The following is a 55676-nucleotide window of genomic DNA, read 5'->3' on the forward strand; positions in this document are numbered from 1 at the left end:
TCGCTCCGCAGCGAGCGCCGCACCCTGGACCTGAAACGGGCGGTGCTGACCCGGGAGGCGCTTTTGGAGGACAACACCGGCCGGCAGCTTCTGCTGGTGCAGCGCCGCTTGGTGTCCATGGCCGTCCCGCACCTCGCCGCGATGGAAACGGTCGTCACGGCCGTCGGCTGGGACGGCGGCGTCAGCGTTCGCAGCGGCTGTGACACCGGGGTCACCAACTCCAATGTCCCCGAGGACGCGGCGCTGTCCAAGCGGCACCTGGGTTCCGTCCGGGCTACGGCGGCCGGGGACGGCCCGGGTGCCGCCGAACTCACAGTGGAGGTCCGGACCGTCACCAGCGGAATCGGGATCGCCCTGGCGCTCCGGACGGAAATCTCCGGGTCCGACGGGCCGCCCGGGGCAGGGATTCCCGAACAGCTGAATGGGCTGCACACCCACCGCTTCGAAGTTTTCGTGACAGCGGGTGCGCCGCTGACGATCCTCAAGACAGTGGCCGTGACCTCCTCCCGCGATCACGCCATCGCATCTCCCCGAACGGCGGCCCGGGCCGTCCTGGCCCGCGCCTCGGGCGGTTTCACGGCGCTGCAGGCCGAGCACGACGCCGCATGGGCCGTCCTGCTCCAACCCTTTGTCATAGAGTTCGACGCCAGCTCGCAGGCCCAGCTGATCCTGAACCTGCACGTCTTCCACCTGTTGCAGACCCTCACCACCCACACCGCCGAAGTCGACGCCGGTGTACCGGCCCGCGGGCTGCACGGCGAAGGGTACCGGGGGCACGTCTTCTGGGATGAGCTTTTTGTCCTCCCACTGCTGAATTCGAGGCTGCCCGCCCTCGCCCGCGAGCTCCTCGATTACCGCTGGAGGCGGCTCGGCGCGGCCCGGGACGCGGCGCGGGACGCGGGACTTAAGGGGGCCCTGTTCCCATGGCAAAGCGGCAGTGACGGCACTGAACAGACGCCGAAGCTGTTGTTCAACCTGCGGTCCGGGCACTGGATGAAGGACTATTCGCGGCTCCAGCGCCATGTCGGCCTCGCTGTCGCCTACAACGCCTGGCAGTACTTCGAGGCCACCCAGGACCGCGGGTGGCTCACCGGGCATGGGGCGGAAATCATCGTGGAAGTCGCCCGGCTGTTCGCGTCCATGGCGGAATTCGACCCGGTCGAAGACCGCTTCCACCTCCGGGGAGTTATGGGCCCGGATGAATACCATACCGGCAACCCGGGTGACCCGGGCGGCGGGCTGAACGACAATGCGTACACCAACGTGATGGCGGCCTGGGTGTTCGACCAAGCCGTCTGGATGATGCATTCCGTGCGTGGATTCGACATGGACGAACTGCGGACCAGGCTGCTGGTCACCGCCGCCGAGATGACGGCCTGGGAACACCTCAGCCGCCGCATGTTCGTTCCGTTCCACGACGACGGCGTCATCAGCCAGTTCGACGGCTACGCCGCGCTCCGGGAACTTGACTGGGACCACTACCGCCGAAGCTACGGGCTCATCGAGCGGCTGGACCTGATCCTGGAGGCGGAAGGGGACAGCACCAACCACTACCGGCTGGCCAAACAAGCCGACGTCCTGATGCTGCTTTACGTCCTGGGCGAGGACCAGCTGATCCGGTTCCTGGCCCGGATGGACTATACCGTTACCGCAGCGCAGATGGCAGCCACTGTGGACTTCTACCTGGCCAGGACAGCGCACGGATCAACGCTCAGCCGGGTGGCCCACGCCTCGGTGCTGGCGCAGCGGAATCCCGAGCGGGCGTGGGAAACGTTCCGGGAGGCGCTGGACGCGGACCTGGATGACACCCAAGGCGGAACTACCCGCTGCGGCATCCATCTCGGCGCCATGGCCGGCACGATCGACGTAGTGCAGCGCAGTTTTGCCGGGCTGCAGATTACGCGCGATGCCCTCGACTTCGTCCCCCGGCTGCCCGTCGAGCTCAGCCGCGTGGACTTCCAGGTCCGCTACCGGGACCAGATGCTCGCCGTTCACCTGGAGCGCGACCGTCTCAGGGTATCGGCAGCGCCTGGCGACGCGGCCCCGGTGCTGGTGCGGGTGGGCGCCCGCAGCGTCCTGATCCAGCCGGGCCAGGAACACGAATTCCTGCGCGCGGACGACCGATCCGGCCTGCCCGCCACTGGCCGGCTACGTTGAGTCCATCCGGAGCACCGCCGCTCCGGTGACCCGGTCCTCGGACAGATCCAGCAGCGCCCGGTCCGCGGCCTCAAACGGGTAGGCCACTGTGGTGGGCCGGAGCGGGATCTCCGCGGCGACGCGCAGGAACTCCTCGCCGTCGGCCCGGGTGTTGGCTGTGACGCTGCGCAGCTGGCGTTCCTGGAACAAGTCCGTGGCATAGTTCAGCGCCGGAATATCACTTAGATGGATGCCGGCAACAGCGAGGGTGCCGCCACGGTCCAGGGCGCGCAGTGCTACCGGAACCAGGCCGCCGGCCGGGGCGAACAGGATCGCCGAGTCCAGCGGATCCGGCGGCTGCTCATCGGCGCCGCCGGCGAAGGTCGCGCCGAGCTCCAGGGCGAGGGTCCGGGCCTCCTTGGATCGGGTCATTACATACACACGCGCGCCCTGGAAAAGGGCAATCTGGGCCGCCAAATGCGCGGATCCGCCGAAACCGTAGATCCCCAGCCGACCGCCGATGGGCAGATCGGCCCGGCAGAGCGCCCGGTAGCCGATGATCCCCGCGCACAGCAACGGCGCGGCCTCCTCATCCGAGAAGCCCGACGGGAGCCGGTAGGCGAAGTCTTCGGCCACCGTGATGAGTTCGGCGTAACCGCCGTCGCGGTCCCAGCCGGTGAACACGGGGGAGAGGCAGAGGTTTTCATCTCCGCGCAGGCAAAAACGGCAGGAGCCGCAGGTCCCGCCAAGCCAAGGGACGCCGACCCGGTTTCCCGGTGAGAACCGCGTGGCGCCGTCCCCGCACTTAATGACATCCCCAACGACCTCGTGGCCGGGGATGACACCGGGCCGGCGCGGGGCGAGATCGCCCTCAGCCAGGTGCAGGTCCGTGCGGCAGACTCCACACACCCTTACCCGCAGCAATACCTCCCCGGGGCCCGGTTTGGGGTCGGGGCACTCGGCTTGCACAAGGGGGCCTGTCCTCATCGGCCCGGGCTGCCCTACCCGCCATGCTCGCACGGGCGTCCTCCTCTCCAAGTCACCTCCAGCTCCCCTCTGAAGGATTGGTCCGGTGAAGCATGGTCAGCGCACAGTCAAGGCATTGCCGCGCGCTTTGTTCAGGTCAGCCGTGTCCGCCTCCGGTCGGTACTGCGCCCAGTAGAACTCAATGGGTCGGAGCGGGCTAGGGGCTTTGGTCCCGCGGGTTGGGCCGATCCCCCTCGGTAGCGGCAGTGCGACCCGGGACGGCCCCCGCGCCCGCTGTGCTGTGCTGTTCACGGAGTTCGCGGCCCCGTTTGATGTCCTCCTCTTCACGCGCCTGCAGCTTGTCACTCTGCTTGGTGTCCCGGGGTGGCAGCTGGATGGTTTCCTCAGCCTCAATCCCGGCCTGCAGTTGGCGGCCGCGTTCCATTTCGGCGTCGAATTCGGCGCCGAAGAGCAGTGACAGGTTCAGGATCCAGAGCCAGAGCAGCGAGATGATGACGCCGCCGATCGCGCCGTAGGTCCGGTTGTAGCTGCTGAAGTTGGCAACGTAGAACGCGAAGGCCAAGGATGCCAGCAGGAAGATCACCAGGGCGATCAGCGAGCCCAGGCTCATCCAGCGGAATTTGGGCTGCTTTACGTTTGGGGTCGCGTAGTAGAGGATGGCGATCGCAAGCACCACAAGCAACAAAATGACGGGCCATTTGAGGATGTTCCACGCTGTCAGGACGGCACCGCCCAAACCAATGGCGCTGCCGATGGACTCGGCCACGGGGCCGCTGAGGACGAGCATGGCCGCCAGCAGTACAACAATCAGCACGGTGGCGATCGTGACGGCGAGCATCGTGCCCCGGAGTTTGATGAACGGCCGGCCCTCGTCGATTTCGTAGATCCGGTTCATGGCCCGCCCGAACGCCCCGACATACCCGGATGCGGACCAGAGAGCGGTAAGAAGTCCGATCACCAGGGTGAGTCCGGCGGCGGAGGAGCTGCTGAGCTGCTCGATTGGCTGGCGGATCGCTTCCACGGTTTCAGCAGGCGCGAATCCCCGGGCGATCTCCAGGAACGCGGCGGTGGTCTTTTCGGCTTGCCCAAAAATCCCCAGCAAGGACACCAGCGCCAAGAGCGCCGGAAAAACTGAGAGGACCGAGTAGTACGTCAGGGCCGCGGCGAGGTCGGGGCACTGGTCCTTGGTGAATTCCCGCAGCGTTTTCTTCGCGATGAACTTCCACGACGGTTTGGTGACGTCCGTGGGGCTGTCCGGCTTGCGCGAATCGTCCGGAGCGGGCGCCGTGCGGGCCTTGGCTGTGCTGCTCTCCTGGGTTTCGGCGTCGTTTATGCTGCTATTTTCTGCCGTGGCAGGGTTTTGGGTCATGGGATTTTTTCCTTTGTCGGGTTAAGCGCATCGGCCGGCCGTCCGGCGCGTGAGCGCAGGTCGGCCGGCCGGGTTCTCGCGGGATCAGGCCTGCTGGACGGTGTCCTTGGCCTCTGCGGTCCGCTCTTTGACGTCCGCGACCGCGCCTTGGCCCTCGGCTTTGACGGCCTCGGTGGCATCTGCAGCGCTGGCCTTGACGCTTTCCATCGCAGCCTGGGCGGGCTCTTTCAGTCCCTCGGCCATGTGTTTGGCGGCCTCGGTCAGTTCGGTGGTGAACGGCTCGGCCGCTGTCTTGAGGGCATCAGCAGCTTCGCGTTCCTTCTGGCTGGCCGGGATCAGGGCGGAGGCCAACAGGCCCGCGCCGAAGGCAATCAGGCCCGCCGCGAGCGGGTTGCCCCGGGTCCTCGTTTTGACCTGCGCGGGGGCGCCCCCCATCGCTGCCCCGGCGTTGCCGAGGTGCGCACCCGTGTTTCCGGCGGCGGTGTGGACGTTGCCGGCGGTGTGGTCGGCAGCGCCCATGACTTTTTCCTTCACTCCGAAGACGGCGTCCTTGACGTTCGCTTTGACCCTGTCGGTCTGCCGCTGGACGATGTGCGACGGTGTGACCTTGTCCGCTACGGCATCGACGTTCGTGCCCAGCCGTGCGCGGGTTGCTTCAATATCTGCTCGGATGGCATCCGGGTTTTCACTCATCGTGTTTCCTCGCTGGATCTAGGGGGTGGGTTTGAGCGTGGGAGGGATTTCCTGCAGCGTAGCGACGGTCTGGGGCAAGCCCCTGATGGCGTTGAGTTCCTTGCGGCCCGTGGCTGCCAGGGCTGCGGCGATGATTCCCCAGATGACGGCGACGACGACGCCGGACCAGCCCAGTCCCAGGAGCGTCCCGAGCGCCCACCAAAGCGCCAGGGACAGGAATAGCAGGACGAAGTGGCCCGCGACGCCGGCACCGGCCAGCATCCCGCCGCCCTTGCCGGCGCGGGCCGCTGACTGTTTGAGCTCGACCTTGGCCAGCTCCACTTCCTGCCGCATCAGGGTGGACATGTCCCGCGTTACCTCGCCCAGGAGGTCACCCAAGGACGAGGATTCAGCTTTGGCGTGCGCGGCGGTCTGAGGCATGTCGCTGGTCATCGACGGCCGCCGTCAAAGGGGTCATCGCGGAGCGGATCCTGCCGGAGCGGCTCAGTCACGACAGGCTCGGAGGCCCAGCGGTCCTGCCGGGCGGTGTCACCGAACGGGTCATTCCCGGCGGGAGCCGGCGGGTACGTGTCCGCGAAGCCCGCCGTCGTGGTTTCCGGGGCGGGCAGCTGCACGGGCGGCGGCGGGACTGCCCTGCCGGTGTCCGGGACCCTGGTGCCGGGGTTTGCGGTGGCGCCGGCGGCGGCCGGTTCCGGTGCGCCGGCGCTGAGGCTGCGGCTGAGCCGGCCGGCCAGCACGCCGGCTCCGGCCGCCAGGAGCAGGAAGGTGCCGGGCCGCTCGCGGGCAAAGGACTTCACCTCGGTCAGCAGCGAGCCCGGATCGCGGCCATCGAGCCACCCGGCGACGGCCGAGGAGCGTTCGGCGGCCTGGCGCACCAGGTCGGTGGCGACGCCGGGCTGTTCGGAAGCTGCGGCCATGGTGTGCAGTTCGGTGGAAATGGAGTGCAGGCCCGCGGCTACCTTCTGCTGCTGCGTGCCGGCCTGATCCGTGAGGTCCGACTTCGCCTGCTGCAGGAGATCCCGGGCGTTCGTCTTCACCTCGGCGGCAACAGTGGCTGCTTCCGTCTTGGCCGTCTCGGACACGTTCCGGGCCGAATCCGCGGCCTGGCGCTTCACATCCGCCGCCTCATCCTTGGCGGCGTCGGTCTTTGCGGACCCGTTGGACGGCGGCGGGAACGTGGATTCCGGCCGGAGGGCCGTCTGCTGGGTAGCCGCAGGAGTGCCGTTGCTGCCGCCCTGGGGCCAGTGGTTCTCTGTCATCTTCGCGCTCTTTTCACGATCGGCTGCTGATCACAAACCAGCAATTGCTGGGGAGTAAATACTAAGCATGATTACTACCTAATAGTAAGTACCCTTTGCTTTATTTCTTTTGTGATGACGGATCGGCGTGCGCCCGCCGCCTCCGGCTCATGGTGACGGCCGCGCAGAGCGGTGAACTACGCTTGAATCATGAGCAAAACGGTGCACAGCTGATGGCGAAGCGGGGCCGGGCTGCTGGCCGAAGCAGCACCGAAAGGACGGCTGGGGTGGTGGAACTCCCGAAGGGAACCCGCCCCGACGGGCCGGTAGAAGGCGTCTATTACATCGACACCGGTGACTGCGAGCTGATCGCGGACCAGGACAACTCCAACGGCTGGCTGTTGCGGATCAATGGTGTGATGAGCTCGCACATCGATCTGGCCGATCCCTTGTTCCTTGACTTCGAGTACATGCGCTGGATCTCGGCCCTGGTGGAATCCCGCTGGGCCCGGGATTCCCGGCCCAAACTGCGTGCCCTGCACCTTGGCGGCGGAGCGTGCTCGCTGGCGCGCTACTTCCACGCCGCCTACCCGGACGCGCGCCAGGTGGTGGTGGAGCTCGACGGCAAACTGGCCGGGTATGTCCGGGGCTGGTTCGACCTGCCGAAGGCCCCGCTGATGCGACTCCGGGTGGGGGAGGCCCGCGCGGTTACCGAAAGCCTGACGCCGCAGACCCGGGACCTGATCATCAGGGACGTTTTCGCCGGCTCGCTGACGCCGCGCCCACTTACTACCAGGGAGTTCAACGAGTACGCCCGGGGCGTCCTGGCACCCGGTGGGATGTACGTGGTCAACTCGGGTGACGCGCCGGACCTTCGGAATGCCCGCGAGGACGCGGCGACGATCGCTGACGCTTTTAAGTACACAGTGATCATCGCCGATCCGGCCATGCTTAAGGGCAGGCGCTTCGGGAATATGATCATGGCCGGAAGCGATGTGCCGTTCGACGACGATCCCGGGCTGGCTCGACGCCTGCTGGGCGGCGGGGTGCCTGCCCATATCTGGAACGACGCCAAGGTTCGGGCGTTTGCCGCCGGCGCGTCAGTCCGTCACGACCCTCCGGCCGCGGACCCGCCGTCGCAGGCTGCTTCTTAGCGGTCCTGCTGCGGCGGGGACGGCGCGGCGCCTACGGGGCCGCGGGCGACATCCGTCCCCGGCCCATCAGCGACTCATGGTGCGCTGTCGTCTGCTCCCGAAGCGCCTGCACCACGGCGGCGACGGCGGGCCGGCGCATGGAGTCAGGCCGCAGCACCATCCAGTACGGCAGCAGTTCGGCGAACTGCGCCGGCAGCAGGCGGACCAGGTCCGGGTGCAGGTCGGCCGCAAAACAGGGCAGGAAGCCGATGCCGGCACCGGCACGGGTCGCCTCCACGTGGACAAAGACGTTGGTGGAGCTCAGCCCGTCCCGCATGGTCGGCACCAGCCGCCGCGGTGCGTCAAGATCGTCCACCTGGAGCATGGAATCGACGAAATACACCAGTGAATGGGCGGTCAGTTCCTCGATAGTTGTGGGCGTGCCGTATTCAGCGAGGTAGCCGCGGGAGGCGTACATGCCGAGCATGTACTCACCCAGCCTGGCGGCCGCGGCCCGGTGCACCTGCGGTTCGCCCACCACGACTTCGATGTCCAGCCCGGAACGCTGCTGGAGTGCCCGCCGGGTCACTGTGATGATCTCGACGCTGAGTCCCGGATGGTCCCGGCGCAGCCTCGCCACGGCCGGGGCCGCAATGTAAGCGCTGAAGCCGTCAGTCGCGGTCATCCGGACGACGCCTGTGATCGGGTCCGGGGCCCGTCCCGGCTGTTCGAGTGTGCGGATCGCAGCCTCCACCCGCTCGGCGACCTGCACTGCTTCCGCACCCAGATCCGTCAGCTCCCAGCCGCCGGAGGCACGCGAGAGCACCCGCCCGCCCAAAGCCTTCTCCAGGGCAGCGATCCGGCGCGAGACCGTCGTATGGTTCAGCCCGAGGGCTTGGGCTGCAGTGGTGAACTTCGCGGAGCGGGAGACGGCTAGGAGCACCAGCAAGTCGTCAGGGTTTGCATTCATATCTGCAATTCTGCACATAAGACGTGCTTGTTTGACCATTGAATCGCCCACTTTGTGCGGCAATACTCAGTGAAGCTGCTCAGTGACGTGCCTCGCGCCTCCTCTGGGCCGTTGACGACCGCGAAACTGAGGAGTGCAGACATGGAGAGCAGCTTGAACGGGCGCAAAGCGCTGGTGACCGGCGGAGCCGGCGGAATCGGAGCCGCCAGCGTCCGCGCCCTCGCAGCACGCGGTGCGAAAGTGGTGATCGCGGATCTGGATGAGGCCGGCGCAGCAGCGCTCGCCGACGAGGTGGGCGGCACCTCCTGGGCGGTCAATCTGCTCGACGTCGAGGCGCTTGAGACCGTCAGCCTGGACTGCGACATCCTTGTCAACAACGCCGGCATCCAGCGGATCAGCCCGATTGAGGACTTCGACCCGGCAGACTTCCGGCGCATCATCACGTTGATGCTGGAGGCGCCCTTCCTGCTGATCCGGGCAGCGCTGCCGCACATGTACGCGAACAACTTCGGCCGGATCATCAACCTGTCGTCAGTGCACGGGCTCCGCGCCTCGCCGTTCAAGAGTGCCTACGTCTCCGCCAAACACGGTCTCGAAGGCCTGAGCAAGGTCACCGCGCTCGAAGGCGGCCAGCATGGCGTCACTTCCAACTGCATCAACCCCGGCTATGTCCGGACGCCGCTGGTCGAGTCCCAGATTGCAGACCAGGCCAAGGTGCACGGGATCCCGGAGTCCGAGGTCCTCGCCAACATCATGCTGACCGAGGCCGCCATCAAGCGGCTGGTGGAACCGGAGGAGGTCGCCTCCCTCGTCGCTTGGCTGTCCTCCGACGGCGCCGGTATGGTCACCGGAGCGAGCTACACGATGGACGGCGGCTGGTCGGCCCGCTAGTGCGCAGCCGACGGGTCCTCGCCGGTGTCGCTGTCCGGTCGCGGCGTGGCCGGTTCTGTGGAGCGGCGGATGTAGTCGTTGACGGCGTCCTCGGGAACCCGGAAGGACCGGCCCACCCGCACCGCCGCGATGGCATGTGACTTCACCAGCCGGTACACGGTCATTTTGGAGACCCGCATGGCCGCCGCGACTTCCGCGATGGTCAGGAAGTGCGAGGACACGTTCGCTGCGCTCATTTCTTCTGGCCTGTCCACTAGTCGGGGCTCTGGAGTTGGCGGTAATCGTAGAAGACCACGTCATCGGGGGAATTGCCGGTTGTCCGGAGGCCCACGTAGGGAGCCTCGATGACAGCCACTTTGCCCAGGTGCCGGCCGTTGAAGGGATCATCGCCAATCAGGACCTGTCCCACCCGGAACGGAATCCGTGGAGTTCCTGCCCGGCCCACTTTTCCGGAGAGAAAACCGGCCATGGTGCGTCTTTGGCGTTGTGTGTGTGGAGATGCGGGGAAAACCATCTGAACCACTCCCTCGGTAGGCGTGCCATTCGGAGATACGGCGAGCCCGGGCCGGCCGCGGCAGGGCTCCCCAGCCAGCGTTCCGGCCGGTCCGGTGCCGCCGTGCAGCCAATGTAACCTTCAGTCCCTTTCGTCACACGAGTAACTTCTACCCCTACCGAAGCTGGCACCACTTGGGTTGCAGCGCCGACTACTTGTCAACCGCAATGCCGGGAGCCGGCCCGGGATCCCGGCGGGCAGCTCACTGGATGTCCGGCATACCAGACACTGCAGCGGGCTTGGGCTGTGCGGGGCGCCCTCCCGGGGGCATGCTTAAGTACGGGATACCGGACACCGTGCAACGTAAATGAGGATCCATGCCAGCCCCCACCAGCACCACAACAGCCAGCGCCGCACCGGCCAGCGACACCACCTCGAAGTCGGTCTCCAAGGTTCCGGCCGCGGAAAACACCCTCCGCATCCTCAAGCTGCTCGCCTCCAGGCGGGGGCCGATGGCGGCCTCAAACATAGCCACCGCGTTGGGCCTGCCGCGCTCCAGCGTCTACCACCTGCTGGGTGTGATGGAGGCCAATGGCTTTGTGATGCATCTGCATGAGGAGCAGCGCTACGGGCTGGGCATCAGTGCCTTCGAACTCAGTTCGGCGTATTCGCGGCAGGAGCCGCTGTCCCGGTTAGGCCGGCCGATGCTCGCCTCGCTGGTGGACGTGATCGGCGAGAGTGCGCACCTGGCCGTGTTGCACGGCCGCGATGTGCTCTACATCGTCGAGGAACGGGCGAAGAACCGCCCGTCGCTGGTGACCGACGTCGGGGTCCGGCTGCCGAGCCACCTCACCGCGAGCGGGCGCGCCATTCTCGCAGCGCTGCCCAAGTCCCAGGTCCGGGCGCTGTACCCGAACGCCGCGGCCTTCAGCGCCCGGCACGAGACGGAATCGCCCATCATGAAGTACTCGGCACTGTCCTCGCATCTGGACCAGGTCCGGCAGCGCGGCTACGCCACCGAGCACGGGGAAGTCACACCGGACTTCGGTTCGATCGCCGCCGCGGTCACCGACCACGTGGGCTGGCCGACGGCCGCCGTTGCCGTGACGTTCCTGGAGGACAAACTGCCGGCGGACCAGTGGCCGGCCCTGGCCGCCAGGGTGCGGAAGGTCGCGGACGAGCTCTCAGTCCGGATCCACGGCCGCCCCGGCCCAACTAGCTCGCAGTAGGTGTCGTTTTGAGCGCCCAAAACGACAATAACTGCGAGCTAGTTGGGTCTGGGATCCCGGACAGCTCCCGCTGATACCCCCTGTTTCCGGGGCTCCGGACAAGCTTTAGTTGATACAGAACCTCATCCCCAAACCAGCAACAGAACAAAGGAGCCCCTGATGGCACCCGCCGATTTCACCACCGGTGCCCGCCCGGTCAAAGCAGCCCGCGGCACCGAGCTCACCGCCAAGTCCTGGCAGACCGAAGCCCCGCTGCGCATGCTGATGAACAACCTGGACCCCGAGGTGGCCGAACGCCCGGACGACCTCGTAGTTTACGGCGGTACCGGCCGCGCCGTCCGCTCCTGGGCCGCGTTCGACGCCATCACCCGCACCCTGGAAACCATGGAAAAGGACGAGACTTTGCTGGTCCAGTCCGGCAAGCCGGTCGGCGTTTTCCGCACCAACGAATGGGCCCCGCGCGTGCTGCTGGCCAACTCCAACCTCGTCGGTGACTGGGCCACCTGGCCCGAATTCCGCCGGCTCGAGGCCGAGGGCCTGATGATGTACGGCCAGATGACCGCCGGATCCTGGATTTACATCGGCACCCAGGGCATCCTGCAGGGCACCTTCGAGACCTTCGCGGCGATCGCCCGCAAGCTCACCGGGGACGAGGACGGCACCCTCGCCGGCACCCTGACCCTCACCGGCGGCTGCGGCGGCATGGGCGGCGCGCAGCCGCTCGCCGTCACCCTGAACGACGGCGCCTGCCTGATTGTCGACGTCGACGAAAGCCACCTCCGACGCCGGGCCGGCAAGCGCTACCTCGACGAGGTGGAAACCGACCTCGACGCCGCGATCGCCAAGGTGCTCAAAGCCAAGGAGGAACGCCGCGGCTGGTCCGTCGGCTACGTCGGCAACGCCGCCGAGGTCTTTCCGGAGCTCCTGCGCCGCCAACGTGCCGGCGAGCTCACGGTCGACATCGTCACGGACCAGACCTCCGCCCATGACCCCCTGAGCTACCTGCCCGAGGGTGTCACGGTGGAGGAATGGCACCGCGAGGCCGCGGCCGACCCGGAAGGCTTCACCAAAAAGGCCCAAGTCTCGATGGCCAGGCACGTGGCGGCCATGGTCGAATTCCAGGACGCCGGCGCCGAGGTCTTCGACTACGGCAACTCCATCCGCGACGAGGCCCGCAAGGGCGGCTACAACCGGGCCTTCGAATTCCCCGGCTTCGTCCCGGCCTACATCCGGCCGCTGTTCTGCGAGGGCCTTGGCCCCTTCCGCTGGGTGGCGCTCTCCGGCGACCCCGAGGACATTGCGGTCACGGATGCGGCCATCAAGGAACTCTTCCCGGAGAACAAGCACCTGCACCGCTGGATCGACGCGGCGCAGGAACGGGTCGAATTCGAGGGCCTGCCGGCGCGCATTTGCTGGCTGGGCTACGGCGACCGCGCCAAGGCTGGGCTGCTGTTCAACCAACTGGTCAAAGAGGGCAAGGTCAAGGCGCCGATTGTGATCGGGCGCGACCACCTCGACTCCGGCTCCGTCGCCTCCCCGTACCGCGAGACCGAGGCGATGGCCGACGGCTCCGACGCGATCGCCGACTGGCCGTTGCTGAACGCCCTGCTCAACACCGCCTCCGGTGCCACCTGGGTCTCCATCCACCACGGCGGCGGCGTTGGCATCGGCCGCTCCATCCACGCGGGGCAGGTTTCCGTCGCGGACGGCACGGACCTCGCCGCGCAGAAGCTCGAACGCCTGCTCACCAACGACCCCGGGATGGGCGTGATCCGCCACGTCGATGCCGGCTACGACCGCGCCGTCGAGGTTGCCGCCGAGCGCGGCGTCCGCATCCCGATGAACGAAGGAACCACAAAGTGACGATCCTCCCCACGAACTCCCGAACCTCGCAAGTCTCCACCCACGAACCACTCACCGTCACCCTCGGCTCCAGCGGTGTCACCCCCGAGGATGTTGTCGCCGTCGCCCGCCACGGCGCCCACGTGGTGATCTCCCGGGAAGCCCTCGACGCCGTCGCCAAGGTCCGCGCCCACATCGACAACCTCGCGCACAGCGGAACTCCGGCCTATGGCATCTCTACCGGCTTCGGCGCCCTGGCCAACCGGCACATCCCGAACGAGCTGCGCACCCAGCTGCAGAAGTCGCTGATCCGCAGCCACGCCGCCGGTATGGGCCCGGCCGTAGAGCGGGAGGTGGTGCGCGGCATTATGTTCCTGCGCGCCAAGACCCTCGCCTCCGGCCGGACGGGCGTTCGCCCCGTGGTGCTGCAGACCATGGTGGATGTGCTGAACGCCAGCATTACCCCGGTGGTCCGCGAATTCGGCTCCCTTGGCTGCTCGGGTGACCTTGCGCCGCTCTCGCACTGCGCCCTGGTCCTGATGGGTGAAGGCGAAGCGATGGGTCCCGACGGCGAGCTGTACGGAGCCAAGGGCGGCCGTCCGGTTGCTGAACTCCTCGCCGCGCACGGGATTGAACCGGTCACCCTGGCCGAGAAGGAAGGCCTGGCCCTGGTCAACGGCACCGAAGGTATGTTGGGCATGCTGCTGATGGCCATCGCGGACCTCCGGCAATTGCTCACGACGGCGGACATTACGGCAGCACTCAGTGTCGAGGCGTTGCTGGGCACGGACCAGGTGTTCCTGCCCGAGCTGCACGCCGCGCTGCGGCCGCATCCGGGCCAGGCCGCCGCCGCGGACAACATGCTCCGGGTGCTGTCCGATTCCCCGATCGTGGCCTCGCACCGGATCAACGACACCAAGGTCCAGGACGCATACTCGCTGCGCTGCGCACCCCAGGTGGCCGGCGCCGCCCGCGACACCGTGGACCACGCCGCACTTGTCGCCTCCCGTGAACTGGCCGCGGCGATCGACAACCCGGTGGTGCTGCCCGACGGCCGGGTCAGCTCCAACGGCAACTTCCATGGCGCCCCGGTGGCCTACGTACTGGACTTCCTGGCCATCGTCGTCGCGGACCTGAGTTCGATCGCCGAGCGCCGCACGGACCGGATGCTGGATCCGGCCCGCTCGCACGGGCTGCCTGCTTTCCTGGCCGCTGACCCCGGCGTTGATTCCGGCCTGATGATCGCCCAGTACACCCAGGCCGGGCTGGTCTCGGACAACAAACGGCTGGCCGTACCGGCGTCGGTGGACTCGATCCCGAGCTCCGCGATGCAGGAGGACCACGTGTCGATGGGCTGGCACGCGGCCCGCAAGCTCCGCCGTGCGGTGGAGAACCTGCGCCGGGTGCTGGCGATCGAGCTGGTGACGTCAACGCGGGCGCTGGACATCCGCAGCCAGCTCTCCGGCGGCCAGCTGAGTCCCGGCCCCGCGGCGGCGGCCGTGATCGCGGCCGTGCGCGACGTGGTCGACGGCCCGGGTACGGACCGTTTCCTCTCGCCGGAACTGGAGGCGGCAGATCACCTTGTTGCCTCGGGCAAGGTCCGGGCGGCCGCCGAATCCGCGGTGGGGAATCTTGCCTGAAAGCAAACAAAGTGCAGGACGGGTGACATTTTCCGGCGCCCCCGAAATAGACGGCAACACGGCGGGCGGGGGCCCGGGAACTGTAGTACAAAGGGGAAATCACAACAATGAAGTTGTGAGCACGAACCAATACAAAGGGGTAGACGTTCATGAAAGCACGCGGGACGGTTATGACCAGGCGCCTGGCATCGGCCAGTACGGTTTCCGATTGGCGGAGCCTGCAAGCCGGTGACCGGGTCGAAGTCATCAAAAACGCGCAGATTTTGGCGGCCGGTGAAATCGAGGAAGTCTCATTAAGCGGCAGTGTTTTCTGGCTGCTCGCGGCGGACCCGTCCGAGGCCCAGCTCTTCTTAAAATCCGACGGCGTTCAGGTCCGGCGTAGTTAGCCGCGTCTCGTGCTTGTCCGCGCAGAAAGCTGAGTGCCGGCGCCATTGCGCTGCGGGAGGACACGCTGGATAGGGGCAGACCCGGCGGCTAAGATAGGGGCACGAAGTCTTGGGGATAGCTTCCGGGACATTTTCGCCTTCCCGTCGTTCTCGGATCGACGGGACCATCGGTCCAGGAGTTGTTCCAGCGTGTTTTTGAAGACTTTCGGTTGGTCGTTTGCGATCACCAGCATTGCGTTGGTGGTCGCCTTTCTCTATGGCGGCCCCCAAGCCCTGATTCTCTGCCTCATTCTGGGTGTCCTGGAGATCAGCCTGAGCTTTGACAATGCAGTTGTCAACGCCCGCATCCTCGAGCGGATGAACCCGTTCTGGCAGAAAATGTTCCTCAGCGTGGGCATCATCATCGCAGTCTTTGGCATGCGGATCTTGTTCCCGCTCCTAATCGTGGGCGTCACCGCGCAACTGAACCCGGTGGAGGCTGTTAGCCTCGCGATGGAAAAGGGCGATCCCACGGTGCCCGGCACCTACGGTTACGTGCTGCACGAGGCGCACCCGCAGATCGCGGCTTTCGGCGGTATGTTCCTGCTGATGCTGTTCCTGGACTTCATCATGGCTCATCGTGAGATCAAGTGGATCAAGTTCCTGGAGATTCCGCTGGCCCGGCTGGGCAAGCTTGAAGGCGCGTCCCTTATTACCGGATTGGTTGCCCTGGCAATCGCCGGCGCGGCCTCGGGAGACAAGCAGGGAATTGTGCTGCTGTCCGGGCTGCTGGGCCTCATCACCTACTTCCTGGTGAACGGCCTCGGCAACTTGTTCGACGTCGACCAGGACGGCGATGTAGACGCGGACGACGCCAACGCCGTGGTCCATTCCGGGCCCACCGGTGCCGCCAAAGTGGCTGGCAAGGCCGCCTTTATGCTTTTCCTTTACCTGGAAGTCATTGACGCCTCGTTCTCCTTCGACGGAGTCATCGGCGCCTTCGCCATCACCTCGGATCCGATCATCATTGCCCTCGGACTCGGCTTCATCGGCGCGATGTTCGTCCGTTCCCTCACAGTCTTCCTGGTCCGGCAAGGCACCCTTGATGAGTTCGAATACCTCGACCACGGCGCGCACTGGGCCATTGGTGCGCTGGCGGTCATCCTGCTGGTCACCATCGTGGTCCCGATCAACGAAGTCGTCACCGGCCTGATCGGGGTGGTCTTCATCGGCGCCGCGTTCGCAGGCTCGATCCGGCGCAATCGGCGCGCCACCGCTGCCGGCGAGCACGGCAGCCTGCAACCAACTGACGCGGGCAGCTAGTCCACGCTTCAGGATCCACAACCACCACCAAGGAAAGCGAGTACGGCAATGGGTTTGAGTTTGAAAAAAGGCCAGTCACTGTCCCTGACGAAGCAGAACGGTGAATCCCTGACCAACGTCCGGTTGGGGCTCGGGTGGGATTCCGCGGTTCCGGCGAAGCGGGGCTTCTTCGGCGGCACCAAAACCGTCGAGATCGACCTGGACGCGTCGGCCCTTATGTTCGACGCCGCGGGCACTCACCTCGACACGGTGTTTTTCAACCAGCTCACCAGCAAGGACGGCGCCATCCGCCACACCGGTGACAACCTCACCGGCGCCGGCGAGGGCGACGATGAGACCCTGATGGTGAACCTGCCCGGGGTCTCCCCGGCGGTCGCGCACATTGTTTTTGTCATCACGAGCTACAGCCAGCAGACCTTCAATATGGTCGAAAATGCGTTCTGCCGCGTGATCGACGACTCGGTAGCCGGTAGCCCGGAGGTCGCCCGCTACGCCCTCACGGAGTCGGGACCGAACACGGCAATGGTTATGTCCAAGCTCTCGCGCAACGGCAGTGTTTGGAACTTCACGGCCATCGGCGCCCCCGCCAACGGCAGGACCGCCGGCGAGGTCCTCGGCGCCGCTGCCGCCGCCCTCTGATTCCCGTTCAGTACCAGAGCACCTAAGGAGCACCACGTGGCTAGCCTGACCCTGAGCAAGGGAAGCAATCTTTCATTGACAAAAGCGGACCCCGGGCTTCGCAAGGCCATGATCGGCCTCGGCTGGGACCCGCGGACAACGGCCGGGGAACAGTTTGACCTGGACGCCTCGGCGCTGCTTGTCCGGGCTGACGGCAAGGTCCGTTCCAATGACGATTTCATCTTCTACAACCAGCTCTCGTCCGCCGACGGATCGGTCGTTCACCAGGGCGATAACCGCACCGGTGAGGGCGACGGTGACGACGAGCAGGTACTGATCGATCTTGATGCCGTTTCACCGGAAATCCAGAAGATCGTCATTGTCGTTTCAATCGACCAGGCCGAGGTCCGCCGCCAGAATTTCGGGCAGGTGCGCGACGCTTTCTGCCGGGTCGTGAACCAGGAGACCGACAACGAAGTGGTCCGCTACGACCTCACCGAGGATGCTGCCGCCGAAACGTGTATGGTCTTCGCCGAGATCTACCGCAACAACGGTGAATGGAAGTTCCGCGCCGTGGGGCAGGGCTATGCTGCCGGCCTTCACGGTGTCGCCACGGACTTCGGCATCGTACTGGACTAGCACCTGGGGCCCGCGTAGCCGGGCCCGTCAGCACCACCACACAGACCGAACGAGGAGAAAAAGTATGGCTGGCTTGACCCTTACCAAAGGCAGTAACCTCTCGCTCACCAAGACCGATCCGGGGCTGAACAAGGTTCTGATCGGGCTGGGCTGGGATCCCCGGACGACCACAGGCGATGCGTTCGACCTGGATGCCTCCGCGCTCCTGCTCGGCGCCGACGGAAAGGTCCGCAGTTCCGCGGATTTCATCTTCTACAACCAGCCGGCAGCAGCCGACGGCTCGGTAGTCCACCAGGGGGACAACCGTTCCGGCGAGGGCGACGGCGACGACGAGGTCATAGCGGTCCAGCTCTCCGGTGTGGCCGCTGATGTTGAGCGCATCGTCTTTGTGGTCTCGATTGACCAGGCAGAGACCCGCCGCCAGAACTTCGGCCAGGTGCGCGCCGCCTATTGCCGGGTCGTGAACCAGGAGACCGACGCGGAAGTCGTGCGTTATGACCTCAGCGAAGATGCAGCGCCGGAGACCTGCATGATCTTCTCCGAGCTCTACCGAAACAACGGTGAATGGAAGTTCAAAGCGGTGGGCCAAGGCTACGCCACCGGCCTTGCAGGTGTTGCCGCCGATTTCGGCGTCCAGCTCGGCTGACCTGCGACCACAGAAGGAGAACGATACGCATGCAACTCACACCCCCGGAAGCTACGTCCGCTGCGCTGGTACTGAACGCCCCTGAACCCCTGAGCATCGTCAAGGAAGACGACGCGCCGGGGATGGTGCCGGTTCCCGCCGAACGCCAGCAGGAGATCAACGCCCAGGCGCGCGCTTTTATCGGCGAGATCGCGGCGATGAACCCGCACAGCCCCGAATACACCAGCAAGATCGACGGCATCAACCGGCTCGGCGGCGCGGAGCTGGTGGCGTCCGCAAATACCTCCAGCCGCCTGCTGGAACGGTCGTCCACGTCCCTGGCCGGCGCCAAGAAATCGGGCAGCAGTGCCCAGGTCCAGGTGGCGTCCACACTCGGCGAACTCCGCTCCACAGTGGAGGATCTCACACCGAACCACAGCGATTTGAGTGTTGGCCGCAAAATTCTCGGCATCATTCCCGGCGGGAACAAACTGGCCAAATACTTCCAGAAGTATGAGTCGGCCCAGACCCAGCTGGACAAGATCATCAAGTCGCTGATGGCAGGGCAGGACTCGCTGCTGAAAGACAATGCCTCCCTGGCGCAGGAAAAAACCCAGCTCTGGGAGACCATGCAGGGCCTGAGCGAGTACGCCGTTTTCGCGAAGGCTTTGGACGCCGCCACCGCTGCCAAGGTCGATGAAATGAAAGTGTCGGGCCAGCTGGACGAGGCCGGCAAGCTCGATTCGGATGTTTTGTTCCCCATCCGGCAGCGGCACCAGGACATCCTTACGCAGTTGGCGGTATCGGTCCAGGGCTACCTGGCCATCGACATGATCCGCAAAAACAACACCGAGCTGATCAAGGGCGTGGAACGGGCCCGCACCACAACCATCTCGGCGCTGCGGACAGCAGTTATTGTGGCCCAGGCCCTGGCCAACCAGAAGATGGTCCTGGACCAGATCGATGCGATCAACACCACGACGAACAACATGATCCTCAAGACCAGCGAGATGCTCAAGGATCAGACCGGCCGCATCCACCAGCAGGCCGCGAGTTCCGGGGTCAGCGTCGAAACCCTGCAGAAGGCGTTCGACAACGTATTCCAAACCATGGACGCGATCGACACCTTCCGGTCCCAAGCCAACAAGAGTATGGAAGGCACAGTCCATGCCCTTGAATCGGGCCTGGAGCGCGCCCGTCCGTACCTGGACCGGGTCCGCCAGCAGGAGGGGAATTAGCGGCCGCCAGTCCTGAGCAATAGGCTTACGGGCTATGGTCGCAAAATTCTTAGGCTCACTGTTCGGCAGCGGATCGGGTCCCCGTTCCGCTGCCGACGCCGGCTTGCCCGGTGCGGAGTCCGCAGCCCCTGATCCTGCGGCGGACGAGCTGGCCGTCACGGAGGCGGCACTGCACGATCTGCGCCGGACGGTGCTGGGCAGGGGCGCCGAACTGCCCACTTTGGTGGTCTCCCAAATCCTGCTGCTACTGGACACCCTGAACGCGCTGATCGGCTACATTGTCAGCTCCGGGGCCTCCACCGAACAACGTGTGCTGCTGAACGCGATCATCACCGATTACCTGCCGTCCCCGCTGCGCGCCTACCTGAAGCTGTCGGCGTCGGCGCGGGAGACTGGTTCCGCCGACACCGCTGTGCTGCTCGACCAGCTGGACACGCTGTACGCCACCGTCGGCAACCTGGACAACCAGGTCCGGACGGGGGCCGTCACGGAACTCGCCGTTCACGGCCAGTTCCTCAGGGATAAATTCAACGTCGACGGTCTTCGCTTGGAAGGACACTAGTGGCTTCAATGGTCGCGGGCAGCAACGCCGCCCTCACTGCAGAGAACCCGTGCCTGCGGACGGTGCTGCTGGGGATCGGCTGGGACACGGTGCCCAGCCGCGGTCCGCAATCCGAACCGGTCCCCATGATCATTATGTGTGGACCGGACGGGCATGCTGTCTCGGATGAGCATCTTGTGTTCTTCAACCAGCTCGCCAGTCCCGAGGGCAGCATCGCGTTTGCCGGCACAGAGGACCAGGAGCAGATCGACGTAGACCTCAACCGGGTACCCGAGGCCGTCAGCAAAATTGCGGTACTGATCTACATCGACCCGGATGTTCGCGGGCCCGGCACCTTCGGCGCCGTCAGGAACACCTATCTTCGGATCGCCGACGAGAAGGACCGTGAGCTGCTCCGCTTCCAGGTTCCGCCGGTCAACCTGGACAAAATCAACGCCATGATCCTTGGCGAGCTGTACCGGCACGCCGGAGGCTGGAAATTCCGGGCCGTGGGCCAGGGCTACGAAACCGGGCTTGCGGCAGTTGCCGCCGACTTCCGGCTGAAGCTCTAACGTGGTCCGGGACCGCAACGCCCCCAGGGCGGACCTTGACTATCTCAGCCGCAGGCAAAGGCCTCAGGCCACGCGGCAGCAGGCGGTGGCGCCGGCCGCTGAACCGTCCGCTGAACCGGCCGCGGCAGCGGCCAGCCTGAGTCTCGGAACCCGCGGGACCAGGGCCCCGGCTGCTGTTCCGGCCGCGCACGGCGGCGGCCGGCAAGGTGCCGGCGCCCCGGCTGCGGGCGCAGGGCTCGAGCTCCGGCCCGGCGGTGCCCCGCCGGCGAAGGACCGCCCCGCGACGGCGACACAGTCCAGCGTTCCGAAGCCCGGGCAGCCCTTCCCTGCACCCGCCTTCGGTGAGCTCCGACAACTGGACCAGGCACACCCGGTCGTGCGCCTGAATACCCGGCAGTCGGCGATCGGCTCGCTTCTGGTGACCGGGGCCCGCTCGGTCGCGTGGGAGGATGAACACTTCACCACCGGGGCGCACCACAGTGGCGGGCACCGGGCGGGAACCTCGGTTACTACGCCCGGGAACCGTCCCTTGGCCGGTCTCCAGGACGGGGCCGGGGTGGTGGCCCTGCGCCACGTGCGGCAGCTCCGCCGGGCCTTGTTCATTGCGGGCGAGACCCCGCTCACCATCGGCGTCTTCGACGGGGCGGCTGCGGCGGTTGCGCCGAGGAACGACGCCGGGCTCCGGACGGTGCTCTACCTCGCCCGCATCGGCGCGGTCCTTGAACTGCGTGCCGAGTTCGTTCCGGCCGATGCATCCGATCTGGCCGTGTGGACCTGGTTCGGCTTCAGCATGACGTTACCGTTGGATGAGCGCGTTCTGCGACATTAGTGCGGCGCCGGACCGGCACCACACCCGCAGCTATCACTAAGGGGATTATGCAGCATTTCAGAGCGTTGGCAGAGTCCGTCAAGGAGCGGCTGTTCCATGTGCGGCCCGAGGCACTGGACCGGGCATCGGATCCCGGACTGCTGGCCGTGGCCCTGGGGGCCACGCTCTACACGCCGGCCACCCGGAAGGACCTGGCCGGCGGAATCCGCAAGCAGACAGCGGCAGGCTGCGTGAGTACAGTCATTTGCCTGGAGGACGCCGTGCCGGACGGGGAGGTGCCGGCGGCCGAGGAGAATCTCCTGGCCGCGCTGACAGAGCTTGCTGCCACGGACCGGCCGGACGAATTGCCGCTGATCTTCATCCGCTGCCGGACACCGGAGCAACTGCTGGATGTCGGACGCCGGGCCGGTGCGGCGCTGTGCGCCGTCTACGGGTTTGTGCTGCCCAAATTTGAGAACGAAACCGGGCGGGCGAGGGCCTTTATGGAAGCGCTGCAGCAGTTAAACCGGGATTCCGGCCGCGCCGGGGATCCGCAGCGGCCCCCGCTGCTGGCCATGCCGATCATCGAGGACCCGGCTACCACCCACCTGGAATCGCGGGTCCGTGTGCTGACGGACAACCTGGCGCTCGTCAACGAGTTCCGCGCGTCGGTCCTCTGCATCCGTATCGGCGCAACGGACATGTCCAGTGCTTTCGGGCTGCGGCGCTCCCGTGACCTGACGATCTATCACGTGAAGGTCGTGGCCAGCGTCATCGGCGACATCGTTAACATCTTCGGCCGGCCGGAGGACGGCTGGGTCATCTCCGGTCCCGTGTGGGAGCACTTCGTCAACACGGAACGGGTGCTGCGGCCGCAGCTGCGCTCCACCCCCTTTGAGGCCGCAAACGAGGGAGAACTCCGGAAGCGGCTCCTGACGGAGAACCTCGACGGACTCATCCGCGAGATCGAATTGGACCAGGCCAACGGGCTGCTGGGCAAGACAGTGATCCATCCGAGCCATGTGCCAGTGGTCCACTCCCTGTCCGTGGTGAGCCATGAGGAGTACCTTGACGCCCTGGACATTGCCGGAGACCCCGGCGGCGGCGCCAAGGCCTCGTCGTACGGCAACAAAATGAACGAAGCGAAGCCGCACCGGGCCTGGGCCGAGCGGACGTTGCTGCGCGCCCGTGCGTTCGGAGTCGCCAGGCCCGGTGTCACGTTTGTGGACCTGCTCGAAGCGAGCATGCGATGAGCGCGCGGCGGACCGAAGGTTCCTGGCATGGAAGCTATGTGCGCGACGCACTGGCCGTCCACATCGAAACCGCACCGGACAGCCTGCTGCCGGTGCCAACCCTGGTGGGGCTGGCTCTTCGGCGCAACCCCAAACGTGCCCACCTGCTCGTATCCCGTGTGCTCGCCAAGCACGTGCCCACCGAACCCGGGATCACGACGGCGGCCGGCCGCCTGCTCGGTCTCCTGGTCCGGGCGGAACTGCAGGCGGACGCCCCGGGCGCAGCTGGCAGCGCCCGCGGCGGCGGCACCGGGACGGCCGGGCCGCTGCGGGCAGCCATCGACCACGCTGCCGCAGCGCTGGCAGGACTCCTGGCCCCGGCCCCGGCGCCCTCCGGCGAGGCCCCGTCCCCGGACGTGGACGCCCGGCAGCAACAGCAAACGCGGCGGGCCAGGACCGCTGCCGCCATGGATCTCTGCGACCAGCTGGAAGCGGAACGGGCGGTGTTTACCGGCGTGGCCACGATCGGCTACGCAGAGACCGCCACCGGGCTGGGGCAGCTGGTGGCAGAGCAGCTGGACAGCTATTACATCCACTCCACCCGGCTCGCCGGGGACAGCCTCGCCCCGGCGCCCTACGGCGTCTTCGAGGAATCGCATTCCCATGCCACCTCGCACCGGCTCCTGCCAACCAGCCACGCCGCCCTGGACCTGGCCGGGACGGTGGTCCTGGTCGATGACGAGCTCAGCACCGGCGAGACGATCATCAACACCATCCGGGAGCTGCACCGCAAGGCCCCGCACAGCCGCTACGTCGTCGCCTCGCTGGTTGACCTGCGTTCAGCGGCCGCCAGGACGCGGCTTGCGGAGCTGGCCGGGGAATTGGGCTGCGCCGTCAGCGCCGTCGCCCTGGCTCACGGCAGCATCCGGCTGCCGGCGACACTGGCGGCCGACGCGGCTGAACTGATCCGAACGGCCCCGGTCCCGGAACCCGCCGTCTGCAGCATCGGGAAGATCCGGCAACTGGACCTGAACGACGTCGTCCCGCCGGTCAGGAGCGGACGCTTCGGCGTTGCCGGCAGGCCGGATGCCCGGCAGGCAGGCGACATCGCAACGGCCCTCGCAGCGGACCTTGGCGCGGGCGCCGGGCCGGGGGAACGGCTGCTGGTGCTTGCCACGGAGGAATTCATGGCATTGCCGCTGGCCGTGGCGCTCCGGCTGCAGCAACTGCTCCCCGGCGTTGACGTCCGGTACTCGACCAGTACCAGGAGCCCGGTCGCGGCCATGGACGAACCGGGCTACGCGATCCGATCAGCCCTGGCTTTTGACAGCGGCGACGGGCCGCCGGACGGCCCCGGGCCCCGGTTCGCCTACAACTTCGCGCACCCCGGGGGACGCTTCGACACGGTAGTCATCATGGCTGAGCCTGGCACGCCCGTCGACGGGCTCACAGCCCCCGGACGGATCGCGGAGGCCGTGGCCGGCGCCGGCTCCGACGTCAGGCTGGTGCTGCTTCCCCGCCAGGAGCAGTTTCCGGCGCCGCTTGCCGGCCCCGGCTTCGGCTCGTACGCGGCCAGCGACGTGCAGTGGCTGCTGAAGGATCTGAGTTTCGCACGGCTGGAGGCGCCGACGGCGGAGCGCGAAGCGGCCATCCAGTCCGGCAAGGCCAGCTACGCGGAATCGTTGCCGCAGGAGTACGAGCCTTCGGCTGAATACGCGGTGTTGTTCCATCAGGCGCTGGAGAGCTCGGCGGCCAGGCTCGCGCACGCCGTCGGGGCCCTTACGGAGCAGGTCCTGAGGCTGCGCGGCAACGCCCCGGTACTGGTCTCGCTGGCCCGGGCCGGAACACCCGTGGGGATCCTGATGAAGCGTTGGGCCCGGGACATCCATGGCCTCGACCTCCCGCACTATGCGGTCAGCATCGTGCGCGGGCTCGGCATGGATCAAACGGCGCTCGGCTACCTCGCCGCACGGCACCAGCCGGAACAGATCATGTTCGTCGACGGCTGGACCGGCAAAGGCGCGATCGCCCGCGAACTGGCGGACGCCGTCGCGCTCTTTCGGAAAACAGACGCCGCTTCCTTCCGGCCGGATCTGGCGGTCCTGGCGGATCCGGGGCACTGTGTCCGGATTTTTGGCACCCGGGAGGACTACCTGGTTCCCTCGGCCTGCCTGAATTCCACAGTCTCCGGGCTCGTTTCACGCACCGTCTTTAACCGGGAACTGATCGGCCCCGGCGATTTCCACGGGGCGAAGTTCTACGCCCACCTCGCGTCCAGCGACGTGTCCACCACGTTCATGGACGCCGTCACGGCGCACTTCCCAGCGGTCCGGGACGACGTGCTGGCGGCGGCATCCGCAGCACCGGCCAGGGTGGAAGAGCTCCCGGAGCCCGACTGGTCGGGATGGTCCGCCGTCGAGCGCATCAGCAGGGATTTCGGAATCAACAACGTGAACCTCGTTAAGCCGGGAGTCGGGGAGACCACGCGTGTGCTGCTCCGGCGCGTGCCCTGGAAGGTCCTTGTGCGCCCGGACGCGGCGGCCGACATCGGCCATGTGCTGCACCTTGCGCACCAGCGGGGAGTCGAGGTGGTGGAAGTGCCGGGGCTGCCGTACAGCTGCGTCGGCCTGATCCATCCCATCCATACCCCTGGCGCTACCGGTGCCGACGGAAAGAGTGTGATCGACGTATGAGTCCGTCAATCCATCCGCAGCCGCGGGCAACAGCCATTGTGGCGAGCGACCTTGACCGGACCCTGATCTACTCGGCGAACTCGATGGCGCTCCCCGGCGCCGACGACGCGGCGCCGCGGATGGTGGTTTCGGAAGTTTATAACGCGGCGCCGCTGTCATTTATGACGCGGGCGGCCGAGGATCTGCTGGCGGGGATTGTGGAGCGCAGCCACTTTGTCCCGGTCACTACCCGCACCCAGGCCCAGTTCGCCCGGGTCCGGCTGCCCGGCAGCGGCAGCGGGTATGCCGTGACGACAAACGGGGCCGTGCTGTTGGACCACGGGCAGCCTGACCCTGACTGGTCCGCCCATATCCAGCGCTCGATCCGGGGACAGTGCGCCCCCTTGGGCGAGGTCCTGGAACATCTGACCGGCGCGGCGGCCGTTTCCGGGATCCTGCGGGTGCGGACGGCGGAGGATCTTTTTGCCTATTCGATCGTCGACCGGGACGCGCTTTCTGCCGGTTATCTGGAAGAACTGGCGGCCTGGTGTCTTGACCGGGGCTGGACTACGTCCCTGCAGGGCCGCAAGCTGTACTGCGTGCCGGTCCCGATCACCAAGGAAGCCGCCGTCGCCGAAGTGCGGCGCCGGAACGGTGGCGGGATCGTCATCGCGGCCGGCGACTCCCGGCTCGATGCCGGACTCCTGGAAATGGCGGACCTGGCCGTCCGTCCGGCACACGGTGAGCTGGACTCGGACGGATTTACCCGCGCGAACCTGACAGTGACCGCGGCGTCCGGGGTGCTGGCGGGCGAGGAGATCCTCCGGCACATCAGCGGGGTGCTGGAACGGATGCTTCAGCGGACACCGGACGCCCCCGCGGAAGTCCGCGAAGCGCCTACCGCAGCAGTGTATTAATCAGCCGCGCGGCCACCTTCGCGGTGCGGCCGTCAATGTCGAAATCCGGGTTCAGTTCCGCGACATCCAGGTGCAGGAGCTTCCCGCTCGCCCCCACCTGGCGGCACACCGCGCTGATCACAGGCAACGGTACCCCGTACGCCGCAGGGGCGCTGACCCCGGGCGCCACCGATGCCGGGAGGACGTCCAGGTCGATCGTCAGGTACAGGGCGTCCAGCTGCGCCAAAAAGGCCGCCACAAAGGTCTGGGCATTCCCGGCTGAGCAGTCCTCGTCAAGCAGATACTCGACGCCGAGTTCCGCGGCGGTCCGGAAGAGCGCCCTGGTGTTGTTCGGCTCGGAGATTCCGAGGACGGCGTACCTCAGTTCCCGCCCCGCGGCGGCTTCCGTCCGGGCCATCTGCAGGAACGGGGTGCCGGAGCTCGGCCGGGCCTCGTCGCGGAGGTCGAAGTGGGCATCGAGGTTCAGGACGCCAACACGCAGGCCGCCGCGCACCGCAGCGGAGCCGGCCACGCCCAAGTAGCTCGCAAACGCGGTCTCGTGCCCGCCGCCGAGCACCACGGGCAACTGCCCGTCATCGAGCAAGCCGGTGATGGCGGCCCCGGCACGGGCCTGTCCGGCCTCCAGGGCGTCCCCGGTCACCGTAACGTCGCCGGCGTCGTGGACGTCCCGGCCCAGGTGGAAAGCGAGCGGACCGAGCGCGGAGCGGATCGCGGCGGGGGCCGACGCTGCCCCGGTCCGGCCCTTGTTCCGGCGGACCCCGGCGTCGCTGCCGAAACCAAGAATCACCGCCGGACGCGCGGACGCGGGGCGCCCTGATGCTGCCTGGACAGGACGCGGGGCATACGGGGTGACGGCCTGCCACCAGCGCCGGTCCTCGGGGCCGTCCCCGTCGAACCGCCCGGTCCAGGGCTGTGGGGGGACATTAACGGCGGGCAGGGGAGGAACCATGCCCCTAGCTCACCGCAGCCGGGGCCGAAAAACCAGCCGCGCCGCCGCCGTGCTGTCCGAAATCCCGGAACCTGCACGTTTAACGGCGCCGAGATGGCATTTCGTGGCAATGTTCCCGGGGGACACTGCCACGAAATGCCATCTCGGCGGGCGGGTAGGCGAGGAGGTGCGGGGGTTCCTTAGTGGATGCCCAGCGCAGCCTCGATCGGGCCGATCCCAAAGAACAGCAGGAACGCCGCGGCGACGGCCCACATCAGCGGGTGCACTTCGCGGCCGCGGCCCTGGACCAGCCGGATCAGCACAAAGGAGATAAAGCCGGCGCCGAGGCCGTTGGCGATGGAGTAGGTAAACGGCATCAGCGTGAAGGTCAGGAACGCCGGGATCGCGATGCCCCAGTCCTGCCAGTCGATCTTGCCGACCTGGGAGACCATCATAAAGCCCACAACGACGAGCGCCGGGGCCACCGCTTCGAACGGCACCAGGTTGATCAGCGGGGTGAAGAACATCGCGACCAGGAACAGCAGGCCGGTGACGATCGAGGCCAGGCCGGTGCGGGCACCTTCGCCAATGCCTGCGCCGGATTCCACGTAGATCTGGTTCGAGGAGACGGAGGCGCCGCCGCCGATTATCGCGCCCAGGGCATCAATCTGCAGCACACGGTCCACATTGGGGATGTTGCCGTCCTTGTCGATGGTGCCGGCTTCGGTGGCCAGGCCCACCATGGTGCCCATCGCGTCGAAGAAGATGCTCAGCAGGATTACGAAGGCCAGCAGGGTCGCTGCGACGAAGCCGAGGTGTTCGAAGGCGCCGAAGGGGTTGGCCTTGCCGATCAGGGACAGGTCCGGCGCGGCCCATTCGGTGAACTTGGGCGCCACAAGGGACCAGCCCTGCGGGTTGAAGTTCTTGCCGTCGAAGCTGGGTCCAATATGGAGCGTGAATTCCAGGATGACGGACAGGACCGTGGAGGTGACGATGCCGATCAGGATGGCGCCCTTGACCTTGCGGACCACGAGGCCGATGGTGAGGACCAGTCCGACGACGAACACCAGCGTGGGCCAGCCCAGCAGTTTGCCGTCGAAGCCGAGGCCGACGGGGACCGTGGTGCCTGCGACGTCCGGGATGCGCCGGACGAAGCCGGCGTTAACCAGGCCGATCAGGGCGATGAACAGGCCGATGCCCACCACAATTGCGGTCTTCAACCCTTCCGGGACGGCCTTGAACACGGCGGTCCGGAAGCCGGTCAGGACCAGGATCAGCATGGTGACGCCGGAGAGGACCACCAGGCCCATCATGTCCGGCCAGGTCAGGCCCGGGTTCGTGGCGACGGTGACGGCCACAAAGGCGTTGACGCCGAGGCCCGTCGCGAGCGCGAAGGGATGCTTGGCCCAGGCTCCCATCAGGATGGTCAGGATGCCGGCCACAAAGGCGGTGACGGCCGCGACCGCCGGGAAGCCGAGGGTGGCGCCGGAGGAATCGGGTCCCGAGAGGATCAGCGGGTTCAAAACCACGATGTAGCTCATGGCGAAGAACGTGGCGAACCCGCCGCGGATCTCGCGCGAGAAGTTCGACCCCCGTGCGGAGATCATGAAATACCGGTCGAGTGCAGAGCCCTGCTTAAGCATTGGTCCTCCGGGGGATGTGGATGGTTACCTGAATCTTATTAGGCGGGCACGCAGCGTCTGGCCCATTTCGCCTAGTCTGTAAGGAACCCAACACTAGGAGCAGCCTTTTCCATGCGCCTCATCCGACAGTTTCTGAGCGCCCTGCTGGGCACCGCAATCTTCGCCGCCGTCCTGCTGGGCGCGGTTGCGCCGGCATCGGCCCACGACGTTGCCGAGTCCACCAGCCCGGCCGCCGGCGCCACGGTGGCCACGCCGCCAGCGCAGGTGTCGGTGACGTTTAGCAAGAATCCGCTGGGATTGGGTGCACAGATCGTTGTGAACACCGGCGACGGCGCCAACTGGGCCGACGGGGCCGTCGAGATCGTGGACAACGTCGCCTCGCAGCGGCTCAAGCCCGGCGCCCCTGCCGGGCCGTACACCGTGGCATGGCGGGTCGCCAGCTCGGACGGCCACCCCATTGAAGGCACCTTCACCTTTACGGCCACGGCGGGAGCAGCGGGCTCGACGTCGGCGGCCGCAGTCCCCACGATGGGAACCGCCGCGCCGGGCGTCACAACGGCGCCGGAGCAGCCGGTCGGTTCTGCCGAGCCGTTCCCCTGGAGCATTGTGATCTTCGTGGGGACTGCCATCGGCATTGTGGTGGCCTTGGCCCTGATGGCCAAGCGCCGGCTGGCCGGCCGTGACGAGCAGGGTGAGACTGTCAGCAGCCAGGCGGCCGACCGGAGCGAAACCGGGAACTAAGACTGCCTATGCCGGCGCCGCCAGGGCGTAGCTGCCGGGCACCAGCGAGGAAAAACCCTCGGGGTAGACCTTGGCCGAGATCGCCTGGCCCACCACCTTCGCCTGACGCAGGACTTCCTTCGGGGTCGGCGTGATGAGTTCGCCCACCCCCACCAGGTACATCCCGAGGGCGTGCATGGCCGCCGTCAGGGTTTGCCCGGCCGACACGCCGAGCTCGGAAAGCATCCTGCGCAGCTGGCTGTGGGCACAGCGGGTCAGGACGAGATGGTCCGCGAGCAGGATCCCGCCGGGCGTGCGGACAGCCCACCGCGGGGTGGCCCCGTCGGCGTCGAGGTGGTCCAGCTGCAGTGCCCGGATATTGGTCCGGACGTCCAACTTGTGGCTGGCGGCATAGTTCCGCAGGTGCCGGAGGATCTCATTGCGTTCCTGCAAACTGGCGGCGTCGGCCGCGTCGCAACGTTGCACGGAAGACGCGTTGGCCGGGTGGCCGGCACCCAGCAAATCGAGCCCGTCCACAATGATGGAAGCCACCCCGCGCCGCTGCAGCTCGCTCGCCACTGCGAGCCCGGACAAACCGGTGCCGATCACAATGGCAGCGGTCCGTTCGATATCGGCGGACATTGGCGTGCTCGACACTGCAGGGCCTCTCTTCGAATCGTGCCAGTTGCCGGGCAGGTGCCCCGGACGCGTTCCCGGACCGCGTCGACCACGGCTCCCTCGGGTCCCGGGTTCTGAAACACGAGTCTCGGTTCAGCAACGAATCGAAGACTATCCAACATTTCCTGCCGTGGATAGACCAAGCAGGAGATAGGCGCCGCCCGGAGCTTCCGGCAGCTTCTTCCGCCCCGCAAACCGCGAAAAGTCGGAGAAATCAGCGGTTTCAGCCGCGGAATCTTCGGGCACGTCGGCAGCGGACGCGGCATCCGGGCCGCGTCTGGCAGAATAGCCGCAACATCAGGCAAGAATCGCGAGGAGGCGGACCCCATGGGCCCAGAACAGGTGCATCCGGATCCGGCAGGGGATTCCCCCGAAAAGCCCGAGGCTCCGCGGGGGATCGTGGTCGGCGTCGACGGCTCAGACCACAGCAAGTGCGCCCTCGTGTGGGCCGCCCGCGAGGCGCAGCGCCGCAAGCGTCCCCTGCACATCGTGACCGCCTATTCAGTGCCGATCTTTGCGGCGTCAGGACTCGACGGCGGCTACGCGACGGTGGACGATTCGGTGATCCGCGAAGGCGCGGAGGCCATCCTGAAGCAGGCCGTGAACAAGGTCGCCGGGTACCAGATCGACGTCGATGCCTCGGTCGAGAACGGCGACGCATCCGGTGTCCTGCTGGAAATGTCCGAAACCGCGGAGCTGCTGGTATTCGGCACCCGCGGCCGTGGTGGCTTCGTCGGACGGCTGCTCGGATCCGTCAGCAGTGCGCTGCCGGCGCACGCCAAATGTCCGACCGTCACGGTTCCCCTGGTCTGCGCCGACCGCCTGGGCGAGACGACTGTCGACAAGCATGTCCTGGCGGAACAGTCGAAGTCCGGGCACGTACCGATCGAAAACGTGGTGGTGGTCGGCGTCGACGGCTCCGAACAGGCCCGGGTGGCGGTAATGGAGGCGGCCGCGCAGGCGGAACGGCTCTCCGCGCCGCTGCGGGTGGTTTGCGCCGTCCCGCAGTACAGCGGGTCGCTGGCCTGGGTCCCGGCGCCGATGGACCGCGAGGCGCTTTTCGCCGATATCCGGACGCAACTCGACGCCGGTACTGCCTGGATCAGAAGCCACTTTCCCCGGCTCACCGTGGAGACCCAACTCGTCGACGGTTCGCCAGTGGACATCCTCGTCCAAGCCAGCCGGCAGGTGGAACTGGTGGTTGTCGGCACCCGCGGCCGCGGGGGCTTCGCCGGAATGATGCTCGGTTCCACCTCAGACGGGATCCTCCATCATGCCAAGGGCCCCGTTATGGTGGTCCCTGACCGGGAGGATCCCCGGCTGGCTGACCGGGTGAACTTCGGGCCCATTCTCGGAAATTCCTAAGGAGCCGCGGGCAGCGGTGCTCGGACGCGGCGTTGTTTATGCTGACCGGGCCTAGGCAGTGAGTGACGTGCAGGCTTCCCCGCCCCCGATATCGGACGACGCCGGGACAGACCCGGCCGCGCCGGCGCCGGGTCCCATCCCGGGGCCCGGCGTAGACGATCCCTGGCTCCCCGGCTGGCTGGTCCGCCGCCCGCTGACCGCCGGCTGGGCCTGGACCGGGTTCTGGGCAGCGCTGATCGTTGCGGACGACGTCTTCGACTACGCTGGCTGGGCCTGGTCTGTGCTGGTCGGAATGGCCGCACTGCCAACGGTGCTGGCAACTGTCGCCTTGCTGCATGCCACCCCGCGACGGCATCTTAAACGGCGCAAGGATTCCGTGCTGGGGCACTTCTTCGTGCGGTTCCTGGCCCTCACGGCCGCATTTCTCGTGTGGGGTGTCTCGGTGGTCATAAGCGCCTCGATTTCCACCACTATCCAGTCCCTCGTCGGCGCCTCCGAGCGGGAGGTTACGGCCGTGGGGTTTAATCTCCTGCTGGCCGCCGTTCCGCTGGTGGTCTCCGTGCTCTGGCTGGCGTTTATCGTCCGCTGCGCGTGGTTCCTCCGGCGACTCCGCGGCTGGAAACAGGACCCCGCTTCGTCCTTGGTGCCGGGTAAGTTCCTGCGCCGGCGCCCGCGGTTCAGGCGTGTTGTTGTCGGACTTGCGCACCCCGGGCTGCTGCTCGTTGCCGGGCTGGGGACCTCGGTGCTCGCGCTTGTGCTCGGGGCGGTCGAGCTGACGCTGAACGTGCTGACCTGAGCGCCCGGCGGGGGTTTTGCCGCGGCGGCAGTCCACCCAAACCAATTCGGCAGGCACTGGTGAAACCGAACAACCCCGGGCGTACAGTTGAATCATGAGCTGCAAGGTTGGAGCGCCGTCACAATGACGCGCAAATGGCTGCGATGGATCCCCGCATTGACGGTGCCTGCCGTGATCGCGGCCGGGATCCTGGCCGGATCCCTGCCCGCGAAGGCCGGGGACCGGCTCCCCGAGAAGACCCCCCAGCAGGTATTGCTCCTAATCGCCCAGCCCACCGGCAAATCCCTCTCCGGAACACTGGAACAACACTCCGCGACCGGCCTTCCCGAGCTTCCGAAGTCGGCCCCGGAGGCGGCAGCACCGGAAGCAGCATGGCTGGAGCTGCTCACGGGGTCCCACACGGCACGCGTCTACCTTGACGGCCCCGGGAACGCCCGGGTGCAGGTCATGGACCGGATGGCCGAGCGGGACGCGATCCGGCGCGGCAATGATTTGTGGTTCTACAACTCCAAGGACAACACCGCCGCCCACACCCGGCTCCCCGCCGGTGATGCGGGTGCCCACCAGGCAGACCCCGGACCGGCAGCAACCCCCAGCGAGCTGGCGGACAAACTGCTTGCTACCGTCGACCCGGGTACTGAGGTGACCGTGGGTCCGGACGTTCAGGTGGCGGGCCGGCCGGCATACAACCTCCTGATGACCCCGACCTCGGATGTCACTTTGATGGGCTCCGTCGCCATCGCCGTCGACGGCGAAACCGGACTCCCGCTCCGCGTCGAGGTGAAGGCCAGGGGACAGGCCGAACCGGTCTTCAGCCTGGCTTTCACGAGCCTCAAGCTTGAGGCCCCGGACGCTTCGCTATTCAACTTCACCCCGCCGCCCGGGGCAACGGTGCAAGAAGTTCCGCTGCCGGATCATTCCGCCGACGCCGCCACACCGCCGTCGGATACCGCAAAGCCGAAAGAGGCGACGCGGCCCGCTGTCACCGGCAGCGGCTGGGAGTCGGTGCTCGAGGTCCCGGCGGGCGCCGCGGCGCTGCAGGGCCGGACCCAGCGACAAAACGGGGCCCCGGACCCGGCGACCGACAACCCGCTGCAGCCCGGTCCCTCGCTTCCCGAAGGATCAGGTTCCGGCAACGCAGCACTGTTGGATCAGCTTGCCGTCGCCGTCCCGGGAGGGCGCCTCGTGTCGACGTCGCTGCTAAATGTACTGATCCTCGACGACGGGCGGATCTTCGTCGGTTCGGTGCCGCTGGAGCGGTTGCAGGCCGCCGCCACGCCGCGGTGAACCATCCGGTGACTGCCGCGTGACCGCCGCCGCGCCGGTGCCGGAACTGAGCATCGAGACCACCGGTCTGAGCAAGCACTTCGGGCGGCAACTGGCCGTCGACAGCGTCGACCTTGCAGTGCCCAAGGGCTCTGTGTTCGGCTTCCTTGGTCCCAACGGCTCAGGGAAGACCACCACCATCCGGCTCCTGCTCGGGCTGGCCGAGGCCACGTCCGGCTCCGTCCGGGTCCTGGGGCAGGAGATGCCGGGGCAACTGCACGGTGTGCTGCCCCGGGTGGGTGCCCTGGTCGAAGGGCCTGCTTTCTACCCGTTTCTCTCCGGGGCTGACAACCTGTACCGCTTCGATGCCGCGGATCCCCGCGTTTCCGCCGCCAGCCGGAAGGCCCGCGTGCAGTCGGCGCTGGAGCGGGTGGGCCTGACGCACGCGGCGGACAAGAAAGTCAGGGCATATTCGCTGGGTATGAAGCAGCGGCTCGGCATCGCCAATGCCCTGCTGGCACCGCGCGAACTCCTGATCCTGGATGAACCCACGAACGGGCTGGATCCACAGGGAACGAGGGAGGTCCGCAGCCTGGTGCGCTCACTGGCGGCTGACGGAGCCACGGTGTTTGTCTCCAGCCACCTGCTGGCAGAAGTGGAGCAAATCTGCACCCACGCGGCCGTTATGAGTGCGGGCCGTCTGGTGGCCCAGGGGACCCTCGCGGAATTGCGCCAGGGCGGGCAGCCGCGGATCAGGCTCGTGAGCCCGGATGCGGGGGCTGCGGCGGAGGTGCTGGTCCGGCTGGGTTTGAGCCCGGAACCGGACCTTCCGGCCGGCACTCCTTCTGGCGGTGACGGGGTGATCTATGCGCCGTTCCCCGCGTCGGCAGGCCATCCAGCCGTGGCTCCGGAGGCGATCGTCGCCGCGCTGGTGGCGGCCGGGGTCCGGGTGCGTGGCTTCGCCACGGAACAGGTCAGTCTGGAAGAACGCTTTGTGGCGCTTACGGGGGAGGGTTTTGACGTTGTCCGGTAAAGAACCCGGCCCCGGCGGGGCGGCAGACCCGGGCGAGAGCAACCGTGCGGCACCGGACCACAGCCCGGAGCCTGCGCCCCATCGCGGTGGCCGGTGGAGGCATGGGCTGCTCGCCTCGGAACTCGGGGTACTTTTCCGCCGCCGCCGCACCTGGGCGATGCTGGGTGCGCTCGCGGCAATTCCGGTCCTGATCGCCGTGGCCGTCCGGGTGTCCTCCGCGGCGCCGCCGGGCCGGGGACCGGCGTTCCTGGACCGGATTTCCCAGAACGGTCTGTTTGTCGGCGTGACAGCCATGCTCGTCGCCGTGCCATTGTTCCTGCCGCTGACCGTGGGCGTCGTGGCGGGGGATACCGTGGCCGGCGAGGCCGGCCTGGGCACCCTGCGGTACCTGCTGGTGGCGCCCGCGGGCCGGGTCCGGCTGTTGCTCGTGAAGTACACCGGGGCGGTCGTCTTCGCCGTGGCCGCGCCGTTGGTCGTGGCTTTGGTCGGGGCCGCAATCGGGGCGTTGCTCTTCCCGGTGGGACCGGTCACGCTGCTCTCCGGCGATTCGATCGGTGCGGCCGATGCGTTGCTGCGCCTGCTGCTGATCGCGGCCTACCTTACGGTCTCGCTGATGGGTCTCTCGGCGATCGGGCTCCTGATGTCCACCCTCACTGACGTGCCGGTGGGGGCGATGGCATCCACGGTGGTGCTCTCGGTGCTCGCACAGGTCCTGGATGCGCTCCCGCAGCTCGAATGGCTGCACCCGTGGCTCTTCAGCCACTATTGGCTGGACTTCGCGGACCTGCTGCGCCAGCCCGTCGTGTGGGATTCATTCCTGGCGAATGTGCTCCTGCAGGGTGGCTACGTCGCCGTCTTCGGCGCACTCGCCTACGGCAGGTTCATCACGAAGGACGTACTCTCCTAGGACGCCCGCCGGCAAACGGGCGACGGCGGACCCCGGGTCAGTACCGGGCGGCGACGGGGTACAGCTGCATCCCGGACATATAGGCCAGGTCCGTCACGGTAAGCCCGGCGTCCTCGTTCAGCGCCTGGACCACACGGCCGCCGCCGAGGTAGATCGCAACGTGATAAAACCCCGGTGCGGAGCCCCACACCAGTAGGTCTCCGGGGATGGCCTGCGACAGCGGAACGTGCACAGGGGCTTGGGCGAACTGCTGGGACGCGGTGCGGGGCAGGTACTTCCCGGCAGCGGCGAACGCGTTTTGCACCAGGCCGGAACAGTCGAAGCCATAAGGCCCCGTTCCGCCGTACTGGTAGAAATAGGGCGACCCCACCTTGCCGAGAGCCACGGAGATCGCGGTCTGGTTGGAGCCGCCGGGTGCCGGCGCGGGTGCGGGTGCTGGCGCGGGTGCCGGCGCGGGTGCCGGGGCTGGGACGGGTGCTGGCGCGGGTGCCGGGGCTGGCGCAGGTGCAGGTGCCGGTGCTGGGACCGGCGCGGCGGCTGGCGGAGCCGGGTTTGGAACGTTGATGACCGGGGCAGCCGGGAGGTTGAGCCCGGGAGCGGCATTTCCCGCAGCGGAGGTGTTTGTGGTGGGGGTCCCGACGGCGGCCTGCGACCCTGCCGCCGGGGCTGCGGCAGCAGTGACTGCCCCGAGCCGATCCTGCTGTCGCTGACGTTCCAGGGCATCCACCCGGGCCGATTCCAACGCAACCGTGGTGTTCTTGAGATCCGCGAGCTGTTCCACCAGCACGGTCCGCTGCGCTTTGGCCTCGGCCACGGCCGTCCGCTGGGCCTCGTTGGCATGCTCGGCGTCGAGCTTCCGTGCCTCCGCCGTCCGTGCGGCTTCATCGGCGGCCCGGTTGGCGTCGGCGGCGGCGGCCGTCAGCGATTCCGCGGCCGCGGCCGCGGTTTCTGCCGATTCGAAGGCCCTGGTTCGGCCGGCCGTCACGGCCTCGAGGGTTGCGGCCTGCTGCAGGGCGTTGCCGCTGCCGCTGACAAAGCTGCTCAGTGCGGGATTGAGTCCGCCGTTGCGGTAGAGGTCGCCGGCGAGCTGGCCGATCTGCTTGCGCGTTTTCTGCTGTTCCATCCCGGCTGCGGAGGCTTTGGCGGCGGCAACCGTGGCGGCGTCCCGACGCATCTGGAGCTCCCCGAGGGCTTCGCCGTAAGCGTTATTGGCCTGCAGGGAGGCGGCGAGGCTGGTGTCCTGGGCTGCGGAGGCGTCGGCCAGCAGCCGGTCAATCGAGGTGACCTGGGCTGCCGTCGCGCCTTCACTGGCTTTCGCGGCTGCGATCTCGTCAGGAGACGGGACCGCCGGCGAGGCCGGGACCTGGAAAGCCGGCGGCAGGGTGGCGGCGTTGGCGGGCAGGGCCAAGGATCCCAGAAGTACAACTGAGGCGCACAGTGCGGCCGTCTTTCGGCCGGAACCGGTCCAAATCATGGGTCAACCTCGTTGCAGTGTCGGGCTGGAGCGGGCGGGCCGGGTTTCCGGCAGATGAAAACCCGCGGCTGATCCCCAGCACGGTCGAGGCTACGTGCCAATTGCCACTTTGGCAACAATGGTCACATCAATAACATAAACAACAACAATGTCATTTGTTGTCATTGTGCCGGGTGTGTCGCCACAGTGGGCGCACAGCGCTGTCCCGCGACGGCCCTCCCGGGCAAGGGCAAGGGCAAGGGAGGGCACGGTTGTGGCCGTGGGCCGGTGGCTGCCGGGCTAGCCCCAGCCGAGTTCGTGCAGGCGCTCGTCGCTGATGCCGAAGTGGTGCGCGATCTCGTGGACCACCGTCACAGTCACTTCCTCGATCACGTCCTCGCGGGATTCGCAGATCTCCAGGATCGGCGCGCGGTAAATCGTGATGCGGTCCGGCAGCGAGCCGGCGTCCCACCACGAGTCCCGTTCGGTCAGCGGCACGCCCTCGTATAAGCCCAGCAGCACGGTGTCCGGGTCCTCGCCGGGCTGGGGGATGTAGTCGTCCTCGATGAAGATGGCCACATTGTTCATGGTCCTGGCGAGTTCAGCCGGGATGTGGTCCAGGGCATCACTCACCGCGGCTTCGAAGTCCGACTCGGACATCGGGAACGGTGTGCGGGTGTGGCCGGTGCCGTGTCCGCCGTCGTCCGGCCCGTCCGGTCGGTCCGGGATGATTGGCAGGCCTGGCGGCAGGGAAGCTGGCATAGCTGAAACCCTAGCGCCGAATCAGCGGGACCTGCGCCGGGTCAGCCCAACCCCCACGAGGCAGATGGCACCGCCCACCAGACCCCAGACGGTAGGGATCTCGCCGAGCACCAGCCAGGAAATGAGGATCGTGGTGCCGGGCACCAGATAGGTGGTGGCGGCGAGCCGGCCGGCATCGATCATCGAGAGTGCGTAGGCCCAGGTGGTGAACGCAATCGCGGTGGGGAATACGCCGAGGTAAACGAGTCCCAGGGTGGCCGGCAGCGGGGCGGCCTGCAGTTCGGCAAACAGTTGTCCACTGAAGGGCAGGCAGCAGACGGCGCCGACCATGATTCCGAACCAGGTGGCCTGGGCAGCGGGAATCTTCCGCAGCACGGGCTTCTGCACGATCACACTGACCGCGGCCAGGGCAGCGGCCAGCAGGCAGAGCAGCACCCCGGTGACGTCCGCCGGCGACCGCTGACCGGAGCCGAGCGCGATCACGGCAACCCCGCCAAACGCGACGAGGCTGCCGATAATCAGCCAGCGCGGGAAGCCTTCCTTGAGGATCACCCCAGCCATGATGGCGACCATAATCGGGTTGACGTTGATCAGCAGGGCCGCCGTGCCGGCGTCGAGGAGATGTTCTGCGGCGTTCAGTGCGACGTTGTAGCCGCCGAACCACATGATGCCGTAGGCCAGGATCGGCCACCATTCGCGTCCCCGGGGGAGCTTGCTGTTTTTCAGCAGGCGCGGCAACACCACAAGGCCGAGAACGACGGCGGCAATCGCCAGCCGGCCGAGGGTCAGGGAACCGGGGGAGAAGCTGGGCCCCACGGCTCGGATGCCCACAAAGGCCGAGGCCCACAGGACCACTGTGACGATGACGGCGGCAATGCCGAGCCGGCTGATCTGTCCCGGTTCGGGGGCGCGCTTCAAGGGCTGGGCTGCGGGAGTGTTCGGCGGCACGCTGTCGGTGCCGTCCGTGGGCGCGCTGTCCGGTTGGGGGGAGCCTGTCTGGGCTGTTGTTGCCATATAGCCAATCTAGTGCGTCCAGGGTCTTCGGGACTGGCGGAAATCGGCCACGTCCAGCCGAGTCCCCGGCAGTTGCTGCCGGCCGGGACCTGGCTGCCGGCGCGGCTCACCGCAGGGGGCGGGCGGCGGCGTAAATGGCCGCAGCGACCTCGTTGAGCGCGGTCGATCCGTGCCGCCACTGCTGCCAGTGGAGGGGCACATCCACATGTGCTGCAGGGTCCAAAGGCACGAGCGTACGGCGCTTCAGCTCCGCCGAGACCTCGATTTCGGGGAGCAGCCCCCAGCCCATCCCCCAACGGATGGCTTCGCCGAACTCATGGGCGGCCGGGACGAAGTGCCGCGGCGGCTGGAGTCCCACGGTGCCCACGTCCCGCAGGTACCGGTCCTGCAGGTCGTCCTTGCGGTCGAACATGATGACGGGGGCGGCCGCGAGCGTTTCCGGCGTTGCCCCGGCGGGAAACCACCGGGCGGCGAAGTCCGGCGTGCAGACCGGCAGGTAGCGCATGACGCCCAGCCGCCGGGAGGAACAGCCTGGCGTCGCCTTGGCCGTGGTGGTGATGGCCGCGGACGCGGCACCGCTGCGGAGGAGCTCCAGGGAGTAGTCCTGGTCCTCGCGCAGAATCTCCAGCTGGACCCTGTCCGCCACGGCCGCCAGCCCGGGCAGCGCCCAGGTGTGCAGGGAATCGCTGTTGATGACGAGGGTCAGCCGGACGCTGGCGGGCTGCGCACCGGGCTGCAGCTCTTCGGCCAGATCGGCAGCGAGCATGTCCAGCTGCCGGGCGAAGCGCACCACCGCGTGGCCGGAGGACGTGAGTTCCACGGGGCGGGTCCGTTTCAGCACCGGCCGGCCGACGGCCACTTCGAGGGCGCGGACGCGCTGGCTCACCGCCGACGCCGTGACGCGCAGGTGGCTGGCGGCGGCCTCGAAGCTTCCGTGGGCCACAATGGCGGCCAGGGTCCGGGCCTGGTCGGGATGGATATCAATCATTAGCCCATCTTATGTTGGCCAACAATTATTAACTGGTTTCATGTTCCGGTGCCTTCTAGCGTGGAACCCATGATCCTCTCCCTCCTTTCGGGCCTCGCCAGCGGACTGTCCCTCATCGTCGCCATCGGTGCCCAGAACGCCTTTGTGCTCCGGCAGGGCGTCCAGCGCTCGCACGTCGTGCTGGTTGTTGCCGTCTGTGCCCTGTCCGACCTCGTGCTGATCATTCTGGGTGTGGCCGGGGTGGGCGTGGTCATCGAGCGGGCGCCCGCGGTCCTCGAGGTCGTGCGCTGGGCGGGTGCCGCCTTCCTCCTGGCGTACGGGGCGATGGCTGCAATGCGGGCCATCCGCGGAACGGGGGCATCCCTGCCTGGGGCCGGGCAGAAGGGAACCTGGGCGGCCGCGCTGGGAACCTGCCTCGCCCTGACCTGGCTCAACCCCCACGTCTACCTGGACACCGTCCTGCTGCTGGGGTCCCTGGCCGGCACCCACGGACCGGACGGGCGGTGGTGGTTTGCTGCCGGGGCCGGGCTGGGCAGCATCGTGTGGTTTGCCGCTCTCGGCGCCGGTGCCCGGTTCCTCGCGCCGGTGTTCGCCCGGCCCGGCAGTTGGCGCGTGCTCGACGGCGGCATCGCCTTGGTCATGGTCACCCTGGCTGTCATGCTCGTAGTCTGAAGCTGTCAGCCGTTCCGCATTGCACATCGCTCAACACCCCAAGGAATTCCCCATGTACGTCCCCGCGCATTTCGCCGCCGACCGGCTTGCCATCAAGGAGCTGCTCTCGAACCCCGGGGCAGCCAACCTGGTGACATCAACGGAGAGTGGACTGCTCGCGACGCTGCTGCCGTTCGTCTATGACCCGGAGGCGGGTGAGCACGGGGCGCTGCTGGGCCACGTCGCCCGCAACAACGACCAGTGGCTGCAGCCGGCCCTGGGCGAATCCCTGGTCATCATCCAGCGGGCCGATGCCTACATTTCCCCGTCCTGGTACCCGTCCAAGGCCGAACACGGCAGGGTGGTGCCAACGTGGAACTACACCACCGCGCACGTCTACGGCCGGCTCGTCATCCATGACGACCCCGCCTGGGTGGAGGACCTGGTCCGGCGGCTGACCGCACTGCATGAAGCAGCCTCGGCGGACCCCTGGTCGGTGGACGACGCGCCCGCCCGCTTCATCGCCGGCCAGCTCCGGGCAATTGTCGGCGTCGAACTTCTCATCACGAGGGTTGAAGCGAAACGGAAGCTCAGCCAGAACCGGCCGGCTGCCGATGTTGACGGCGTCATCACCGGCCTGCGCGCCAGGGGCGACCTGGAATCGGCCGGCGATGTCGAGCGGGCGCAGCAGGAGGCAATCCAGCGCAGCTGAGCACTCCGCAGTCGGGCGGTTAGGGATTTTTGGAAATTCCGGGCGTCTGCCCTTATAGTTTTATAGTCCAGTTCGGAGCAACTCGAAAGGACAAAAACGAACGGCTTCGGCCCTTTATTTTTGCCCTGATGAGCCGAATTGAGTCTTGGCCCCCATCGTCTAGCGGCCTAGGACACCGCCCTTTCACGGCGGCGGCACGGGTTCGAATCCCGTTGGGGGTACGCAAGGAACTGGTCAGGCCGGATGGGAAAGTCTGGTAGGCTAAGAGCCTTGAAAAATTGCAGTAGCGATACTGCAGAGAAGCAAGAAAATAGCAAGGCCCTGTAGCGCAGTTGGTTAGCGCGCCGCCCTGTCACGGCGGAGGTCGCGGGTTCAAGTCCCGTCAGGGTCGCTCTGATGGTCAGAAGAAATTCCGGCCATCATGGTGACATGTCACCTAGGCTCTGTAGCTCAGTTGGTAGAGCGTTCGACTGAAAATCGAAAGGTCACCGGATCGACGCCGGTCGGAGCCACCACTGGGAAGCATCAGTTCTTTTGGAACTGGTGCTTTTCTTCTTTAACGCCGCGGATGCCGCTAACCCCGGGCTACCGGGTTAGCGGACAAAACGTGTGTAAATGCCGGGCGTGTCACGGGCGAAGGTGCGCCGGTCCCGGGTCTCGCGTTGTGTGGTTGTCGGATCGCGCAAACGCATCATCGGCGTCGGAAACAACGGAATGGTGGGCCGGCCGGTCGCTCTTTCGGGTTCAGGGGCCGCGCCCGGGTTTGCAGACCGTGACGCGATACATGGTGACGGGCCCTTCGATGATGGAGAGGCCCGTCAGGGTGCATTGTCTGTGGCTCGTCCGTCGTTGGCTTCTTCCAGCAGGGCCTTGGCCGCAGCCGCTGTCTCCTGGAACCTGTCCTCGCGGATCGCCGTCCACGAGCCTCGATGTCTGGACATGGCGGACTTCCTGGAGGACCTCGGAGCTTTCCATGAAGACGGACCGGGCCCGATGCCGTGGAGGACCTTGCGCAGCGGGGCCCGGCTCATGTGTGCGGCGGGGCGCGCCGGGCTCCCCTGGGTCACCCAACGCCGCCACCGGCCACAGGGCAGGAAAGCCGGCATACGAGGTTGGCGGTGCAGTCGATGCGCCTATCTTGCGGCGCGAGCCCGGAGCAGCACGCGGTAGAGCAGGGCGCATGCCGTGAGGATGAGTGAACCCGCCAGGACTGGTGTGAGCAGGTAGCCCCACCCCTCGTGGGCCAACAGGATCGCGATAGGGGTGCCCCCGGCGGGCGGGTGGATGATGCGCAGCGCTGCCATTGCCGCCATGGCCGCGCCGACGGACAGGCCCAGGCTCCACCACGCGGTGGGAAGGAAAGCATGCGCGACGACGCCGCACAGCGCCGAGACCATGTGGCCGCCGACCACGTTGATGGGTTGCGACAGCGGGGCGTCGGGCAGGAGAAAGACCAGGACGCAGGACGAGCCGAAGGCCGCAATGAGAATGGGCGTTCCGACGGCGTCCCCGGTGAGCGATAGCACCGTGATGGTCAGTGCCCCGCCCAAAGCCGCCACCAGGATCGCAGACCAAGGCGCGCGCGGCTGCGTCGGCGTCATCATGCGTCGGGAGGAGGCCCAGGTGCGGGCCCACCTCGTTCCGTGGGACGAGGCGGATGGGGATGGCGGGTCGGACAGCCTTGTCCCCGGCTGTGCTTTCTGGGGTGAGGAATAGACGGGTGACATGATGGGGGACCTTTCAGATCGCGATGGGGCACCGGCCCCGGCAATCCCGGTCCGGCTACGAAAGTGGTGAAGATGGACGCGGCCGGGCCACCACGGCCCGCGCGGCGTCGTCCAGTGCGCGCATAAGCGCCGGCACCGGTTTGGTGGCCAGTCGCACTACGGACAATGGTGTGGAGATGGTGGGATCCCTCAGCGGCAGGACGTGAATCGACGGGTCTTTGCGCCGGGTGGCCACGGCAGACTCGGGCACCACCACGGCCCACATCCCGGACGCGACGAGTCCGAGCAGTGCGTCGATGGAGTCCGCTTCAGCGGCGGGCCGCACGTCCAGGCCGGCTTCCCGCCACGCTTCATCGGCAAGCTGGCGCGCCCGCATTCCCGGCGCCAGGAGCCCCAACTGCACGGAAGTCAGCATCGTGCCGCTCACGGCGTCCAACGCCTCGTCGAACATTCCCGGCGAGGCAACCACGACACTGGTAGCGTCCGGCAGGTCCGCCGCCACCAGGTCCAGGCCGTCCGCGGCCGAGGGGTGAATGATCCCGGCATCCAGCTCGAAAGCGCGCAGCCGGGCCACGACGTCTTCGCTGCTCAGGCCGGTCCGCACTGTTGAGCGCAACAGTGGGTGGGCCTCCGTTAGCGCAGACACCACTTGCGTGGCGGCAGCGATCCCGGACGGGATCGTGCCGATCCGCGCAGTGCCGGTGAGCTTCCCGCGGGCCGCGGAGAGCTCCCCGGTCAGCGCTGCCTGGTCCGCCACGACGCGCCGCGCCCACGGCAGCGCGAGCTCCCCTTCGGGGGTAAGCCCCTCGTATGCGTGTCCACGGCGCACCAGCGGCACCCCGAGCTCTACCTCCAGCTTGCGCACGGACTCGGAGAGTGTTGACGGTGAGACGAAGCAAGCCGCGGCTGCCCGCCCAAAGTGCGCCTCGCGCGCCAGGGCCACGAAGTATCCAAGCTGGGTCAGGAGCATAACATCCCGTCTGTTAGGCGGCCGGGACCGGGGCCGTGTTACCGGTGCCCGGGCGCCTGGTCGCCGGTTTCGCGGTGCCGTCCGCCGCGGTGAGCGGCAAGCGGCCTCCGCATCGACCCTACCGGGCCGGTTCTGCCTGCTTGGCGTAGGAATGCGCTCCGGTGCCGGCGTAGGTGCCGCCTTCGACGATGAGGTACTCCGTGCGGATGGAGCGCCCTGCGAAGAAGTCCTCGAGGATCTCGCGCGTGCCGGCGGCGTACTTGGCCTGCGCGGGCAGGGATGTGCCGGAGGTGTGCGTGGTCATCGCGTTGTTCGGCATGGTGCGCCACGGGTGGTCGGCCGGGGCCGGCTGGGGCGCCCACACGTCGCCGGCGTAGCCGGCCAGCTGGCCGGACTCCAGGGCGTTGACGATCGCGTCGCGGTCGGCGATTGCGCCGCGGGCCGGGTTGACGATGTAGGCGCCGCGGCGCATGGTGGACAGCAGCTCCGCGTCCAGGAGCCCTGCAGTCTCATCGGTCAGCGGTGCATGCACGGTGAGGACGTCGATGTTCTTGACGAGGCCCTCGATGTTCTCGTGGAACACCAGGTTGTACTTCTCCTCGTACTCCGCGGGCAGCCGGAAACGGTCCGTGTAGTGCAGGTGCACACCGAACGGAGCCAGGCGCTCGATGACGGCGCGGCCGATACGGCCGGCGGCGAAGATGCCAACGTCCATGCCTTCGAGGTCATAGGAGCGCTCCACTGCGTCGGCGATGTTCCAGCCGCCCTCCACCGCGATCTGGTGCTGGCGCACGAAGTCGCGGACAAGGACCAGCACCTGCATGACCGTGTGTTCAGCGACGGCGAGGCTGTTGGAGTAGGTGACCTCGGCGACCGTGATGCCGTGCTCGTTGGCGGCTTTGAGGTCAACGTGGTCGCTGCCGATGCCGGCGGTGATGGCGATCTTGAGGTTCTTGGCCTTATCGATTCGCTCCGGGGTCAGGTATGCGGGCCAGAAAGGCTGGGAGATGATGACGTCGGCGTCGACCAGCTCGCGGTCGAAGTCGGAGTCGGCGCCGTCCTTGTCGCTGATGACAACGAGTTCGTGGCCGGCGGCCTCGAGATACTTGCGCAGGCCCAGCTCGCCGGAAACCGATCCGAGCAGCTCGCCCGGAGTGAAGTCGATGGCCTCGGGCGTAGGGAGGGTCTGGCCGTTGGGGTAGTCGGTCAACGCCGCGACGGTGTCCCGCGCGTAGTCTTCCGGGAAGGTGGGGTAGCCGTTCACGGGATCCGGGTAGAGGACGAGCAAAACCTTGGCCATAACACTTCTTTCGTTTTCACCGCGTGATTTTCACGCTGTGTTTTCACACTATGACCGCACTTGTTCGGCGTCCATGAGGCACCTTCGACCAGCCGTTCGGCCCCGCCGAATGATTTAGCGCCGCTGGCCGTCGACGTGCTGTTGAGCCCGGGGCCCGGGAGTCTGCATCCGCGCCCAGGTTCGAGGACATTAGCCGGACCGTGGCGTCACTAGACGTTGGCTCATTGGAGAACTCCGCGTGGGCGGATCGCTGCATGGAAATAGTTCCGGGAAGGCCGGCCGCGGAGACCTTTGAGGGATGGGAGTTCCGCTGGGTCAGCGCACGGCCGTCATGAAGCACTTGGCCGGCCAGGGGAACGGGCCAGGAAGGGGCAGTCGCCGGATGAGCTTAGGCAGCACCTTCCCGCTGTTCGGGGTGTTGACTCCAACCCACGAGACCGCGATGCTCTCCTCGCCGCTCGAAGAGCGCGTCTGGTTCCATAACATCGACCTCGAATCCTGGACCGCAACATTCCGTGCGCGCCGGTCCGACTACGTGCTGAACCTGCCGCTGGATCCGATGCGCGGCAGGTTAGGCGTCGCCCGGGGAGCGGGAGGTCCGCCTGGCTGTGACACCGTCCACCCACCGCGGCAACATGGACACGCCGGAAGTGAGGGCGGGGGCCACGCTATACCTGCCCGTCAACGTACCCGGTGGCCATGCTCTCCCTTGGCGACGGCCACGCCCGCCAAGGCGAGGGGAAACCTGCGGGACGGGCCTCGATCTGCCATTCCTGCGAACCAAAGCCGGTCTGATCCTCGACGACCGGCTGGAACCGGCGTCCTTCGCCGTCGAAACCTCCCTCGAGGACGCACACTTCGTCCTCGAGGCCGCCCGGGAACACGGTCTTCGGCTCCACGGTGCCGAGGCGGCCGCCGCGCGGCTCGAACGCGTCGCCTCTCAGGGCCGCTCCAAGCAGGACATGGCCGCGGCATACTACGCCAGTAATCAGCATGAGCTTGGACCGCACGCCGGGTGAAGACCGCAGCGACAAACAGCCTCCCATGAGGCTTCTGCGCCTCCTGTCCAACTAGTGCAGCGCGCGGACCGCCGGATAAGGAGCGCGCAGCAAGCGGCCAGGTCTCAGTACTTCACCACTGCGGGGCATCGCAGACCGCAATTTCATCAGAATTTAGCGGAGGTCAAATTGTGCGCCAAGGCTGCTTTCGGCGGCAAACCCCGGGACCGACTCGTCGAGATGTGGGGCCGCCCGCCAGCACGGCTAGACTCGCACGCTGGGGAAAGAACGCTACGACCGCCGGCAGCCTGATCGGGCCGGTGGTGCAATCTCAACCGAAAAGTGATTCCTACACGTGATCTTGAAGAATACTGCACGAGCTCTGACCACTTGCACTTTCCTGGCCGCACTGGCCCTCACCGGCTGTTCTGCGCCGGACGCCGGGAGCGCGCCGTCGTCCGCGGCTGCCAGCGCCGCGCCGTCGTCGGCAACGGCGAGTCCCAGCAGCTCCTCCAGCCCCTGGGGCGACTTTGCTACGGCGGGCGAGGCTTGCGCCGCGATTTCCGAGCAGGCCACCGGCTCCACCCTGCTGCCTCTTGCGGCCGCACAGGGCACTGCCGCCGAGCTGGAACAGACCAAGACAGAACTGAGCAGCACCGCCAAGCGGGCACCCGAGAGCATCAAGGCCGACTTCACCATCCTCAGCCAAGTGGCCATCGCTGGAATCACGGACCAGACAGTTTTTTCCAGCGGGAAACTGCAGGACGCCATGGCGCCGGTGCAGAGCTGGCTCACCGCCAACTGCAAATAGCAGGAATCCGGCACCGGTTCCTAACCTCCCGGCCGACCCTGGCCCCGAAGCGGTCGCCTTGTCGGGGCCAGGGACTAGGGTGGTCACAAAGAGGAAGGGGAAGTGCCGCATGGAATACCAGAATTCTCAGCCCGCAGCCGCAGCGGTGGCCGGGATGTCCGCCGAGGTGCCGATGCCCGGTGGTGGCCGCACCGTCATATCCGAGACCGCTGTGGCGAAGGTCGCGGGCATTGCCGCCCGCGCAGTCCCCGGCGTGTATTCCTTGGGATCGGGTCCGTCCCGGGCGCTGGGGGCTTTCCGCGACGCCGTCGGCAGTGCTGACCATGCCGCCGGTGTCCGCGCTGAAGTGGGCGATACCCAAGTGGCCGTCGACATCGATTTGGTAGCGCTCTACGGCGCACCCCTTCACGCCTTGGCGGACCAGATCCGCGCCGCCGTGTACTCGGCGGTCGAGAAGCTCGTTGGTCTTCAGGTCATCGAAGTTAACATCGACATCAATGACGTCTACGTGCCTGGCCCGGCGAAATCCGGATCCCCGGCCGAGGCCCGGGCGGCAACGGAGGCAATCCAGTGAATCTGACAGTTGCGGGGATCGCAGTCGGCGCGTTCGTCGCGTTTATGTCCTTTCAGTTCGGCGTCTGGGGCTTTCTCGGCGCCTTGTTGTTCATGGGAATCGGCGCCCTGCTGGGCCGCGCCGCGGAAGGGAAACTGGACCTGCGTAGCGTGCTTGACGCCCTCACAGGCCGGCGTTCTTCCTCATGAGTGCCGCTGCCGGGCCGAACGGTACGGTGCGGTCCGGACACACCAGGATCAGCAACCAGGCGCTCACCAGCGTGGCGCAGACCGCCGCGGCCGAAGCCCTCGGCGTCACCCCGCAGGAGGTCCGCGCCGCATGGTCTGACGATAACGGGTTGCTGGCGCTGTCCGTCGTCGCGCCCATCACCGTCCCGCCGCTGACCGCGGTGCTGCGGGACGCCGGGCGGGTCGCGGGTTTTGGCGGTTCCGTCTGGGATCGTGCCGTGGCTGCCAAAGCCGAGATTCTCCGCCGGGTGACCGAGCTGAGCGGTGCCCGGCTGAGCCGGGTTGACATCCGGATCAGCGGCGCCAGCATGAGGGAAGGGGGGCGGGTCCGGTGAGCCATACCTCCGATCATGCTGCTGGGAGCGGGCGCAACATCCCGCCCGCTCCGGCCGACGCCCCGTCGGCCGGGAACACGGCACCTGCAGGGGCCGGCGCCAAGGGCGTCCAGCAGATCCTCACGCGCGAGACCCACTCCTCACGCGCCGTTGCCTCGATCATCGCCGCAGCCCTGGTTATTGCCCTGTGCGTTTTTGCCCTCCTCGAAACCGCGGTCCGGGCCATCGGACAGCCCGCGTGGCTTGTGGATCCCCAGACTGCGGCGGAACAGGCGGTGGCGCTCCCGAGCGGGATTCCGCCGCTGCTGCTTGGCGTGGCCGGCGCGGTGTTGGTGATGGCGGGTTTGTTCTTTTTCCTAAACGCCATCCTGCCGGGACGCCGGGCGCGGCACCTTCTGCGGGACGGCCGTGCCGCCGTCGTTGTGGACGACGAGGTGATTGCCTCCGCACTGGCGCGCCGCGCACGGGTGGCCGCCAACGTAAGTCAGCAGCAGGTGATGGTGACGGTGTCCCGTCAGCAGGTCCAAGTCAACGTCCGTCCCACCTCCGGAGTCCCGCTGAAACCCGAGGTGCTTCTCGCCGCTGTCCAGGATGAGCTGCGGGACATGCGGCTGTCCCCGTTTCCTGAAGTTCGAGTCAATATAGCCCAGGCCGGGGTGATCGGCGCATGACTGGATCCCCGCGGATCCTCAACCGGATCCTCCTCGCCGTCCTCGGCCTCAAACTTCTGGCCCTCGGCGTTCTGCTCATCCTGCTGGCGAGCGTGCCGGCCGTGGGCGTGTGGTGGCACAGTTGGGCGGCAGGAGTCTGGAGTTCCTGGCGTAATCTCCTGGACAGCACCCGCGTTCCGGGGAGCCAGGAGAGCTGGCTCTGGATTGTGGTGGTGCTCGCACTGCTGCTGGTGATCGTCGCCATGGTGACCTGGGCCGCGCAGCAGGGGAAAGGCCGCGCCAACCTGCTCGTGTCCGAACAGGATCCGGGCGCGGTGCCCGGGAGCGTCAGGATCGGCAGTGGCGTCGCCGAGCAGGCGCTCCGGGCGGCACTGGCGGACCGTGCGGACCTGGCCGGCGCCACCGTCGCGACCTACGAATTCCGCGGCGAACCGGCCCTGAGAATCAGGGTCCAGCCCCGCCAGGGCGTGGCCCCGCACCGGCTGGCAGCAGAGGTCTCCGGCCTCGTGGAAGCGCTCGACGCTGCACTCGGCAAAAGCACCCCGGTGCTTATTCATATCGCCTCGGGTGCCCGGTCGCGGTTCGGACGGGCGGAACGGGTCCGCTGACCCGGGCCGTGCGGGCGCCGCCACGGCGGCGGAAGTGGGGCGAACCCTAAGCGGGGTCCGTGACCTCCGCTGTTCCGCGACCGCCACTGTTGCGCGGCTGCTGGGTTGCGCGGCTTCGCCGCAAGCACAACCATCACCTTTCCATAAAGGTATGTGTAAACGCTTGCATTTGGCCCCGCTTGTTGATTACTGTGATTCTCGACACGTCAAAGCACTGCCGATTTCTGTCCGGTACTCAGCGAGGAGACCCAGCATGAAAACCCCGAAGTTCCTAGTTCCCGTAGCCACAGCAGGCGTCCTGGCCCTCACCCTCTCCGCTTGTGGCGGGGGCGGTAATAGCGGCGGCGGATCGCCCGCCGGCGACGCCGCGTCGCAGGGCCTCGACAGTCGGGGCCCCATCACCTACGTCCAGGGCAAGGACAACAGCAACGTGGTCCGTCCGTTGCTCGAGAAGTGGAACGCGGCGCACCCGAATGAACAGGTCACGTTCAAGGAGCAGACCGACAACGCCGACCAGCAGCACGACGACCTTGTCCAGAACTTCCAGGCCAAGAACACCGGCTACGACGTCGCGAGCGTCGACGTCGTCTGGACGGCCGAATTTGCGGCCAAGGGCTGGCTGCAGCCGCTGAAGGACAAAATGGCGCTCGATACCGGCGCCATGCTGAAGCCAACCGTCGACTCCGCCTCCTATAAGGGCACGCTCTACGCGGCACCGGAATCATCCGACGGCGGCATCCTCTACTACCGCAAGGACCTGGTTCCCACGCCGCCGAAGACCTGGGACGAGATGATGAGCATGTGCTCCATCGCGACGGCCAACAACATGGGCTGCTACTCGGGCCAGTTCAAGAAGTACGAGGGACTGACCGTCAACGCCTCCGAGGCCATCAACTCCGCGGGCGGTTCGGTATTGGACAAGGACGGCAAGCCCAGCCTGAACACGCCGGAAGCAAAAGCCGGCCTCGGAAACCTGGCCAAGGCCTACGCCGACGGTCAAATCCCGAAGGAAGCCATCACCTTCCAGGAGGAGGAGAGCCGGCAGGCGTTCCAGGACGGCAAGCTGCTGTTCCTTCGCAACTGGCCCTACGTGTACAACCTCGCCACCACTGAAGGGTCCTCGAAAGTCAAGGATGTCCTGGGCATGGCTGCCCTCCCGGGCAAGGACGGCCCCGGCGCCTCGTCGCTGGGCGGCCACAGCGCCGCTGTCAGCGTCTACTCCAAGAACAAGGCCACGGCCCTGGATTTCCTGAAGTTCCTCACCTCTGAAGAGAGCCAGAAGTTCTTTGCCACCCAGGGCTCGCTTGCCCCCGTTCTCGGCGCGCTCTACGACGATGAGGAACTCGTCGCCAAACTCCCGTACTTGCCGGTGCTGAAGACGTCGATCGAGAACGCAGTGCCCCGCCCCGTCACGCCGTTCTACCCGGCCGTCACCAAGGCCATCCAGGACAATGCGTACGCTGCCATCAAGGGCGAGAAGACCGTGGATGCGGCCCTGTCTGATATGCAGAAGTCCATAGAGTCCGCCAGCGCGGGACAGTAGGTCCATCATGACAACCGAAGCAGGCCCGACGCCGGTCAAGACACCGGCGTCGGGCGGGGCCCCGGTCCCGCCCGCGGCCAAGGGTGTAGGCGAGGACAACCGGATCGCGACGCAGGGGCGCTGGGCATCCTGGCTCCTCGCGCCGACTGTTGTGGCATTGGGAATCGTGATCGTGTACCCGATCATCAGTGCCATGGTCATGTCATTCCAGAAAGATGCCGGACTGGACCCCGCTACGGGTCTTTTCACCGCCGGCGGGCCGGCAGGCTTCTCCAACTATGTGAACTGGCTTTTCCAGCAGTGCGCTGCCGGCGGCGGCGGAACCGTGGCCTGCCCGCCGGGAACGCTTGGTGCGCAGTTCTGGTCCGCAACCAGCACAACCTTTTTCTTCACCGTCGTGACTGTGGCACTGGAAACGGTGCTCGGCTTCTGGATGGCCATCATCATGGCCCGGGCCTTCAAAGGCCGCAGCCTGGTGCGTGCGGCAGTCCTGGTACCGTGGGCCATTCCCACCGCCGTTACGGCAAAGCTGTGGCTGTTCATCTTCGCCTTCGAAGGCATCGGCAACAAACTCTTCAACACCACGATCCTGTGGACCGGGAGCGAATGGCCGGCCAGATGGGCTGTTATTATCGCGGACGTCTGGAAGACGACTCCCTTTATGGCGCTGTTGATTCTCGCGGGCCTGCAGATGATCCCCGCCGACGTTTACGAGGCCGCGAAGGTCGACGGTGCCAGCGCCTGGCAACGGTTCCGGATGATCACACTGCCGCTGGTGAAGCCGGCGCTGATGGTGGCCATCCTGTTCCGAACCCTGGACGCGCTGCGGATGTTCGACCTCCCGTACATCCTCACCGGCGGAGCGAACAACACCACCACACTCTCCATCCTGGTGATCAACCAGATCAGGCAAGGCTTCAACGCTGCGGCGGCCCTGTCCACCATCACATTTATCATCATCTTTCTTGTGGCTTTCATCTTTGTACGCTTCCTCGGAGCGAATGTGGTGGAGCAGCAAACCGGCGCAGCTAAGGGGAAGAAATGACAGCCGCGACCGAACTCCGCGCAGAGCAGGACCGGGGCCGGAAGACCGCGCAAAACCGCGAGAAGTGGACCCAGGGGCGCACATATATCAGTGCGGCCGTTATCCTCATCTGGTGCCTGGCGCCGGCCTACTGGATGGTCGTCACGGCGTTCCGCGACGTCGGCTACACCTACGACACCTCCCTGCTGCCGACGCACGTGACGCTGGACAACTTCCAAACGGCGTTCGACACGTCATTCGGGAACCATTTCGGCCAGGCACTGCTCAACAGCTTGTTCATCGGCGGGGTTGTCACAGCGGTGTCGCTGCTGATCGGCGTTTTCGCCGCCTACGCGCTGGCCCGGTTGAACTTCCGGTTCAAGTACCTGGTGCTGGGCTTCATCCTGGGTGCGTCCATGTTCCCAGGCGTCGCCCTCATCACGCCCCTGTTCCAGCTGTTCACCAATATCGGCTGGATGGGGTCCTACCAGGCCCTGATCATTCCGAATATCTCCTTCGTCCTGCCGCTGACGGTCTACACCATGACCTCGTTCTTCCGGGAAATGCCCTGGGAGCTTGAGGAAGCGGCCCGGGTCGACGGGTGTACCCAAGGTCAGGCGTTCCGGAAGGTGATCATGCCGCTCGCGGCGCCGGCGATTTTCACAACAGCGATTCTGGCGTTCATCTCCTCGTGGAATGAATTCCTTATCGCCAGCCAGCTCTCGAGCGACGCTACGCAGCCGGTCACGGTGGCCATTGCCAGCTTCGCCGGGGCGCAGCCGAACCAGGTGCCGTACACCGCGATCATGGCAGCAGGCACCATTGTGACCATCCCCCTGGTCATCCTGGTCCTGGTGTTCCAGCGCAAGATCGTGGCCGGGCTGACGGCTGGCGCCGTCAAATGATGGGTGCACGATGACTGCCGGGCGGACCGACGGCCATGTGCCGGCGACACGACGCAAGGTTCGTTCCGGCGAGGATTTCGACATCATCATCGGCTTCCTGGGCTTCTGGGCGTTCGTGCTGCTGGTGGTCACCGTCTGGATGGAGGTGACCGCCCAGCCGGCGCTCGGCTGGGCGCTCGGTTTGCTGGGCATCTTGCTGGCGATCTACGCCATGATCCGGCTGCGCCGTCGGCTGCCCCGCCGGACGGCAACCAGGCCAAGCTAGGGCTCGAAGCCGCGGATCCAGGGTCGCCGGGGCTAATCAGGACCGCCTGCGTCCAGCCAGTGGCGTCAACAGAAAATCAATGAGGGGACACGGTGGCGAAGACAACAGACAGGGCTCAGCGCGGCGGCCATTCGGGCGTCAGCATCGAGGACGTCGCCGCCGCCGCCGGAGTGTCAACCGCCACCGTGTCCCGTGCTGTCCGTGGCCTGCCCCGGGTCTCCCCGGCCACCCGGGAAAAGATTCTGGGCATCGCCGAAGACCTCGGCTATGTGGCGTCCTTGTCAGCGTCGGGGCTTGCTACCGGGCGCACAAAGACCATCGGCGTGTTGGCACCCTTCGTCAGCCGCTGGTTCTTCTCCAAAGCCATCGAGGGCGCAGACCGTGAACTCCACACCCGGCAGTACAACCTGTCGCTCTTTAATCTCGGTGGCCACGGCAGCAACCGCGAGCGGCTCTTCAGCAAAACCATGGTCTATAAACAGATCGATGCGCTGCTGGTCCTGTGTATGGCGCTGACACACGAGGAAATCGAACACCTTCAGAAAATCGATATCCCGCTGGTCGTCGTCGGCGGCCACGTCGAAGAATGCCCGTATATCGGGATCGACGACTACGCCGCCGCAGCGACGGCGGTGCGGCACCTGATCAGCCTCGGCCACAGGGATATCGCCCTGCTGCACGGAGACGATGAGACCGACCTCAACTTCGACGTCCCCCGGGTCCGGATCACGGCCTTCCAGGATGTTATGGCGGAGGCCGGGCTGAGGGTCCGGGACGAATGGGACGAATGGGGCGACTTTACCCTCAGCAGTGGCCAGGAAGCCTTCCGCCGGCTCTGGGCCCGGCCCGGCCCGAGGCCCACGGCGATCTTCTGCGCTTCCGATGAGATGGCCATGGGGGTCATTTTCGAGGCGCGCCGCGCCGGTGTGCGGATCCCTGAGGAGGTCTCCGTGATCGGGATCGATGACCACGACTTCTCGGAGGCCATGGGTCTCACGACGGTCAGGCAGCGTCCGGACGAGCAGGCGGAGCTGGGCACGAAAATGCTGTTGGACGAACTCGACGGCATCACCGGTTCAGTGCAGTCGGCGGTGGCCCCACACCAGCTCATTATCCGAAGCACGACGGCGCCGCCCCGCAGCGCCGGGCTGGTTGCCCGTGCGGCCGCGGCGGGGGCCTGACAGCCGGTCAGGACGCGCGGGCCAGCTGCCGGATGGGGATCCACCGTGATGCCAGCCGACGGTAGGCGGCGGCAGCGCCGGTCATGTCCCCTTCGGCGAGGCACTCAATGCCCAGCCTTACATCCATCGGTGAGTCATCCGGGTAGACCTTGTCCGCCACGGCCCCGTAATCCAGTTCCACCACCGAGCCCGGGTGGAAGAGCTCCAGCCATTCGGTGAGCTGGGTGAGGTCCTCCAGCATGTCCAGATCCGGGGCGGCCAGAGCCAGATGCGCCACTGCGTAGCGGACGCGCTCCAGCGCCTCGCCGATCGTCGCGCGGATGCGTACGGTGACAATGCGGCCATCGTATTCCACCACGTCGGCAGGGTCTGATTCGGTGAAGAGGCAGAACCAGCTGAACGGGATGCCCCACGTCGACGCCCTGGTGTGGAGCCGTCCCAGCCCGGCATGTGAGCGTGCTTCATCGATGCGTTCCTGGTGCCGTTCGCGCTGCTCCGCCGGGATCAGCAGCCGGGCCAGCGGACCGTGAATGCCCTCCATCAGGGCGTTGGCTGCCAGCCCGGCCCGGAGAACCAGCTGACTGGGGCAGTACAGCATCCGCTTTGGTTGCCCGGCGTCGGATGCCGCTGCGCCCCCGGCGCTTCCCGGCACCGCGAGGGCCCGCACCAGATCGGTTGCCCCGGTGGGGAACGGGTCCCCGCCCTGGCGGGTAATGCGGCCAAGAGAAGCGAGTAGCTCGGCGTTTTCGACCTCAGCCCGGGAATCAGCGCGGGCTTGGGTTGCGCGCAGCTCCTCCTGCTGGTCCGCGGGGAACGCCTCCAAGGGTTCGTAGATCCGCAGCGACGAGGAGAACGGCAGCCCGGCCTGCCCGCGGTAGAGGTTCCCCGTCATTGGATCACGCCGTTTACCTGGGCCCGGCACATCAGTCGCTCAGCTCCACGATCACGGGGGCGTGGTCCGATGCGCCTTTGCCCTTGCGTTCCTCGCGGTCGATTGAGGCGCCCGTGGTGCGGGCGGCCAGTGCGGGGGAAGCAAGGACGAAATCGATCCGCATGCCCTCCTTTTTGGGGAAACGCAGCTGGGTGTAATCCCAGTACGTGTAGACGCCCGGGCCGGGGGTGTGCGGGCGCACCACGTCCTGGAAGCCGGCATTCTCAAAAGCGCGGAAGGCGTCCCGTTCCGGTTCGCTGACGTGGGTGAGGCCCGCGGTGCGAAAGTAGTCGATGTCCCAGACGTCCTCGTCCCGCGGAGCAATGTTCCAGTCGCCCATCAGGGCGATCTGCGCTGCGGGGTCCTGTTGCAGCCAGCCCTCGGCGTGGGACCGCAGGGTGTCCAGCCAGTTGAGTTTGTACGGCATGTGTTCATCGTCGAGGGCCCGGCCGTTGGGGACGTACAGGCTCCAGACCCGGACTCCGCCGCAGCTCGCACCGATGGCGCGGGCCTCCTGCA

The 55676-nt window shown here is 66.9% G+C and carries 59 protein-coding genes and 3 tRNA genes (2 of these 62 cut by a window edge); 40 read left to right on the top strand and 22 right to left on the bottom strand.

Annotated elements, in window-relative coordinates:
- Positions 1-2157, top strand: the 3' portion of a protein-coding gene (locus tag QK287_RS05570; protein WP_282359519.1) for an HAD family hydrolase. The gene continues 1050 nt to the left of window position 1, outside the view; 2157 of the gene's 3207 nt are visible here — the last part of the coding sequence; its start codon lies off the left edge, out of view; it ends in the stop codon at positions 2155-2157.
- Here QK287_RS05570 and QK287_RS05575 read toward each other — a convergent pair.
- The 5 genes from QK287_RS05575 to QK287_RS05595 all read right to left on the bottom strand — a co-directional run bounded on the left by QK287_RS05575 (position 2149) and on the right by QK287_RS05595 (position 6444).
- Complete coding sequence (locus QK287_RS05575; RefSeq protein WP_226775892.1) at positions 2149-3156, bottom strand: zinc-dependent alcohol dehydrogenase family protein; 1008 nt, start codon at positions 3154-3156, stop codon at positions 2149-2151. The two genes, QK287_RS05570 and QK287_RS05575, sit on opposite strands and share 9 nt — an antisense overlap.
- 163 nt (positions 3157-3319) lie before the next feature.
- Positions 3320-4492: a YihY/virulence factor BrkB family protein gene (locus QK287_RS05580; RefSeq protein ID WP_226775893.1), complete on the bottom strand. Its 1173-nt coding sequence runs from the start codon at positions 4490-4492 to the stop codon at positions 3320-3322.
- Positions 4493-4576: 84 nt separating this feature from the next.
- Positions 4577-5185: a DUF3618 domain-containing protein gene (locus QK287_RS05585; protein WP_226775894.1), complete on the bottom strand. Its 609-nt coding sequence runs from the start codon at positions 5183-5185 to the stop codon at positions 4577-4579.
- An 18-nt stretch (positions 5186-5203) separates the two neighbouring features.
- Positions 5204-5605 (bottom strand): phage holin family protein, encoded by a 402-nt coding sequence (locus QK287_RS05590; protein ID WP_282359520.1) that lies wholly within the window; start codon positions 5603-5605, stop codon positions 5204-5206.
- Between the two features lie 8 nt (positions 5606-5613).
- The gene (locus QK287_RS05595) at positions 5614-6444 is read right to left on the bottom strand and encodes a hypothetical protein (protein WP_226775896.1); all 831 of its coding nucleotides are present in this window, start codon (positions 6442-6444) and stop codon (positions 5614-5616) included.
- A gap of 212 nt (positions 6445-6656) precedes the next feature.
- On the opposite strand from QK287_RS05595, the gene QK287_RS05600 reads away from it, so the two are divergent.
- Positions 6657-7577, top strand: coding sequence for a fused MFS/spermidine synthase (locus tag QK287_RS05600; protein ID WP_226775897.1), 921 nt, complete (start codon positions 6657-6659; stop codon positions 7575-7577).
- Between the two features lie 31 nt (positions 7578-7608).
- Here the strand turns inward: QK287_RS05600 and QK287_RS05605 are convergent, their stop codons facing one another.
- A complete protein-coding gene (locus QK287_RS05605; RefSeq protein WP_226775898.1) occupies positions 7609-8526 on the bottom strand; it encodes a LysR family transcriptional regulator in 918 nt (305 codons plus the stop codon).
- A 141-nt stretch (positions 8527-8667) separates the two neighbouring features.
- Here QK287_RS05605 and QK287_RS05610 point away from each other — a divergent pair, with 141 nt between their 5' ends.
- Positions 8668-9417 carry a 3-hydroxybutyrate dehydrogenase gene (locus QK287_RS05610; protein ID WP_226775899.1) on the top strand — a complete coding sequence of 250 codons (750 nt, stop codon included), beginning with the start codon at positions 8668-8670 and terminating at the stop codon, positions 9415-9417.
- Here the strand turns inward: QK287_RS05610 and QK287_RS05615 are convergent.
- Positions 9414-9653, bottom strand: coding sequence for a helix-turn-helix domain-containing protein (locus tag QK287_RS05615; protein ID WP_226773450.1), 240 nt, complete (start codon positions 9651-9653; stop codon positions 9414-9416). The two genes, QK287_RS05610 and QK287_RS05615, sit on opposite strands and share 4 nt — an antisense overlap.
- A 17-nt stretch (positions 9654-9670) precedes the next feature.
- Positions 9671-9886 (bottom strand): hypothetical protein, encoded by a 216-nt coding sequence (locus QK287_RS05620; protein WP_226773449.1) that lies wholly within the window; start codon positions 9884-9886, stop codon positions 9671-9673.
- 401 nt (positions 9887-10287) lie between these two features.
- On the opposite strand from QK287_RS05620, the gene QK287_RS05625 reads away from it, so the two are divergent.
- The 15 genes from QK287_RS05625 (at position 10288) to QK287_RS05695 (ending at position 26171) form a co-directional block, all read left to right on the top strand.
- A complete protein-coding gene (locus tag QK287_RS05625; RefSeq protein WP_226773448.1) occupies positions 10288-11139 on the top strand; it encodes an IclR family transcriptional regulator in 852 nt (283 codons plus the stop codon).
- Positions 11140-11298: 159 nt separating this feature from the next.
- Positions 11299-13002, top strand: a complete 1704-nt coding sequence (locus tag QK287_RS05630) for a urocanate hydratase (protein WP_282359522.1) — start codon at positions 11299-11301, stop codon at positions 13000-13002.
- On the top strand, positions 12999-14621 hold the full coding sequence (gene hutH, locus QK287_RS05635; protein WP_226773446.1) for a histidine ammonia-lyase: 1623 nt from the start codon (positions 12999-13001) through the stop codon (positions 14619-14621). Before QK287_RS05630 ends, hutH begins: the two co-directional genes overlap by 4 nt.
- Positions 14622-14770: 149 nt before the next feature.
- The gene (locus QK287_RS05640) at positions 14771-15007 is read left to right on the top strand and encodes a hypothetical protein (RefSeq protein WP_226773445.1); all 237 of its coding nucleotides are present in this window, start codon (positions 14771-14773) and stop codon (positions 15005-15007) included.
- A gap of 189 nt (positions 15008-15196) precedes the next feature.
- Positions 15197-16309, top strand: a complete 1113-nt coding sequence (locus QK287_RS05645; RefSeq protein WP_226773444.1) for a DUF475 domain-containing protein — start codon at positions 15197-15199, stop codon at positions 16307-16309.
- 48 nt (positions 16310-16357) lie between these two features.
- Complete coding sequence (locus QK287_RS05650) at positions 16358-16948, top strand: TerD family protein (RefSeq protein WP_226773443.1); 591 nt, start codon at positions 16358-16360, stop codon at positions 16946-16948.
- A 36-nt stretch (positions 16949-16984) separates the two neighbouring features.
- Positions 16985-17566: a TerD family protein gene (locus QK287_RS05655; protein ID WP_226773442.1), complete on the top strand. Its 582-nt coding sequence runs from the start codon at positions 16985-16987 to the stop codon at positions 17564-17566.
- 64 nt (positions 17567-17630) lie between these two features.
- Complete coding sequence (locus QK287_RS05660; RefSeq protein ID WP_226773441.1) at positions 17631-18212, top strand: TerD family protein; 582 nt, start codon at positions 17631-17633, stop codon at positions 18210-18212.
- Positions 18213-18241: 29 nt separating this feature from the next.
- A complete protein-coding gene (locus QK287_RS05665) occupies positions 18242-19429 on the top strand; it encodes a toxic anion resistance protein (protein ID WP_226773440.1) in 1188 nt (395 codons plus the stop codon).
- 34 nt (positions 19430-19463) lie between these two features.
- On the top strand, positions 19464-19991 hold the full coding sequence (locus QK287_RS05670; protein WP_282359523.1) for a hypothetical protein: 528 nt from the start codon (positions 19464-19466) through the stop codon (positions 19989-19991).
- A gap of 8 nt (positions 19992-19999) precedes the next feature.
- Positions 20000-20542, top strand: coding sequence for a TerD family protein (locus QK287_RS05675; RefSeq protein WP_282359591.1), 543 nt, complete (start codon positions 20000-20002; stop codon positions 20540-20542).
- 85 nt (positions 20543-20627) lie between these two features.
- On the top strand, positions 20628-21371 hold the full coding sequence (locus QK287_RS05680) for a hypothetical protein (protein ID WP_282359524.1): 744 nt from the start codon (positions 20628-20630) through the stop codon (positions 21369-21371).
- A 47-nt stretch (positions 21372-21418) separates the two neighbouring features.
- Positions 21419-22603, top strand: a complete 1185-nt coding sequence (locus QK287_RS05685) for an HpcH/HpaI aldolase/citrate lyase family protein (protein ID WP_226773437.1) — start codon at positions 21419-21421, stop codon at positions 22601-22603.
- Between the two features lie 38 nt (positions 22604-22641).
- The gene (locus QK287_RS05690) at positions 22642-25275 is read left to right on the top strand and encodes a phosphoribosyltransferase domain-containing protein (RefSeq protein WP_282359525.1); all 2634 of its coding nucleotides are present in this window, start codon (positions 22642-22644) and stop codon (positions 25273-25275) included.
- On the top strand, positions 25272-26171 hold the full coding sequence (locus QK287_RS05695) for an HAD family hydrolase (RefSeq protein WP_226773435.1): 900 nt from the start codon (positions 25272-25274) through the stop codon (positions 26169-26171). The genes QK287_RS05690 and QK287_RS05695 overlap by 4 nt, the downstream gene beginning before the upstream one ends.
- Here QK287_RS05695 and hutG read toward each other — a convergent pair.
- Both hutG and QK287_RS05705 read right to left on the bottom strand, forming a co-directional pair.
- Entirely contained in the window at positions 26152-27120 is a 969-nt protein-coding gene (hutG, locus tag QK287_RS05700) for a formimidoylglutamase (RefSeq protein WP_226773434.1), read from the bottom strand. The genes QK287_RS05695 and hutG overlap by 20 nt on opposite strands.
- A 179-nt stretch (positions 27121-27299) precedes the next feature.
- On the bottom strand, positions 27300-28742 hold the full coding sequence (locus QK287_RS05705) for an NCS2 family permease (RefSeq protein WP_226773433.1): 1443 nt from the start codon (positions 28740-28742) through the stop codon (positions 27300-27302).
- A 111-nt stretch (positions 28743-28853) separates the two neighbouring features.
- Between QK287_RS05705 and QK287_RS05710 the strand changes: the two genes are divergently transcribed.
- Positions 28854-29483 carry a copper resistance CopC family protein gene (locus tag QK287_RS05710; RefSeq protein WP_282359526.1) on the top strand — a complete coding sequence of 210 codons (630 nt, stop codon included), beginning with the start codon at positions 28854-28856 and terminating at the stop codon, positions 29481-29483.
- A gap of 6 nt (positions 29484-29489) precedes the next feature.
- Here QK287_RS05710 and QK287_RS05715 read toward each other — a convergent pair whose 3' ends face one another.
- Positions 29490-30104: an FAD-binding protein gene (locus QK287_RS05715; RefSeq protein ID WP_282359592.1), complete on the bottom strand. Its 615-nt coding sequence runs from the start codon at positions 30102-30104 to the stop codon at positions 29490-29492.
- Positions 30105-30467: 363 nt separating this feature from the next.
- Here QK287_RS05715 and QK287_RS05720 point away from each other — a divergent pair, with 363 nt between their 5' ends.
- From QK287_RS05720 to QK287_RS05740, 5 genes are all read left to right on the top strand, one after another.
- Positions 30468-31505, top strand: a complete 1038-nt coding sequence (locus QK287_RS05720; protein ID WP_226773430.1) for a universal stress protein — start codon at positions 30468-30470, stop codon at positions 31503-31505.
- A gap of 58 nt (positions 31506-31563) precedes the next feature.
- Positions 31564-32301 carry a hypothetical protein gene (locus tag QK287_RS05725; protein WP_226773429.1) on the top strand — a complete coding sequence of 246 codons (738 nt, stop codon included), beginning with the start codon at positions 31564-31566 and terminating at the stop codon, positions 32299-32301.
- A gap of 123 nt (positions 32302-32424) precedes the next feature.
- Complete coding sequence (locus QK287_RS05730) at positions 32425-33588, top strand: hypothetical protein (protein WP_226773428.1); 1164 nt, start codon at positions 32425-32427, stop codon at positions 33586-33588.
- A gap of 19 nt (positions 33589-33607) precedes the next feature.
- Complete coding sequence (locus QK287_RS05735; RefSeq protein WP_253031404.1) at positions 33608-34600, top strand: ABC transporter ATP-binding protein; 993 nt, start codon at positions 33608-33610, stop codon at positions 34598-34600.
- A 106-nt stretch (positions 34601-34706) separates the two neighbouring features.
- Entirely contained in the window at positions 34707-35507 is an 801-nt protein-coding gene (locus QK287_RS05740; RefSeq protein WP_282359593.1) for an ABC transporter permease, read from the top strand.
- Between the two features lie 37 nt (positions 35508-35544).
- Here the strand turns inward: QK287_RS05740 and QK287_RS05745 are convergent, their stop codons facing one another.
- The 4 genes from QK287_RS05745 to QK287_RS05760 all read right to left on the bottom strand — a co-directional run bounded on the left by QK287_RS05745 (position 35545) and on the right by QK287_RS05760 (position 39724).
- Positions 35545-36981, bottom strand: coding sequence for a C40 family peptidase (locus QK287_RS05745; protein WP_282359527.1), 1437 nt, complete (start codon positions 36979-36981; stop codon positions 35545-35547).
- Between the two features lie 279 nt (positions 36982-37260).
- Positions 37261-37722, bottom strand: a complete 462-nt coding sequence (locus tag QK287_RS05750; protein ID WP_282359528.1) for a metallopeptidase family protein — start codon at positions 37720-37722, stop codon at positions 37261-37263.
- Positions 37723-37743: 21 nt separating this feature from the next.
- On the bottom strand, positions 37744-38736 hold the full coding sequence (locus QK287_RS05755; RefSeq protein ID WP_282359529.1) for a DMT family transporter: 993 nt from the start codon (positions 38734-38736) through the stop codon (positions 37744-37746).
- 106 nt (positions 38737-38842) lie between these two features.
- On the bottom strand, positions 38843-39724 hold the full coding sequence (locus QK287_RS05760) for an ArgP/LysG family DNA-binding transcriptional regulator (protein ID WP_282359530.1): 882 nt from the start codon (positions 39722-39724) through the stop codon (positions 38843-38845).
- Positions 39725-39793: 69 nt separating this feature from the next.
- On the opposite strand from QK287_RS05760, the gene QK287_RS05765 reads away from it, so the two are divergent.
- The 5 genes from QK287_RS05765 (at position 39794) to QK287_RS05785 (ending at position 41602) form a co-directional block, all read left to right on the top strand.
- Positions 39794-40396, top strand: a complete 603-nt coding sequence (locus QK287_RS05765) for a LysE/ArgO family amino acid transporter (RefSeq protein WP_282359531.1) — start codon at positions 39794-39796, stop codon at positions 40394-40396.
- Positions 40397-40448: 52 nt separating this feature from the next.
- Positions 40449-41087 carry an FMN-binding negative transcriptional regulator gene (locus tag QK287_RS05770; RefSeq protein ID WP_282359532.1) on the top strand — a complete coding sequence of 213 codons (639 nt, stop codon included), beginning with the start codon at positions 40449-40451 and terminating at the stop codon, positions 41085-41087.
- Positions 41088-41235: 148 nt separating this feature from the next.
- A tRNA-Glu gene (locus QK287_RS05775) sits at positions 41236-41308 on the top strand.
- A gap of 96 nt (positions 41309-41404) precedes the next feature.
- Positions 41405-41478: transfer RNA gene (locus tag QK287_RS05780), tRNA-Asp, on the top strand.
- A gap of 48 nt (positions 41479-41526) precedes the next feature.
- A tRNA-Phe gene (locus tag QK287_RS05785) sits at positions 41527-41602 on the top strand.
- 303 nt (positions 41603-41905) lie between these two features.
- On the opposite strand, the gene QK287_RS05790 is transcribed toward QK287_RS05785, so the two are convergent.
- The 5 genes from QK287_RS05790 to QK287_RS05810 form a co-directional block, all read right to left on the bottom strand.
- Positions 41906-42028 (bottom strand): hypothetical protein, encoded by a 123-nt coding sequence (locus QK287_RS05790; protein ID WP_282359533.1) that lies wholly within the window; start codon positions 42026-42028, stop codon positions 41906-41908.
- A gap of 192 nt (positions 42029-42220) precedes the next feature.
- Positions 42221-42691 (bottom strand): HPP family protein, encoded by a 471-nt coding sequence (locus QK287_RS05795; RefSeq protein ID WP_282359534.1) that lies wholly within the window; start codon positions 42689-42691, stop codon positions 42221-42223.
- 178 nt (positions 42692-42869) lie between these two features.
- Positions 42870-43784 carry a LysR family transcriptional regulator gene (locus QK287_RS05800; protein ID WP_282359535.1) on the bottom strand — a complete coding sequence of 305 codons (915 nt, stop codon included), beginning with the start codon at positions 43782-43784 and terminating at the stop codon, positions 42870-42872.
- Positions 43785-43902: 118 nt separating this feature from the next.
- Positions 43903-45084, bottom strand: a complete 1182-nt coding sequence (locus QK287_RS05805) for an NAD-dependent formate dehydrogenase (RefSeq protein WP_282359536.1) — start codon at positions 45082-45084, stop codon at positions 43903-43905.
- A gap of 668 nt (positions 45085-45752) precedes the next feature.
- A complete protein-coding gene (locus QK287_RS05810; RefSeq protein ID WP_282359537.1) occupies positions 45753-46079 on the bottom strand; it encodes a hypothetical protein in 327 nt (108 codons plus the stop codon).
- A gap of 358 nt (positions 46080-46437) precedes the next feature.
- Between QK287_RS05810 and QK287_RS05815 the strand changes: the two genes are divergently transcribed.
- The 11 genes from QK287_RS05815 (at position 46438) to QK287_RS05865 (ending at position 54226) form a co-directional block, all read left to right on the top strand.
- Positions 46438-46893 (top strand): hypothetical protein, encoded by a 456-nt coding sequence (locus QK287_RS05815; RefSeq protein ID WP_282359538.1) that lies wholly within the window; start codon positions 46438-46440, stop codon positions 46891-46893.
- A gap of 109 nt (positions 46894-47002) precedes the next feature.
- Positions 47003-47467, top strand: a complete 465-nt coding sequence (locus QK287_RS05820) for an Asp23/Gls24 family envelope stress response protein (RefSeq protein ID WP_282359539.1) — start codon at positions 47003-47005, stop codon at positions 47465-47467.
- Positions 47464-47655: a hypothetical protein gene (locus QK287_RS05825; RefSeq protein ID WP_226773418.1), complete on the top strand. Its 192-nt coding sequence runs from the start codon at positions 47464-47466 to the stop codon at positions 47653-47655. The genes QK287_RS05820 and QK287_RS05825 overlap by 4 nt, the downstream gene beginning before the upstream one ends.
- Entirely contained in the window at positions 47652-48029 is a 378-nt protein-coding gene (locus QK287_RS05830) for a hypothetical protein (RefSeq protein WP_282359540.1), read from the top strand. The genes QK287_RS05825 and QK287_RS05830 overlap by 4 nt, the downstream gene beginning before the upstream one ends.
- A complete protein-coding gene (locus tag QK287_RS05835) occupies positions 48026-48700 on the top strand; it encodes a DUF6286 domain-containing protein (RefSeq protein ID WP_282359541.1) in 675 nt (224 codons plus the stop codon). The genes QK287_RS05830 and QK287_RS05835 overlap by 4 nt, the downstream gene beginning before the upstream one ends.
- Positions 48697-49308, top strand: coding sequence for a hypothetical protein (locus QK287_RS05840; protein ID WP_253031391.1), 612 nt, complete (start codon positions 48697-48699; stop codon positions 49306-49308). Before QK287_RS05835 ends, QK287_RS05840 begins: the two co-directional genes overlap by 4 nt.
- Before the next feature lie 253 nt (positions 49309-49561).
- Positions 49562-50851, top strand: a complete 1290-nt coding sequence (locus tag QK287_RS05845) for an ABC transporter substrate-binding protein (protein ID WP_253031390.1) — start codon at positions 49562-49564, stop codon at positions 50849-50851.
- 7 nt (positions 50852-50858) lie between these two features.
- A complete protein-coding gene (locus tag QK287_RS05850) occupies positions 50859-51896 on the top strand; it encodes a sugar ABC transporter permease (RefSeq protein ID WP_226773413.1) in 1038 nt (345 codons plus the stop codon).
- Complete coding sequence (locus QK287_RS05855) at positions 51893-52780, top strand: carbohydrate ABC transporter permease (protein ID WP_226773412.1); 888 nt, start codon at positions 51893-51895, stop codon at positions 52778-52780. Before QK287_RS05850 ends, QK287_RS05855 begins: the two co-directional genes overlap by 4 nt.
- 10 nt (positions 52781-52790) lie before the next feature.
- Positions 52791-53045, top strand: coding sequence for a hypothetical protein (locus QK287_RS05860; protein WP_226773411.1), 255 nt, complete (start codon positions 52791-52793; stop codon positions 53043-53045).
- A gap of 92 nt (positions 53046-53137) precedes the next feature.
- Positions 53138-54226: a LacI family DNA-binding transcriptional regulator gene (locus QK287_RS05865; RefSeq protein ID WP_226773410.1), complete on the top strand. Its 1089-nt coding sequence runs from the start codon at positions 53138-53140 to the stop codon at positions 54224-54226.
- Between the two features lie 7 nt (positions 54227-54233).
- Here the strand turns inward: QK287_RS05865 and QK287_RS05870 are convergent, their stop codons facing one another.
- Both QK287_RS05870 and QK287_RS05875 read right to left on the bottom strand, forming a co-directional pair.
- Positions 54234-55118 (bottom strand): hypothetical protein, encoded by an 885-nt coding sequence (locus QK287_RS05870; protein ID WP_226773409.1) that lies wholly within the window; start codon positions 55116-55118, stop codon positions 54234-54236.
- 31 nt (positions 55119-55149) lie between these two features.
- Positions 55150-55676 carry the 3' portion of an exodeoxyribonuclease III gene (locus QK287_RS05875; RefSeq protein ID WP_282359542.1) on the bottom strand. The gene runs 280 nt beyond the window's last position, so only the last 527 of its 807 coding nucleotides appear in the window; its start codon lies off the right edge, out of view; it ends in the stop codon at positions 55150-55152.

It is taken from the genome of Arthrobacter sp. AL05 (assembly GCF_029960715.1).
Lineage (GTDB): Bacteria > Actinomycetota > Actinomycetes > Actinomycetales > Micrococcaceae > Arthrobacter.

Bases quoted from the DNA above. Each gene is read 5' to 3' on its own strand.
- QK287_RS05840 (WP_253031391.1), top strand. From the start codon at position 48,697: ATGACTGGATCCCCGCGGATCCTCAACCGGATCCTCCTCGCCGTCCTC.
- QK287_RS05820 (WP_282359539.1), top strand. From the start codon at position 47,003: ATGGAATACCAGAATTCTCAGCCCGCAGCCGCAGCGGTGGCCGGGATG.
- QK287_RS05720 (WP_226773430.1), top strand. From the start codon at position 30,468: ATGGGCCCAGAACAGGTGCATCCGGATCCGGCAGGGGATTCCCCCGAA.
- QK287_RS05625 (WP_226773448.1), top strand. From the start codon at position 10,288: ATGCCAGCCCCCACCAGCACCACAACAGCCAGCGCCGCACCGGCCAGC.
- QK287_RS05670 (WP_282359523.1), top strand. From the start codon at position 19,464: ATGGTCGCAAAATTCTTAGGCTCACTGTTCGGCAGCGGATCGGGTCCC.
- hutG (WP_226773434.1), bottom strand. From the start codon at position 27,120: ATGGTTCCTCCCCTGCCCGCCGTTAATGTCCCCCCACAGCCCTGGACC.
- QK287_RS05760 (WP_282359530.1), bottom strand. From the start codon at position 39,724: ATGATTGATATCCATCCCGACCAGGCCCGGACCCTGGCCGCCATTGTG.
- QK287_RS05730 (WP_226773428.1), top strand. From the start codon at position 32,425: ATGACGCGCAAATGGCTGCGATGGATCCCCGCATTGACGGTGCCTGCC.
- QK287_RS05750 (WP_282359528.1), bottom strand. From the start codon at position 37,722: ATGCCAGCTTCCCTGCCGCCAGGCCTGCCAATCATCCCGGACCGACCG.
- QK287_RS05745 (WP_282359527.1), bottom strand. From the start codon at position 36,981: ATGATTTGGACCGGTTCCGGCCGAAAGACGGCCGCACTGTGCGCCTCA.
- QK287_RS05770 (WP_282359532.1), top strand. From the start codon at position 40,449: ATGTACGTCCCCGCGCATTTCGCCGCCGACCGGCTTGCCATCAAGGAG.
- QK287_RS05595 (WP_226775896.1), bottom strand. From the start codon at position 6,444: ATGACAGAGAACCACTGGCCCCAGGGCGGCAGCAACGGCACTCCTGCG.
- QK287_RS05590 (WP_282359520.1), bottom strand. From the start codon at position 5,605: ATGCCTCAGACCGCCGCGCACGCCAAAGCTGAATCCTCGTCCTTGGGT.
- QK287_RS05610 (WP_226775899.1), top strand. From the start codon at position 8,668: ATGGAGAGCAGCTTGAACGGGCGCAAAGCGCTGGTGACCGGCGGAGCC.
- QK287_RS05650 (WP_226773443.1), top strand. From the start codon at position 16,358: ATGGGTTTGAGTTTGAAAAAAGGCCAGTCACTGTCCCTGACGAAGCAG.
- QK287_RS05705 (WP_226773433.1), bottom strand. From the start codon at position 28,742: ATGCTTAAGCAGGGCTCTGCACTCGACCGGTATTTCATGATCTCCGCA.
- QK287_RS05665 (WP_226773440.1), top strand. From the start codon at position 18,242: ATGCAACTCACACCCCCGGAAGCTACGTCCGCTGCGCTGGTACTGAAC.
- QK287_RS05580 (WP_226775893.1), bottom strand. From the start codon at position 4,492: ATGACCCAAAACCCTGCCACGGCAGAAAATAGCAGCATAAACGACGCC.
- QK287_RS05640 (WP_226773445.1), top strand. From the start codon at position 14,771: ATGAAAGCACGCGGGACGGTTATGACCAGGCGCCTGGCATCGGCCAGT.
- QK287_RS05710 (WP_282359526.1), top strand. From the start codon at position 28,854: ATGCGCCTCATCCGACAGTTTCTGAGCGCCCTGCTGGGCACCGCAATC.
- QK287_RS05715 (WP_282359592.1), bottom strand. From the start codon at position 30,104: ATGTCCGCCGATATCGAACGGACCGCTGCCATTGTGATCGGCACCGGT.
- QK287_RS05620 (WP_226773449.1), bottom strand. From the start codon at position 9,886: ATGGCCGGTTTTCTCTCCGGAAAAGTGGGCCGGGCAGGAACTCCACGG.
- QK287_RS05630 (WP_282359522.1), top strand. From the start codon at position 11,299: ATGGCACCCGCCGATTTCACCACCGGTGCCCGCCCGGTCAAAGCAGCC.
- QK287_RS05755 (WP_282359529.1), bottom strand. From the start codon at position 38,736: ATGGCAACAACAGCCCAGACAGGCTCCCCCCAACCGGACAGCGCGCCC.
- QK287_RS05845 (WP_253031390.1), top strand. From the start codon at position 49,562: ATGAAAACCCCGAAGTTCCTAGTTCCCGTAGCCACAGCAGGCGTCCTG.
- QK287_RS05800 (WP_282359535.1), bottom strand. From the start codon at position 43,784: ATGCTCCTGACCCAGCTTGGATACTTCGTGGCCCTGGCGCGCGAGGCG.
- QK287_RS05660 (WP_226773441.1), top strand. From the start codon at position 17,631: ATGGCTGGCTTGACCCTTACCAAAGGCAGTAACCTCTCGCTCACCAAG.
- QK287_RS05810 (WP_282359537.1), bottom strand. From the start codon at position 46,079: ATGCTGATTACTGGCGTAGTATGCCGCGGCCATGTCCTGCTTGGAGCG.
- QK287_RS05585 (WP_226775894.1), bottom strand. From the start codon at position 5,185: ATGAGTGAAAACCCGGATGCCATCCGAGCAGATATTGAAGCAACCCGC.
- QK287_RS05790 (WP_282359533.1), bottom strand. From the start codon at position 42,028: ATGTCCAGACATCGAGGCTCGTGGACGGCGATCCGCGAGGACAGGTTC.
- QK287_RS05695 (WP_226773435.1), top strand. From the start codon at position 25,272: ATGAGTCCGTCAATCCATCCGCAGCCGCGGGCAACAGCCATTGTGGCG.
- QK287_RS05605 (WP_226775898.1), bottom strand. From the start codon at position 8,526: ATGAATGCAAACCCTGACGACTTGCTGGTGCTCCTAGCCGTCTCCCGC.
- QK287_RS05685 (WP_226773437.1), top strand. From the start codon at position 21,419: ATGCAGCATTTCAGAGCGTTGGCAGAGTCCGTCAAGGAGCGGCTGTTC.
- QK287_RS05870 (WP_226773409.1), bottom strand. From the start codon at position 55,118: ATGACGGGGAACCTCTACCGCGGGCAGGCCGGGCTGCCGTTCTCCTCG.
- QK287_RS05765 (WP_282359531.1), top strand. From the start codon at position 39,794: ATGATCCTCTCCCTCCTTTCGGGCCTCGCCAGCGGACTGTCCCTCATC.
- QK287_RS05805 (WP_282359536.1), bottom strand. From the start codon at position 45,084: ATGGCCAAGGTTTTGCTCGTCCTCTACCCGGATCCCGTGAACGGCTAC.
- QK287_RS05795 (WP_282359534.1), bottom strand. From the start codon at position 42,691: ATGATGACGCCGACGCAGCCGCGCGCGCCTTGGTCTGCGATCCTGGTG.
- QK287_RS05615 (WP_226773450.1), bottom strand. From the start codon at position 9,653: ATGAGCGCAGCGAACGTGTCCTCGCACTTCCTGACCATCGCGGAAGTC.
- QK287_RS05830 (WP_282359540.1), top strand. From the start codon at position 47,652: ATGAGTGCCGCTGCCGGGCCGAACGGTACGGTGCGGTCCGGACACACC.
- QK287_RS05675 (WP_282359591.1), top strand. From the start codon at position 20,000: ATGGTCGCGGGCAGCAACGCCGCCCTCACTGCAGAGAACCCGTGCCTG.
- QK287_RS05850 (WP_226773413.1), top strand. From the start codon at position 50,859: ATGACAACCGAAGCAGGCCCGACGCCGGTCAAGACACCGGCGTCGGGC.
- QK287_RS05600 (WP_226775897.1), top strand. From the start codon at position 6,657: ATGGCGAAGCGGGGCCGGGCTGCTGGCCGAAGCAGCACCGAAAGGACG.
- QK287_RS05860 (WP_226773411.1), top strand. From the start codon at position 52,791: ATGACTGCCGGGCGGACCGACGGCCATGTGCCGGCGACACGACGCAAG.
- QK287_RS05855 (WP_226773412.1), top strand. From the start codon at position 51,893: ATGACAGCCGCGACCGAACTCCGCGCAGAGCAGGACCGGGGCCGGAAG.